The sequence below is a fragment of the Streptococcus suis genome, from assembly GCF_002960625.1.
GTDB classification, from domain to species: Bacteria; Bacillota; Bacilli; order Lactobacillales; family Streptococcaceae; genus Streptococcus; species Streptococcus suis_T.
Genome location: NZ_POJH01000055.1, coordinates 1 through 57,312, shown reverse-complemented (window position 1 = coordinate 57,312; position 57,312 = coordinate 1). Strand labels below are relative to the sequence as shown.

At 41.7% G+C, this 57,312-nt stretch carries 65 protein-coding genes and 2 pseudogenes (1 of these 67 only partly in view); 57 read left to right on the top strand and 10 right to left on the bottom strand.

Annotated elements, in window-relative coordinates; genetic code table 11:
• The 55 genes from C1G49_RS10760 to C1G49_RS10490 form a co-directional block, all read left to right on the top strand.
• A protein-coding gene (locus C1G49_RS10760) for a phage scaffolding protein (RefSeq protein WP_105125637.1) crosses the window boundary here: on the top strand, positions 1-207 show its end. The gene continues 399 nt to the left of window position 1, outside the view; only the last 207 of its 606 coding nucleotides appear in the window; the start codon falls outside the window, past its left edge; it ends in the stop codon at positions 205-207.
• Positions 207-1,082, top strand: coding sequence for a P22 phage major capsid protein family protein (locus C1G49_RS10755; RefSeq protein ID WP_099809886.1), 876 nt, complete (start codon positions 207-209; stop codon positions 1,080-1,082). Before C1G49_RS10760 ends, C1G49_RS10755 begins: the two co-directional genes overlap by 1 nt.
• Before the next feature lie 13 nt (positions 1,083-1,095).
• Positions 1,096-1,437, top strand: coding sequence for a hypothetical protein (locus tag C1G49_RS10750; RefSeq protein ID WP_105125636.1), 342 nt, complete (start codon positions 1,096-1,098; stop codon positions 1,435-1,437).
• A gap of 32 nt (positions 1,438-1,469) precedes the next feature.
• Entirely contained in the window at positions 1,470-2,000 is a 531-nt protein-coding gene (locus C1G49_RS10745) for a hypothetical protein (protein ID WP_105125635.1), read from the top strand.
• Positions 1,997-2,305: a phage head-tail adapter protein gene (locus C1G49_RS10740; RefSeq protein ID WP_105125634.1), complete on the top strand. Its 309-nt coding sequence runs from the start codon at positions 1,997-1,999 to the stop codon at positions 2,303-2,305. Before C1G49_RS10745 ends, C1G49_RS10740 begins: the two co-directional genes overlap by 4 nt.
• Positions 2,305-2,709 (top strand): HK97-gp10 family putative phage morphogenesis protein, encoded by a 405-nt coding sequence (locus C1G49_RS10735; protein ID WP_105125633.1) that lies wholly within the window; start codon positions 2,305-2,307, stop codon positions 2,707-2,709. Before C1G49_RS10740 ends, C1G49_RS10735 begins: the two co-directional genes overlap by 1 nt.
• A complete protein-coding gene (locus C1G49_RS10730; RefSeq protein WP_105125632.1) occupies positions 2,710-3,078 on the top strand; it encodes a hypothetical protein in 369 nt (122 codons plus the stop codon). It begins immediately after the preceding gene.
• Complete coding sequence (locus tag C1G49_RS10725; protein WP_105125631.1) at positions 3,079-3,696, top strand: hypothetical protein; 618 nt, start codon at positions 3,079-3,081, stop codon at positions 3,694-3,696. It abuts the gene before it with no gap.
• A gap of 12 nt (positions 3,697-3,708) precedes the next feature.
• Entirely contained in the window at positions 3,709-4,137 is a 429-nt protein-coding gene (locus C1G49_RS10720; protein WP_105125630.1) for a hypothetical protein, read from the top strand.
• Between the two features lie 95 nt (positions 4,138-4,232).
• Positions 4,233-4,442: a hypothetical protein gene (locus tag C1G49_RS10715; protein WP_044752318.1), complete on the top strand. Its 210-nt coding sequence runs from the start codon at positions 4,233-4,235 to the stop codon at positions 4,440-4,442.
• A 3-nt stretch (positions 4,443-4,445) separates the two neighbouring features.
• Entirely contained in the window at positions 4,446-6,977 is a 2,532-nt protein-coding gene (locus C1G49_RS11350; RefSeq protein WP_238595882.1) for a hypothetical protein, read from the top strand.
• Positions 6,978-7,033: 56 nt separating this feature from the next.
• A complete protein-coding gene (locus tag C1G49_RS10700) occupies positions 7,034-7,687 on the top strand; it encodes a phage tail protein (RefSeq protein WP_238595881.1) in 654 nt (217 codons plus the stop codon).
• Positions 7,688-9,037 (top strand): phage tail spike protein, encoded by a 1,350-nt coding sequence (locus C1G49_RS10695; RefSeq protein ID WP_105125629.1) that lies wholly within the window; start codon positions 7,688-7,690, stop codon positions 9,035-9,037.
• 3 nt (positions 9,038-9,040) lie between these two features.
• The gene (locus C1G49_RS10690; RefSeq protein WP_105125628.1) at positions 9,041-11,239 is read left to right on the top strand and encodes a metallophosphoesterase family protein; all 2,199 of its coding nucleotides are present in this window, start codon (positions 9,041-9,043) and stop codon (positions 11,237-11,239) included.
• Positions 11,240-11,277: 38 nt separating this feature from the next.
• Complete coding sequence (locus C1G49_RS10685) at positions 11,278-11,700, top strand: phage holin family protein (RefSeq protein ID WP_238595880.1); 423 nt, start codon at positions 11,278-11,280, stop codon at positions 11,698-11,700.
• A gap of 96 nt (positions 11,701-11,796) precedes the next feature.
• Positions 11,797-12,534 carry a PlySs2 family phage lysin gene (locus C1G49_RS10680; RefSeq protein ID WP_105125627.1) on the top strand — a complete coding sequence of 246 codons (738 nt, stop codon included), beginning with the start codon at positions 11,797-11,799 and terminating at the stop codon, positions 12,532-12,534.
• Positions 12,535-12,859: 325 nt separating this feature from the next.
• Positions 12,860-13,363 (top strand): PBECR4 domain-containing protein, encoded by a 504-nt coding sequence (locus C1G49_RS10675; RefSeq protein WP_074392616.1) that lies wholly within the window; start codon positions 12,860-12,862, stop codon positions 13,361-13,363.
• A gap of 383 nt (positions 13,364-13,746) precedes the next feature.
• Positions 13,747-14,652, top strand: a complete 906-nt coding sequence (locus C1G49_RS10670; protein ID WP_105117828.1) for a LysR family transcriptional regulator — start codon at positions 13,747-13,749, stop codon at positions 14,650-14,652.
• Position 14,653: 1 nt separating this feature from the next.
• Positions 14,654-15,118, top strand: coding sequence for a signal peptidase II (gene lspA / locus C1G49_RS10665; protein WP_105117829.1), 465 nt, complete (start codon positions 14,654-14,656; stop codon positions 15,116-15,118).
• Complete coding sequence (locus tag C1G49_RS10660; protein ID WP_105117830.1) at positions 15,102-15,998, top strand: RluA family pseudouridine synthase; 897 nt, start codon at positions 15,102-15,104, stop codon at positions 15,996-15,998. The genes lspA and C1G49_RS10660 overlap by 17 nt, the downstream gene beginning before the upstream one ends.
• Positions 15,999-16,078: 80 nt before the next feature.
• Positions 16,079-16,417 carry a zinc ribbon domain-containing protein YjdM gene (locus tag C1G49_RS10655; protein WP_105117831.1) on the top strand — a complete coding sequence of 113 codons (339 nt, stop codon included), beginning with the start codon at positions 16,079-16,081 and terminating at the stop codon, positions 16,415-16,417.
• Positions 16,418-16,465: 48 nt separating this feature from the next.
• Positions 16,466-17,101, top strand: coding sequence for a Pr6Pr family membrane protein (locus C1G49_RS10650; protein ID WP_105117832.1), 636 nt, complete (start codon positions 16,466-16,468; stop codon positions 17,099-17,101).
• Positions 17,102-17,317: 216 nt separating this feature from the next.
• Positions 17,318-17,839, top strand: a complete 522-nt coding sequence (gene pyrR / locus C1G49_RS10645; protein WP_105117833.1) for a bifunctional pyr operon transcriptional regulator/uracil phosphoribosyltransferase PyrR — start codon at positions 17,318-17,320, stop codon at positions 17,837-17,839.
• Between the two features lie 55 nt (positions 17,840-17,894).
• Positions 17,895-18,818 carry an aspartate carbamoyltransferase catalytic subunit gene (locus tag C1G49_RS10640; RefSeq protein WP_105117834.1) on the top strand — a complete coding sequence of 308 codons (924 nt, stop codon included), beginning with the start codon at positions 17,895-17,897 and terminating at the stop codon, positions 18,816-18,818.
• A 489-nt stretch (positions 18,819-19,307) separates the two neighbouring features.
• Complete coding sequence (locus C1G49_RS10635) at positions 19,308-20,384, top strand: carbamoyl phosphate synthase small subunit (protein ID WP_105117835.1); 1,077 nt, start codon at positions 19,308-19,310, stop codon at positions 20,382-20,384.
• Positions 20,385-20,912: 528 nt separating this feature from the next.
• Positions 20,913-24,092 (top strand): carbamoyl-phosphate synthase large subunit, encoded by a 3,180-nt coding sequence (carB, locus tag C1G49_RS10630; RefSeq protein ID WP_105125662.1) that lies wholly within the window; start codon positions 20,913-20,915, stop codon positions 24,090-24,092.
• A gap of 109 nt (positions 24,093-24,201) precedes the next feature.
• Complete coding sequence (locus tag C1G49_RS10625) at positions 24,202-24,651, top strand: hypothetical protein (RefSeq protein ID WP_105117836.1); 450 nt, start codon at positions 24,202-24,204, stop codon at positions 24,649-24,651.
• Complete coding sequence (locus C1G49_RS10620) at positions 24,648-24,911, top strand: hypothetical protein (protein WP_105117837.1); 264 nt, start codon at positions 24,648-24,650, stop codon at positions 24,909-24,911. The genes C1G49_RS10625 and C1G49_RS10620 overlap by 4 nt, the downstream gene beginning before the upstream one ends.
• Before the next feature lie 125 nt (positions 24,912-25,036).
• Entirely contained in the window at positions 25,037-25,723 is a 687-nt protein-coding gene (locus C1G49_RS10615; protein ID WP_105117838.1) for a hypothetical protein, read from the top strand.
• Positions 25,724-25,920: 197 nt separating this feature from the next.
• Entirely contained in the window at positions 25,921-26,781 is an 861-nt protein-coding gene (locus C1G49_RS10610; protein ID WP_202971644.1) for a DUF6572 domain-containing protein, read from the top strand.
• A 356-nt stretch (positions 26,782-27,137) separates the two neighbouring features.
• The gene (locus C1G49_RS10605; protein ID WP_105117840.1) at positions 27,138-27,812 is read left to right on the top strand and encodes a hypothetical protein; all 675 of its coding nucleotides are present in this window, start codon (positions 27,138-27,140) and stop codon (positions 27,810-27,812) included.
• A 24-nt stretch (positions 27,813-27,836) separates the two neighbouring features.
• Positions 27,837-28,313, top strand: a complete 477-nt coding sequence (locus C1G49_RS11345; protein ID WP_238139104.1) for a DUF4176 domain-containing protein — start codon at positions 27,837-27,839, stop codon at positions 28,311-28,313.
• Between the two features lie 6 nt (positions 28,314-28,319).
• The gene (locus tag C1G49_RS10595; RefSeq protein ID WP_105117841.1) at positions 28,320-29,192 is read left to right on the top strand and encodes a hypothetical protein; all 873 of its coding nucleotides are present in this window, start codon (positions 28,320-28,322) and stop codon (positions 29,190-29,192) included.
• Between the two features lie 96 nt (positions 29,193-29,288).
• Positions 29,289-29,963 (top strand): hypothetical protein, encoded by a 675-nt coding sequence (locus C1G49_RS10590; protein ID WP_105117842.1) that lies wholly within the window; start codon positions 29,289-29,291, stop codon positions 29,961-29,963.
• Between the two features lie 135 nt (positions 29,964-30,098).
• Complete coding sequence (locus C1G49_RS10585; RefSeq protein ID WP_105117843.1) at positions 30,099-30,887, top strand: class I SAM-dependent methyltransferase; 789 nt, start codon at positions 30,099-30,101, stop codon at positions 30,885-30,887.
• Positions 30,862-31,509, top strand: coding sequence for a pyroglutamyl-peptidase I (pcp, locus tag C1G49_RS10580; protein ID WP_105117844.1), 648 nt, complete (start codon positions 30,862-30,864; stop codon positions 31,507-31,509). The genes C1G49_RS10585 and pcp overlap by 26 nt, the downstream gene beginning before the upstream one ends.
• Entirely contained in the window at positions 31,509-31,817 is a 309-nt protein-coding gene (locus C1G49_RS10575) for a DUF4298 domain-containing protein (RefSeq protein ID WP_105117845.1), read from the top strand. The genes pcp and C1G49_RS10575 overlap by 1 nt, the downstream gene beginning before the upstream one ends.
• Positions 31,818-32,027: 210 nt before the next feature.
• Positions 32,028-33,362, top strand: coding sequence for a methylenetetrahydrofolate--tRNA-(uracil(54)-C(5))-methyltransferase (FADH(2)-oxidizing) TrmFO (gene trmFO, locus C1G49_RS10570; RefSeq protein ID WP_105125625.1), 1,335 nt, complete (start codon positions 32,028-32,030; stop codon positions 33,360-33,362).
• 118 nt (positions 33,363-33,480) lie between these two features.
• Positions 33,481-33,714, top strand: a complete 234-nt coding sequence (gene relB, locus C1G49_RS10565) for a type II toxin-antitoxin system RelB family antitoxin (RefSeq protein ID WP_105125624.1) — start codon at positions 33,481-33,483, stop codon at positions 33,712-33,714.
• A complete protein-coding gene (locus C1G49_RS10560) occupies positions 33,707-33,985 on the top strand; it encodes a type II toxin-antitoxin system RelE family toxin (protein WP_105114720.1) in 279 nt (92 codons plus the stop codon). Before relB (C1G49_RS10565) ends, C1G49_RS10560 begins: the two co-directional genes overlap by 8 nt.
• A 72-nt stretch (positions 33,986-34,057) precedes the next feature.
• Positions 34,058-35,095, top strand: coding sequence for a DNA glycosylase AlkZ-like family protein (locus C1G49_RS10555; protein WP_105125623.1), 1,038 nt, complete (start codon positions 34,058-34,060; stop codon positions 35,093-35,095).
• Between the two features lie 82 nt (positions 35,096-35,177).
• A complete protein-coding gene (locus C1G49_RS10550; protein WP_105125622.1) occupies positions 35,178-36,002 on the top strand; it encodes an alpha/beta hydrolase in 825 nt (274 codons plus the stop codon).
• 27 nt (positions 36,003-36,029) lie between these two features.
• Complete coding sequence (locus tag C1G49_RS10545) at positions 36,030-36,776, top strand: esterase family protein (protein WP_105114723.1); 747 nt, start codon at positions 36,030-36,032, stop codon at positions 36,774-36,776.
• A gap of 17 nt (positions 36,777-36,793) precedes the next feature.
• Positions 36,794-37,960 carry an ATP-grasp domain-containing protein gene (locus C1G49_RS10540; protein ID WP_105114724.1) on the top strand — a complete coding sequence of 389 codons (1,167 nt, stop codon included), beginning with the start codon at positions 36,794-36,796 and terminating at the stop codon, positions 37,958-37,960.
• A 140-nt stretch (positions 37,961-38,100) separates the two neighbouring features.
• The gene (locus C1G49_RS11215; protein ID WP_169050761.1) at positions 38,101-38,238 is read left to right on the top strand and encodes a hypothetical protein; all 138 of its coding nucleotides are present in this window, start codon (positions 38,101-38,103) and stop codon (positions 38,236-38,238) included.
• A 12-nt stretch (positions 38,239-38,250) separates the two neighbouring features.
• On the top strand, positions 38,251-38,985 hold the full coding sequence (locus tag C1G49_RS10535) for a TraX family protein (RefSeq protein ID WP_105114725.1): 735 nt from the start codon (positions 38,251-38,253) through the stop codon (positions 38,983-38,985).
• Positions 38,986-39,083: 98 nt separating this feature from the next.
• Positions 39,084-39,224, top strand: a complete 141-nt coding sequence (locus C1G49_RS11210; protein ID WP_105114726.1) for a hypothetical protein — start codon at positions 39,084-39,086, stop codon at positions 39,222-39,224.
• Between the two features lie 12 nt (positions 39,225-39,236).
• Positions 39,237-39,626 (top strand): NisI/SpaI family lantibiotic immunity lipoprotein, encoded by a 390-nt coding sequence (locus tag C1G49_RS10525; RefSeq protein WP_105114727.1) that lies wholly within the window; start codon positions 39,237-39,239, stop codon positions 39,624-39,626.
• An 8-nt stretch (positions 39,627-39,634) separates the two neighbouring features.
• Entirely contained in the window at positions 39,635-40,387 is a 753-nt protein-coding gene (locus C1G49_RS10520) for an ABC transporter ATP-binding protein (RefSeq protein ID WP_024407069.1), read from the top strand.
• The gene (locus tag C1G49_RS10515; RefSeq protein ID WP_105125621.1) at positions 40,388-42,358 is read left to right on the top strand and encodes an ABC transporter permease; all 1,971 of its coding nucleotides are present in this window, start codon (positions 40,388-40,390) and stop codon (positions 42,356-42,358) included.
• Positions 42,359-42,450: 92 nt separating this feature from the next.
• Complete coding sequence (gene relB / locus C1G49_RS10510) at positions 42,451-42,690, top strand: type II toxin-antitoxin system RelB family antitoxin (protein ID WP_015646833.1); 240 nt, start codon at positions 42,451-42,453, stop codon at positions 42,688-42,690.
• On the top strand, positions 42,680-42,946 hold the full coding sequence (locus C1G49_RS10505; RefSeq protein ID WP_105125620.1) for a type II toxin-antitoxin system RelE family toxin: 267 nt from the start codon (positions 42,680-42,682) through the stop codon (positions 42,944-42,946). Before relB (C1G49_RS10510) ends, C1G49_RS10505 begins: the two co-directional genes overlap by 11 nt.
• A 38-nt stretch (positions 42,947-42,984) precedes the next feature.
• Positions 42,985-43,653 carry a DNA-binding response regulator gene (locus tag C1G49_RS10500; RefSeq protein ID WP_161942120.1) on the top strand — a complete coding sequence of 223 codons (669 nt, stop codon included), beginning with the start codon at positions 42,985-42,987 and terminating at the stop codon, positions 43,651-43,653.
• Positions 43,650-44,591 carry a sensor histidine kinase gene (locus C1G49_RS10495; RefSeq protein ID WP_105125618.1) on the top strand — a complete coding sequence of 314 codons (942 nt, stop codon included), beginning with the start codon at positions 43,650-43,652 and terminating at the stop codon, positions 44,589-44,591. The genes C1G49_RS10500 and C1G49_RS10495 overlap by 4 nt, the downstream gene beginning before the upstream one ends.
• A 75-nt stretch (positions 44,592-44,666) precedes the next feature.
• Complete coding sequence (locus C1G49_RS10490) at positions 44,667-46,175, top strand: phosphomannomutase/phosphoglucomutase (protein ID WP_105125617.1); 1,509 nt, start codon at positions 44,667-44,669, stop codon at positions 46,173-46,175.
• A 62-nt stretch (positions 46,176-46,237) separates the two neighbouring features.
• Here C1G49_RS10490 and xerS read toward each other — a convergent pair whose 3' ends face one another.
• The 3 genes from xerS to C1G49_RS10475 all read right to left on the bottom strand — a co-directional run bounded on the left by xerS (position 46,238) and on the right by C1G49_RS10475 (position 49,204).
• Positions 46,238-47,308, bottom strand: a complete 1,071-nt coding sequence (gene xerS / locus C1G49_RS10485; protein WP_105125616.1) for a tyrosine recombinase XerS — start codon at positions 47,306-47,308, stop codon at positions 46,238-46,240.
• Positions 47,309-47,789: 481 nt separating this feature from the next.
• Positions 47,790-48,125 carry a hypothetical protein gene (locus C1G49_RS10480; protein ID WP_105125615.1) on the bottom strand — a complete coding sequence of 112 codons (336 nt, stop codon included), beginning with the start codon at positions 48,123-48,125 and terminating at the stop codon, positions 47,790-47,792.
• Positions 48,122-49,204 (bottom strand): hypothetical protein, encoded by a 1,083-nt coding sequence (locus C1G49_RS10475; protein ID WP_105125614.1) that lies wholly within the window; start codon positions 49,202-49,204, stop codon positions 48,122-48,124. The genes C1G49_RS10480 and C1G49_RS10475 overlap by 4 nt, the downstream gene beginning before the upstream one ends.
• Positions 49,205-49,802: 598 nt before the next feature.
• Here C1G49_RS10475 and C1G49_RS10470 point away from each other — a divergent pair.
• Positions 49,803-50,237: a GNAT family N-acetyltransferase gene (locus C1G49_RS10470; protein WP_105125613.1), complete on the top strand. Its 435-nt coding sequence runs from the start codon at positions 49,803-49,805 to the stop codon at positions 50,235-50,237.
• Between the two features lie 35 nt (positions 50,238-50,272).
• Here the strand turns inward: C1G49_RS10470 and C1G49_RS10465 are convergent, their stop codons facing one another.
• From C1G49_RS10465 to C1G49_RS10450, 4 genes are all read right to left on the bottom strand, one after another.
• Positions 50,273-50,938, bottom strand: a complete 666-nt coding sequence (locus C1G49_RS10465) for a SatD family protein (protein WP_105125612.1) — start codon at positions 50,936-50,938, stop codon at positions 50,273-50,275.
• A gap of 195 nt (positions 50,939-51,133) precedes the next feature.
• Positions 51,134-52,708 (bottom strand): signal recognition particle protein, encoded by a 1,575-nt coding sequence (ffh, locus tag C1G49_RS10460; protein ID WP_105125611.1) that lies wholly within the window; start codon positions 52,706-52,708, stop codon positions 51,134-51,136.
• A 12-nt stretch (positions 52,709-52,720) separates the two neighbouring features.
• On the bottom strand, positions 52,721-53,053 hold the full coding sequence (locus C1G49_RS10455; RefSeq protein WP_024378637.1) for a putative DNA-binding protein: 333 nt from the start codon (positions 53,051-53,053) through the stop codon (positions 52,721-52,723).
• 117 nt (positions 53,054-53,170) lie between these two features.
• A complete protein-coding gene (locus C1G49_RS10450) occupies positions 53,171-53,869 on the bottom strand; it encodes a GntR family transcriptional regulator (protein WP_105114737.1) in 699 nt (232 codons plus the stop codon).
• Positions 53,870-54,142: 273 nt separating this feature from the next.
• Between C1G49_RS10450 and guaA the strand changes: the two genes are divergently transcribed.
• On the top strand, positions 54,143-55,693 hold the full coding sequence (gene guaA / locus C1G49_RS10445) for a glutamine-hydrolyzing GMP synthase (protein WP_105125610.1): 1,551 nt from the start codon (positions 54,143-54,145) through the stop codon (positions 55,691-55,693).
• 621 nt (positions 55,694-56,314) lie between these two features.
• On the opposite strand, the gene C1G49_RS10440 is transcribed toward guaA, so the two are convergent.
• The 3 genes and pseudogenes from C1G49_RS10440 to C1G49_RS10425 all read right to left on the bottom strand — a co-directional run.
• Entirely contained in the window at positions 56,315-56,614 is a 300-nt protein-coding gene (locus C1G49_RS10440; RefSeq protein WP_044765915.1) for a helix-turn-helix transcriptional regulator, read from the bottom strand.
• 172 nt (positions 56,615-56,786) lie between these two features.
• Positions 56,787-57,047, bottom strand: a pseudogene (locus tag C1G49_RS10435) (topoisomerase DNA-binding C4 zinc finger domain-containing protein); the annotation flags it as partial.
• A 169-nt stretch (positions 57,048-57,216) separates the two neighbouring features.
• A pseudogene (locus C1G49_RS10425) lies at positions 57,217-57,312 on the bottom strand (23S rRNA (adenine(2058)-N(6))-methyltransferase Erm(B)); the annotation flags it as partial.

Genomic DNA, 57,312 nt, shown 5'->3' with positions numbered 1-57,312 from the left:
TTGCAGACCAACCACCCAACATTCTTCCAGTCTCCAGATCCAGAACAAGCCAATCACGGCTTTAAGTTTTTAGGTGGGGCGAATTTGCCGGAAGGTAAACGTAGCACAATCTATACACAAGAAGATATTGCGAAAATGACCCCGGAACAAATCAACTCGAACTGGGACGCAATTAAATCATCGTTAGAAAACGGAGGAACTAACTAATGGCAATTGGAACAGACACATTCAAACACTTTATCCCTACTCTTTGGAGTGCTCGATTGTTGGCATCTCTGGACAAAAATCTTGTCTTTAAGCAAATGGCAACAACTGAGTATGAAGGGGAAATCAAATCTTTTGGCGATACTGTCAAAATCAACTCAATTGGGGAAATCACTGTCAAGGATTATGACGGCTCAGACATTGACAGCCCAGAAGAGCTTGGAAGTGCTCAAGTTACACTCAATATTGACCAGGCTAAGTATTTCAACTTCCAGGTAAAAGACGTAGCAAAAGCCCAAGCTAACATCAATTTGCTTGATAAGTCAATGGAACGTGCTGGCTATGCTCTTGCAGACCATGTAGATACTAAAATTGCATCGTTGGCAACAAGTGAAAAAATCAAAAACAAAAAAGGTGAGCAGTCTAAAGCTGGTTCAATCGCTATCACTGTCAAGAATGCTTACGATATCTTGGTTGACCTTGATACTGCCATGACAGAAGCAAACCTTCCTCGTGTTGGTCGTAAAGTCGTGCTTCCTGCTTGGTATATCGGTATGCTTCGTAAGGATGTCCGTTTCGTGGATAACTTTAACGTACTTCAAAATGGTATCGTTGAAGGTGGAACCGTAGCTAACTTGCAACTTTTGGTGTCTAACAACGTGGTAACCAAAAAAGATACAGATGCGACTGTATTTACAACGATTGCGGGTACAGAGGGTGGCATTGCATTTGCTCAACAAATCATTGAAACAGAAGCGTACCGTCCAGAGAAGAACTTCTCTGACGCTGTCAAAGGCTTGCTTGTTTATGGTTTGGAAATCATTGACCCTCGTCAGTTGATTTCATTCAGTTTCCGCCAAGGATCAGAGGTAGTCTAAGGAAGGGGAGCGTATGGCTAAATATATTGTGATTGAGCAATTCATTGACGGGGACGATGACCGCGTTACATATCCAGTAAATGCGGTATATCCTCGCGATGGATACGTGCCAACTCGAGAACGTATCGCTACGCTTGCAAGTTCGAACAATGCCAAAGGTGTACCACTTATTCGCGAATTGGTAGAACTTCCAGCAAAAGAAGTACAACAGAACCCTAATCAAGAGCAATTCCCGCTAGAGTTGTCTCGTGACGATATCAAAGCCCAGTTGGATGCAGCTGGCATTGGGTATGCCAAGAATGCAAAAACTGAAACTTTAATCGAAATTTTAGAAGCGTCAAAACTAGGGGAGTAGTCAGCTACTCTCCTTTTTAATTGGAGGTATGTATGATTATTGATCTAGATGATGCGCTAGAATTAGACTCTAGCATTACACAAGAAACCTGCGACGGTTTGGAAACTATGGTCCGAAACCTGACTAATAACAACTTCCAGTTGATAAAATTCCGTATTCGTGGTTTGCGATTGTCTGGGAGCACAATCAAGGCCAGTAGCGGTCGTGTGGATATCTTTCGACCTGGTGACACAATTGAAATCAACGGCACGGACTACAACGATGGTCTATATGTCGTTGAGAGCGTTTCTGAGGGCGTGATTACAATCCGTGGGGATTTTATCACAGAAACCCATTCAGGAGCTATAGCAACGAAAGTTAGTTATCCTGCCGATGTTTTGACGGGCGTGAAGAAGCTGATTGCTTACGACTCCAAAATGCGTGATAAAGCTGGTATCAAGTCCGAAACAGTGGCCCGCTGGTCTGTGACCTACTACGATGTGACGGCTGCCGAAAGTTCGGAGGGGTATCCAGTCAGCCTGCTTGGTTTTTTGGACAAGTATAGGAAGTTGAGGTGGTCATGATGCTAGCATTTTATCTATTTAAGCGTAATTTGGTTGGCGAAAATGAATTGGGCCAAGAAATCTTTGAGCATAAACGCGTAGCTGTATTTGCAGGCTATATGGATATGCTGGATGGCGGTGAATCAACAGACAAACTAGCCTACCTTGCAGATAGTACCCATGTCATATTGACTAAGGACATGACAGTCAATGCTGAAATTGACGACAAAATCGAAGTAAACGGAAAGACCTATGAGGTGACCTACGCTGATGATCCAGTGAACATTGGGCATCATCTGGAAATCTATGTCAAAGGAGTCCATTGATGAAATTTGTAGATAATTCAGCAGCCGTCAAGAGAGAGATTGAACGAGCGATGATTAGAGGACTCATAAAGGCTGCTATGTTGGTCGAAGGTCAAGCTGTTTTGCTGGTCCCTACGAAAACAGGAGCGTTGAAAAAATCAATTGGGTACAAGGTCAATGAGAGCGAGCTGGTTGCCTATGTCGGTACCAATTGCGAGTATGCAATCTATGTTGAATTTGGTACTGGTGAATTTGCTGAAAACGGAAACGGTCGTCAAGGAGGTTGGGTATACCGAACTCCTGACGGGGAAGTGCATTTTACTTATGGCATGGAACCACAACCTTACTTAAGACCTGCTTTTAGACAAAACAAGAAAGTCGTTAGAGAGATATTGGCAGACTGCTTAAGAGATTTAGGAGGGTAGATGAAAGAAGTTATCAAAACAATCCTAAAAGAGCTGAAAAGCATCCACAACGAGAGCTACTACATCAAAAACTCTGCCAAGACTGTCAAATATCCCTATGTGGTCTTTTCGACTAGCTTGACCAATATTGACCGTCACGCAGATGGTTGTTACTTAGATGTGGATGTTTTTTGTAACAAGGAACTGGATCAGGTCGAAATAGAAACATTATCCGAAAGCATCAAGATGCACTTTAGACATTTTGACAAGATGCTCGAGGATTGCTACATGCGAACGCAATTTCAATCGATGCAGACTATTCCGACAAACTTGGATGATTTACAACGACGGAATTTGCGTTTTTACATTAAACTAGATTGGAGAAAATAAATGGCAAAAACTGCTGTAAAACGAACTGGCTATACTGCCAGCACGCCTAAACATTACCTTATCAATGCTGGTGCCATCTACAAGAATCTGACCTGGAACAAATCAGGTGGAGATGGTGGAACAGGCCAATGGGAAGGAGAATTGTTGGGGGCAACCTCTGGTGGTAATAAAGTCACGATTGAACAGAACTATCGTGTGGTAGAGGTCGATGGTGTATTTACTCCCGCTGTCGGTCAAAAGGTGCTAGAAAGCCAAACTGCTAAGCTTGAAACAAATGTGAAGGAAATTACAGCTGAAAACATCCGCTTGGCTATCAATGGGGAAATCAAAGAAGCTGATGGAACGACTGCGCCTACCGGATACAAGGTAATCTCTGGTAAGTCTAAACTTGAGAATACCGACTACATCGAAAACCTTGGCATTGTTGGGACAATGTCTGGTACGAATGACCCAATTATTGTCGTCATTGACAACGCCCTCTGTACATCTGGCCTTGATTTTGAGACCAAGGACAACGAAGAAGCGGTAATTTCAATGACTTTTGAAGCTCATGCTGACGAAGAACAGATTGATGATCTGAGCCTGCCATGTCGTATCTATTTCCCAAATATCGCTTAATAGGAGGCCCATATGTCTGAAAAACTAGAAATGCGTGAGCTGAATGGTGGCGACATCTTTACGATGTTGTCCATCATTGGCAAACTCGACATCAAAGAAGAAGTTGTCGCTTTGATTGAACGACAATATGGCACTGGGAAAGATGTCATTGCGTTAGCTGATCACAAAAAGAAAAAGCCGACCAAGAAGGAACAAGAGGTTGCGAGCACCGAGTATCAAAAACGTGGCATGGTGTTGGTAACTGACATCGGCTTTGCTATCTTGCGTCACGTTAACGATGCAAAAGCAGATATCAACAAATTCTTGGCCGACTTGACTGGTACGAGCCAGAAGGAAATTGAATCATTGAGTATGCTTGATTACTCAAAATTATTGTTTGATTTTGGTAAAAAGGCGGAACTCAAAGATTTTTTCCAATCTATTGCTTCGCTGTTGGGCTAGATGTCCATAAGTTGAGAGATATACTTTTTAAACGGTACGGAAATCCAAAGACTTTGCTAGAGACTCAAACTCTCAGCGAGGCTTTGGATTTTTTTATGTACCTGTTAGATGAGCAAGATAAAGAGGAATTGACAGACATCTGGAAATCAAAAGATGTAGATATGTCATTATCTGACTTTATCAAGAAATACTCGAAAAAAAGTTATCTTGAAAAGCAAAGCAAAAAGCAACAATCGAAAGAAAAAGACCTAGAAGCTATAGCTTTGGCTGAATCTATCTTGAAATTACCAAAGAAAGGAGAGTAAAGCATGAACATTTTTGAACTGTTTGGCAAAATTGGGATTGATAACAAGTCTGCTAATAAGGCCATTGATGAAACAACAGGCAAAGCCGAAGGAGCACATGGAAAACTCTCTGCGGTATTTGGTAAGATAGGGCAATTAGCAACCAAAGCAGGCAAAGTCATGGCGACAGGTCTTGCCATTGGTATTACTGCATTAGCTGGGCTTACAGGCGCAGCAACCAAACATTACGCAGAGTACGAGCAATTAGTTGGAGGTGTCGAGACTCTTTTTGGGGCAGGTGGAAAGTCGCTAGAAGAGTATGCACAATCTGTTGGCAAGAGTGTAGATGAGGCATCTGCTGAGTATAACAAGCTCATGAATGCTCAAGAGGATTTGTTAAGCAAGTCCAAAATTGCATACAGGACCGCTGGTCTGTCTGCCAATCAGTACATGGAGACCGCAACATCATTCTCTGCCTCGCTGATTCAATCTGTTGGCGGAGATACTGAGAAAGCCGCCAAACTTGCTGACCAGACAATCATCGATATGTCGGACAATGCGAACAAGATGGGTACATCGATGGAATCCATCCAGAACGCTTACCAGGGATTTGCCAAGCAGAACTACACGATGCTGGATAACCTTAAGCTTGGTTATGGCGGAACGAAAGAGGAAATGCAACGCTTGCTTGATGACGCCGAGAAAATTAGCGGAATCAAGTATGATATTTCGTCTTTTGCTGATGTAACTGAAGCTATCCATGTCATGCAGGAGAAAATGGGAATAGCTGGCACGACTTCGAAAGAGGCAGCATCTACCATTTCTGGCTCCGTGGGCATGGTAAAGGCTGCCTGGGAGAACTTCCTAACTGGTATGGCAGACCCAGACCAAGATTTTGGCGAGTTGGTAGGAGGGCTAACCGAGGCTATCGGTATCGCTCTCGAAAATATCGTTCCACGGCTAGTCCAAGCTCTGCCACGATTGATCCAAGGCTTATCTCAAGTGATTCAGATTTTAGCTGTATACTTGCCACAAATCTTATCAGCACTGCTACCTGGTTTGATTACAGGTGCGACAGAATTGCTGGGCGCACTTGGTTCAACATTACCAAGTCTATTTATGATTTTGTTTGACCAAGTCTTACCTCAAGTATCTCAGGCATTTGTCACGTTTTTGGAAAAAGTCTTCTCAGTTCCTGAAGGAAGTTTCCAAGGATTGACCGAGGGACTGAATTTAGCTTTCGCTACTATCAGCTCGATATTCGATGTTCTTTTTGGCTCTATGAGTGAGAAGGATAATATCGATTTACTAACCAAATTAGGGATGGATTCCGGCACTGCTGAGACCATCATAACAACAACGACTCAAATTGGCGATACAATCAAATCTTCGTTTGAAACTGCTGTCGATATCGTTACGGAAGGTGCAGGCAAGGTTTCTGATTTTATCTCATGGTTTGAAAAAGGCGGACCGACAGTTGATGCGTTTAAAGCTGCTATTGTAGGTATTACAACTGCCTGGGCAGGATATAAGTTGGTAACAGGAACTATTCAAGCAATTGAAACAGTCCGTAATACCTTACTTGCTGTCGGAAACGGGTTGATGTTGGCCCGATTTGTCCAATCCGGGGCTTTAACAGCAGCAGAAGCAACCCAAGCGGCTGCTACAATGGGCGCAAGTGGTGCTTTTGGAATATTCAACGCTGTCCTATCCGCTAATCCAATAATGATTGTCATTATGGCAATTACTGCACTTGTTGCAGCGTTGGTATGGTTCTTTACACAAACCGAAACAGGCAGACAGATGTGGTCATCATTTATGTCCTTTTTGACAGGTATTTGGAACAGTATCGTCTCAAATGGACAGGCTATTTGGACCTCACTATCAACGTTCTTCACCTTCATTCTCAATGCTATTTTTAACACCTTTTCATCCATTTGGAGTAATATCACATCGTTTATCAGTAATACTGTGAGTGGTATTTACAACACGGTGTCATCTGCTTTTCAAAATGTGTGGACAACGGTCACGAACATTTGGAACGGGATTAAAGATACTATTTCAAACGCCATCAATGGTGCAAAAGATATTGTTTCTAATGCTATAGCGACTATCAAGGGGTTGTTTAATTTTGAATGGTCACTACCTCGTCCTAAAATACCAGGTTTCAGTGTTAGTGGAGGAGAGGCTCCTTGGGGATTCATGGGGAAAGGTTCACTTCCATCAATTGGAATTGAATGGTATGCAAAAGGCGGTATCATGAATGGACCGACCATTTTCGGCATGAATGGAAATAACCTTATGGTCGGCGGAGAAGCTGGTCCAGAGGCTGTATTGCCATTGAACAAGCCGACAATGAGTATGTTGGCAAATCTCATCATGGATCAAATTTCGGACAAAATTGTAGTTGAAGTACCAAAACAGGAGTCTCAACCACAACCAGTATATTTACAGGTTGATGGAAAGACTTTCGCTAAGTTGCTGATTGGATATATCAGTGAAGAACAAGCTCAGAGAATGATAATTGTTGATCAGGGAGGTACAGTTGGTTGGTAAGAGGATATGCAATAAATTTTAACAGTAGAAACTCATTTGACGATATGGGATTGAAGTTGACGTCTATCGATATCGGTATTCCGGATAAGAAGAAGGTGTTAGTTTCCATCCCATTTTCAAACGAGAATTATGATTTTTCTTCCGTGTACGGCGGGCAATTGTATGAGCAGAGAACCATTACATGTAAATTCGAGCTAGAGAGTGCAACAGCTAACCCTAGATTGTCGTTGATGACACTGCGAACGCAGGTTGTTAATTGGTTGTTCGGCACTATTGGTTTGACCCGTTTTGAATATGAGGGATTACCAGGTTATTACTTCCTAGCCGAAGTACAACAAAATGCTTCGTTTGAGACAATCTGGAAAAATGGTGCGTTAGAAGTTCCGTTTAAAGCTTATCCCTTCATGATTTCCGAAAGGGCTGAAGGTAGCGATATCTGGGATGATTTCAATTTTGAGCTTGACGCATTCCAAGATATTGCTTTTGAGGTCAAAGGCTCACTTGATATCCTATTGGTTAACACGGGCATCAGTTTAGCAAGGCCAGAGATTATATCAACGAGCAACATGACATTGACTATGCGAAACCAACAGTTCAGCATCGTTCCAGGAAGTCGTGTATATGACTTTTTCACACTTGAAAAAGAAAATGAAATTCGCATTGAAGGAAACGGCAGAATTTCTTTCAAATGGTTTAAGGAGCTGATCTAAATGTATGCAGTTAGTTTGATTAACGGTGCCAACGTGACACCGATACACGATTCAATGGCCGGCGGGAATAAGCTCTTGTCGGCCATTGTTAAATTTGAAATCAATAAGATTGCCCAGTTTGATTTCCAGTTTTTGCCAAATAACGCTGGCTATAAGGCTCTAATCAAGCCCTTACAGACCATGGTTCAAGTTGTCAATATGCAGACTGGTAGAGAGGTATTCTATGGCCGTATCGCACCGATTACAAACGATATGGCAGAAAGTGGAGTGTTTACCTTCGCATACAATGCCAAATCGGAGCTTGACTTTTTGAACGACAGCAAGCAACGGCAACAAATCTACCGTGGGAAGAAATCTGAATTTGTAAAGCAGGTCCTGCAATTTCACAACGACAATCTGGAATCTTACAAGGAATTTTTGCCAGGGGATTTGTCAGACTTGATTGCAACAGGCGACCACATGGAAGCTGATGTAGACCCTGCTAAGTCGACTTTTGCCACCTTGACGGACCTTATCCTAAACGAGTATGGACTGGAGGTACAGATTCGCAAAGAAAACGGCAAGAGGTACCTTGACTTTAAGAGACAGATTGGTGTCGACAGCGACACGGAAATCAAGCTCTCTGTCAACTTGTTGTCTCTCAAGCAACATATCAACCCAGAGGGCATCGTATCTCGCTTACTGGTTTATGGCAAGCAAAATAGTGAGACAAATCAGCGTGTAAATATTGCATCTGTCAATAATGGCAAGGACTACATTGATAGACCGGACTTGATTGCCGAGTACGGCATCAAAATGGAGACTGCCACGTTTGATGACATAGAGGACCCTGCTGCTCTAAAACAAGCAGGAGAGAGCCAACTGGCTACACAAAAAGCTGTAGCCTATCAATACTCTGTCTCGGCAGTCAATCTATCACACATCAACCCAAATTTTGATGAGTTTGAGGAAGGTAACTCATATAGGGTTATCAATCCCGTTATGTTTATTGACGAGCGATTGCGGGTAGTTGCCCGACAGATTGACCTGGTAAGCGTTGAGCGGTCGAATTTAACGATTGGTGACAAGTTTAAGTCTGCCGAAGAGTGGCAATTGGACAATGTCCGTAAAAGGACTAAGCAATTAGTCACGGCTAGGCAACTCAAGGAACAGCAGAGTCAGTTGGAAGAGGTACGAGTCATTGCCAGCTCGACTGCAGAAGCTGTTGAGACTGTCAACACAACAGTCTCAGAGCAATCAAGCCAGCTATTGTCAGCTCAAGATAAGCAGAAGTTGGATTATTTACTCGTAACCAAAGAAATCAATCTGGATGAATTGATAACAAGAGTAGAAGCATTAGAAAGGAAATAATAAATGGGAATTGATAACCACTTAAAAGTAATCAAGGAAGGTGTCTTCGGTCGAGATGTCCGACAAGCCATCCATGACGGCATCCAACAAGCGTATGATGATGCAACAGCCAATGGCAATGCCAACATGGAAGTTGCTAAGGCGAGGGGGACATCTGACACTTTAGCGACACGACTTACAGGAATGGACAGTACAGCTAGAGAAATCCGTAGATTGATGGAGAATGGCGATGCTGAAACTTTGAAAAGAATTGATAACGTAAGTAGTCAAATCGCAAACATTATCGCTACAGCAGGGAATGGTACAATTCCATCAGAATTGACAGATATTCGATTGGGCAGCGATGGCAAGGTCTATCCATCAGCCGGAGAAGCAGTGAGACAAGGTTTGAGCAAGATTGCGAAACATATTCTTGAATTCAATCCTACCAGCGTGACTGCTAATTGGTGGTATCACAAAGTACCTAACATTTACATCTCACCGACTGATGAGAATAAATTGGTTGTGGAATTTCCAGAGGGGAATAATGGATTTACTGTTATCTCTAAATACGGGAACAAATATATCTATTTATCTAATCTTTTTCCGATTTTAGCAGGCGATGTCCCCAACATTAAGTCAGCATTTAACGAATCCACAAGGACCTTGGAACTGACAGACGGTAAATTAGTCGCTAATCTTAAAACAGGTGCGGTTGAATTTAGACCGATAGCTGTTGCAACGACAAGCGAAGAGATAACTCTTATTGCAAACAACTATCGTAATGGTAGCTTTGGTGCTTTGATTGACGATGCTTTCACTCAATTGAAAATCACTGACACAGTTGATAAAACCGTTAGCGATCTGGCCGCCACATGGTGGTATCACAAAGTACCTAACATTTACATCTCACCGACTGATGAGAATAAATTGGTTGTGGAATTTCCAGAAGCAAGCAATGGTTTCACTACCTATTCTGAACACGGAAGAAAGCACATTTACTTGTCAAGTGTCTTTCCTGCTTTAGCAAATCCAGCTAGCGGGATTAAAGCAGCATTTAATGAGACCACACGAGTGTTAGAACTTACAGACGGAAAATTAGTTGCTAACCTTAAAACAGGAAATGTGGAACTTCGTCCGTATAGTTCGCTATCCAATAACGAAGAGATAACTCTTATTGCAAACAACTATCGTAATGGTAGCTTTGGTGCTTTGATTGACGATGCTATGTTGCAACAAAAAATCGTCAAAAAAACATCAGATTCCGATTATATTCCCGAATATTGGAAAAATCACGTTTCTGAAAAAATTAAAGAAATCCGATTGGCTCAAACCAAATCTTCATTGAATTCCTTAGTATTTTTGTGGGCGACCGATACCCATTGGGAACGAAATGTACGAAATTCACCGGCCCTTATCAAATACATTATGAAACAGACTAACATCCCCTATATGGTCCACGGTGGAGATATTATCGCTGGCGGAGAACTCGATGCAACAGCTGACCTCTTAATATCGAGTTTGAGTGCTCTCAGACCCGATGGGCAATTGATGCCCGTCGTTTTAGGCAACCACGATACCAACGTCTATGGCAATCAACAGTTTACAGTAGACCAGCTTGTCGCTATGATGGCAACCGCTCAGCCATCAAAAGAAAAACTTAAATTTGTTGATTATCCGAATTCTTATGCATGGTCAACTGACTATACGAGAGCAGATGGAATCGGACGAAATATCTATGGTTTTGCTTTTGACACTGGTGCCAATGGCGGGGTATCTAAGAGTCAAATTCAGGCATTTGTCGACCTCTGCAAGCAAGATAGTAATGTCGTTGTATTCATGCACTGGGCGCTTGACAATAAGCGATGGAGCGGCACTAGCCAAGCAATCGGCAATCTCGTAGATGCCATCAACCAGAAATCTGCACAAGCCACAGTTGGTCAATATGGCACGTTTGATTTGACAGGGGTTAAGGCACATGTTGCTTGTCTATTTTCAGGACATGAGCACCAGGACAATGTCCGTATGACGACCGGGGGGACACCGCATATCGTCACGACATGCGATGCAGGTTCCTTAAAAGCGGACAATGATCCGTTTGAATATCAGTCTGGCACGACGACAGAACAAGCCTTTGATGTGTTTGTGATTGATTTTGACCGAAAAACAATCAAAGATATTCGAATCGGTCGCGGAGAGAATAGGGAATTCACGTTTTCCTAATAAAAGCAATGTAAATTAAAATAATAAAGGAGTGTCAAATGTATTTTCTAACAATCCAACCACATCCACATGGGATGTTTGATTTCTTACGCGAGCTAATCGCAACAGAGGACGGTCTGGTCCTATTCCTATTAGGACTAATCGTCGTTATGGAAATTGTTGATTTTTTATCCGGCACGTTCGCCGCTATGATTAACCCAGACATCGAATACAAGTCTAAAATCGGTATTAACGGCCTGATTCGCAAGATGATGGGAATTATTTTGCTTACCGTGTTGATTCCAATGTCGGTCTTGTTGCCTGAACAGACGGGTGTGGCATTTCTCTACACAATCTACGTTGGCTATCTCATCTTGACCTTTAAGAGCTTGATCGAGAACTACGGCAAAGCCAAGGGCGACACCTCAATATTTGAAAACGTGACAGCAGCTTTTGAAAAGTTGATTGGTAAAGGCAAATGAAACCAATCAAAGCAATCTTGATTATTATTGTTTTGGGAGCTATGACGCCTATTTTGTGGGTGCTAGCTCCTTTCCATTTTGAAAAGGAAGATAAATATGACAACAGTAAATGAAGCCTTAAATAACGTCCGTGCTCAAGTTGGGTCCGGCATATCCGTCGGTAACGGCGAATGCTACGCTCTGGCCAGTTGGTACGAGCGCATGATTAGCCCAGATGCGACGGTTGGGCTGGGTGCTGGTGTGGGCTGGGTCAGCGGTGCTATCGGGGATACAATCTCAGCTAAAAACATCGGCTCTGCATATAATTGGCAAGCGAATGGTTGGACGGTATCCACATCTGGTCCATTTAAAGCAGGTCAGATTGTGACCTTGGGTGCGACACCGGGCAACCCGTATGGGCATGTGGTAATCGTTGAGGCAGTGGATGGAGATAGGTTGACCATCTTAGAGCAAAACTATGGTGGTAAACGCTATCCGATCCGAAACTTTTACAGTGCTGCTAGCTATCGTCAACAAGTCGTGCATTATATCACACCGCCAGGAACGGTTGCACAGTCAGCACCCAACCTTGCAGGCTCTCGTTCCTATCGTGAGACGGGCACCATGACTGTCACGGTAGATGCAATTAACGTACGTCGTGCACCTAGCACATCTGGTGAGATTGTAGCAGTATACAAGCGTGGCGAATCATTTGACTACGACACAGTCATAATTGACGCTAACGGCCATGTCTGGGTGTCGTACATCGGACGGTCAGGCCTACGCAATTATGTGGGCACTGGACCAACCAAAGACGGCAAACGCTATGGTGATGCGTGGGGTACATTTAAATAGAATTTTCAGCCCAGCGGTCTGCTGGTTTTTTTATTTGCGAAGATTTTTCTTGACAAGTTATGATAAGTTGTGAAATAATGTACGTGGTTAAGAAAATAGATGAAATTCCGTTCATCACCTCCTTTCTAACCATCTCGGCTTTATCTGTGGTGACACAGACATATAGTGAAGCGCTCTATATGGCTTGGCAGAGCTTTAAAACTGTTCCCTGGTGATAAGCCTAAGAAGCACTAAGGGGAGTTAGTGACTTGCCACCACTAATCGTTAACCTGAGCAAGGGTTGAAACTTGCTCAGCGCTTTTTTATTTTTATAATGGAGTCTTGTGTGGAATTAAGAGAACTTGTTAAAGATTATCGGAAAAATTTTGTCGGAAAATCATGCCAAGTATCCACTAATTATAGTGACTTAACAAACCTCATTGTACATTTTCAAGCGACGGATTTGCACCATCTTTTCGGTTTGCACAAAATAACAAGTGACTATGCTAGTCGGACGTTGTCGCAGATTGAAAGCGGAAAATTTAATTTGTCCGATTTTAAGAGTTTGCCAAGTTATAGAGAAGTAACTCGTAGAGTTGCCTTATACCCATTTATCGCCGAAATTTTTATGAAGCAGGCGACGGAATATTGCGTCATTAGAAAAGATTTGTCAAAGAATAGCATGAATCTTGACTTGGTTTTCTTTGAGGGAGATAATCGTAATGTAAAGGTTTTAGGCTTAAGAAGAGATAAGAGCGGATTTTATAGATTAGTTACACTCCATGAATCTTCGGCTAGAAAATATACTAGAGTTAGAAAAACAAAAATAACAGATATAGTTTGGTTGTAGCCCCTCAGCGATTGCCGGGGGCTTTTTTTTGATACCCAAAATGATACCCATAATTATTGAATATGGTCTTTTGGGAGGATGTTTTAGAAGTTAAAATGTTGATTTATTAAGGATTTTAAGGGTATTGAAGAATACGTTTTGATTATTATATTCAACAAGTATCTGTTTACCCAATCGCAAAATAAGTCTGAAAATGGCTTAACAATAGGCTTTCCGAGATTTCGGAAGGCCTGTTTTTTTTGTTTTGATACCCAAGAACATTATAGTAGACGTATTGACCAGTAAATTGACATTAGGAACGGTGAGACTAATGGAATTTACTCATCGTGTTGCATCGAATCTGTGTTATAATAGAAAAATAAGAATTGAGAAAGGGCAAGATAATGAATATTCAACAATTACGGTATGTTGTTGCCATTGCAAACAGTGGTACATTTCGAGAGGCGGCAGAGAAAATGTATGTGTCCCAGCCTAGTCTGTCCATTTCCATTCGTGACTTGGAAAAAGAGATTGGTTTTCAGATTTTTAATCGGACCAGTTCGGGAACCTTTCTAACCAAAGAAGGCATGGATTTTTATGAAAAAGCTCAAGCCTTGGTTAAGGGCTTTGACCAGTTTGAAAATCGCTATTTACAAGCTGAAGAAGGTGAGAAAATCTTTTCTATTTCCAGCCAGCATTATGATTTCTTGCCACCTTTAATTACAACATTCTCTAAGGAGCATCCTCAGTATAAAAACCTTCGAATTTTTGAATCAACAACAGTTCAAATTTTAGATGAAGTGGCCCAAGGATATAGCGAACTAGGGATTATTTATCTGAATGGTCGCAATACAAAAGGCATTATGCAGAAATTGGAAAAGCTCAAGTTAGAAGTGGAGGACCTGATAGCCTTTCAGACCCATATCTATGTCCGTAAAGACCATCCTTTGACAAGCAAGTCTGAGGTTGAGTTGAATGATTTAGTTGGTCTTCCGACGGTTCGATTTACTCAGGAAAAAGAAGCTTATCTTTACTACTCTGAAAATTTGATTGATACGTCAGACTCGTCTGTTACTTTTGATGTAACTGACCGAGCAACTTTGAATGGCATTTTGGAGCGGACCGATGCCTATGCGACAGGCTCTGGCTTCCTAGATAGTGAAAGTGTGAACGGGATTACGGTCATTCCAATTAAAGATCAAATTGATAATCGCATGGTCTATGTCAAACGAGCTGATGGAGAATTAAGCCAATGTGCTTTAGATTTTATTGAAATGATGCATCAATATTTTGATGCGAAGAAAGGTTAGTATGAGAAAGTTTGGATTTCCAATTCTGGCAGTTATTTTGATAGCTGTTGACCAGCTTGTTAAGGCTTGGACAGTTGCCAATATTGAATTAGATACGGTTGAGCCATTTCTTCCAGGATTTATGAGTTTGGCCTATTTACGCAATTATGGAGCGGCTTGGTCCATCTTACAAAATCAGCAGTGGTTTTTCACGATTGTAACAATTGTAGCTGTGACCGGTTTGATTTGGTATTATGTGAAGCAAATCAAGGGTAACCTATGGACCTTGTTTAGCCTGGCTTTGATGATTGCTGGAGCTCTGGGGAATTTTATTGATCGAATTCGTCTTGGTTATGTAGTGGATATGTTCCACTTGGATTTTATCAGTTTCCCAGTATTTAATGTGGCGGATATGTGTTTGTCTGTCGGTGTTGGTATTTTGTTTATTTGTATCATGAAAGAAGAGAGTAATGGAAGTAAGAGTTGAGATTGGTGGCATTCGTTTGGACAAGGCCTTGGCGGATTTGACAGATTTGTCCCGTTCAGTTGCCAATGAACAGATTAAAAATGGTCAGGTTTTGGTTAATGGACAACCCAAAAAAGCCAAATATAGTGTGCAGGCTGGTGACATCCTAACCTATCAGGTGCCAGAAGTAGAAGAAATTGACTATGTAGCGGAAGACATTCCCTTAGAAATTGTCTATCAGGATGCGGATGTGGCTGTGGTCAATAAACCTCAAGGGATGGTTGTTCACCCATCTGCGGGCCACACATCTGGTACACTGGTCAATGCTCTTTTGCATCATGTCAAGGATTTATCAGGCATCAATGGTGTTCTTCGACCTGGAATTGTCCATCGGATTGACAAGGATACATCTGGCTTGCTCATGATTGCTAAAAACGATGATGCTCATACCAAGCTGGCTGCTGAATTAAAAGACAAAAAGTCGCTTCGTAAATATTGGGCAATTGTTCATGGAAACCTGCCAAATGACCGTGGAATGATTGAGGCACCGATTGGGCGTTCTGAGAAAGACCGCAAGAAACAGGCTGTTACAGCCAAAGGGAAAGAAGCTGTGACACGTTTTCAAGTTTTGGAGCGTTTTGGGGATTATACCTTGTTAGAATTGACCTTGGAAACCGGTCGGACACATCAAATACGTGTTCACATGGCTTATATCGGTCATCCAGTAGCAGGGGATGAGGCCTACGGTCCTAGAAAGACCCTAAAGGGACATGGTCAGTTTCTTCATGCCAGAACGCTTGGATTTACCCATCCGAGAACTGGGGAAGTAGTGGAGTTTACGGCAGAAGCGCCAGCTATTTTCCAAGAAACGCTTGAAAAACTGCGTCAGTCAAATGGCTGATGAAAACCTGTTCATCTTGCCCATTTTCCCAACAAATGCTATACTAGTAGACGATAAAAATGTAAGGAGTATGAAAAAATATGGAAACTTTACCAAATTGTCCAAAATGTCATTCTGAGTATGTCTATGAAGACGGCGCCCTTTTGGTCTGCCCTGAGTGTGCTTATGAGTGGAACCCAGCGGATCTAGCTGAGGAAGAAAGTGGACCTGTTGCAATTGATGCGAACGGTAATCGTTTGGCGGATGGCGACACGGTAACTCTGATTAAGGACTTGAAAGTCAAGGGTGCGCCTAAAGACTTGAAACAAGGTACACGCGTGAAAGGTATCCGTATCGTTGAGGGTGACCACAATATTGACTGTAAAATCGATGGTTTTGGTGCCATGAAGTTAAAATCAGAATTTGTGAAAAAAATCTAAGAGAAAGGACTGGTCAATCCAGTCTTTTGTCGTCTTTGAAAGGATAATATGAAGAGTCAAACTATTTTATTCTATAGTCGGTGCTTGTTGGCAGTTTTGGCTATTACAGGAACGGTCTTGGAGATTGTAAAGTACGGTATCGGTATGCTTATGTACTATACGGTGCTTTCAAACCTCTTGGTATCTGTCTTTGCGGTTTATATGGTGCTTGCCATGAAGAAGGGTGAGGATTTACAGGCTCCTCGTTTTCTTCGTATAAAGGCTGCGGTAACCATGTCTATTATGATTACCTGTGTGGTCTATCACTTGATGTTGGCACCTCTTGCAGATGATTTTTGGCGAGTGGAAAACATGCTATGCCACTATATTGTTCCGATTTATTTCTTGTTAGATACCCTACTTGTCGACCGTCAGCAACAGTACAAGTGGTTTGACCCGATTTGGTGGACACTTTTGCCAGTTCTCTACATGATTTTTGGGCTTGTTAATGGTCTTTTTATCAAAATTCCTATCCCTGATGCTAAGGACAGTCCCTTTGCCTATTTCTTCCTCAATGTTCCCAAATATGGATGGCCTTATGTACTGACCTATGCAGGCACGATTTTCGTAGCCTATCTGGTTTTTGGATTTGTTTTGACTGGTGTAAAATCCGTTACTGTCCGTCGTGGTCTGCTAAACAAGTAACATTCTCAGCAAAATCCGAAGATTGTCAATTTTTTTACTGTAAGAATTTGTCTAGGTAGAAAAATTGTGCTATACTTTGCTTAATCAATCCTTTAAATCCTGTCCAGAGAGGCAGACAAGGAGCAACGTGTTAAGCAGGTTAGTCTATATACTAGCCTATATTTTCATAGTCTCCTTGAAAAAGGGGACTTTTTTCTATATTTTTTGGAGGTCTTTATGAAGACAAAAGAAATCGTTGACGATATGACCATGAAACGGGCCATCACCCGTATCACCTATGAAATTATCGAGCGGAACAAAAATTTGGATAATATTGTTCTGGCAGGTATAAAAACCCGTGGGGTATTTATTGCCAAGCGTATTCAGGAAAGGCTGAAACAGTTAGAGGGGATTGATGTTCCACTGGGTGAACTGGATACCAAGCCTTTCCGTGATGATGTAAAAGTCGAAGAAGATACGACAAACATGACTGCTGATGTGAATGACCGTGATGTTATTTTGGTAGATGATGTGCTTTATACTGGGCGAACCATTCGTGCGGCTATTGACAACGTAGTTTCCTTGGGGCGACCAGCTCGCGTTAGTCTGGCTGTGCTAGTTGACCGTGGGCACAGGGAGTTACCTATTCGAGCGGACTATGTTGGGAAGAACATTCCGACTAGCCGTTCGGAAGAAATCATCGTTCACATGGCTGAAATCGATGGTCAGGATTCTGTCCTCCTAGTCGAGGGAGCTTAGTCGTTTATTTTTCAACTCAATATTCTACATCTATATCATAAAGGCAGGTATCGTCATGACAATTACAAATGGTAAAGTTTCACTCAAACACTTGGTTACTATGGAAACTCTTTCAAATGAGGAAGTGCTCGGGCTTATTCAGAGAGGAATTGCTTTCAAAAATGGGGAGCGGGTAGAGTTGGATAGGAAGTATTATGCTTCCAACCTATTCTTTGAGGATTCGACTAGGACCCACAAGTCTTTTGAAATGGCAGAGCTTCGTTTGGATATGGGTATGATTGACTTTGATGCGCGTACCAGTTCGGTCAATAAGGGTGAAACCTTGTATGATACAATTTTGACCATGTCAGCCTTGGGGGTCGACATCTGTGTCATTCGTCACTCTGAAGTAGATTACTACAAGCAGTTGATTGATAGCCCTACCATTCAGACTTCTATTGTCAATGGTGGTGACGGTTCTGGGCAACACCCAAGCCAATCCTTGCTTGACTTGATGACTATATATGAAGAATTTGGAACCTTTGAGGGCTTGAAGATTGCCATTGCTGGTGATATTACACACTCACGGGTTGCCAAGTCCAATATGCAAATTTTGAAGCGTTTGGGCGCTGAAATTTACTTTGCTGGACCAGAAGAGTGGTATGCAGAGGAATTTGATGTTTATGGTCAACATTTGAATATTGATGATATTGTTGAGAAAGTAGATGTCTTGATGTTGCTTCGTGTGCAACACGAGCGCCATGATGGTGATGGTGGTTTTTCGAAAGAAACCTACAATCGCCTTCATGGTTTGACAGAGGAACGTTACAAACGTTTGAAAGATAGGGCTATTGTCATGCACCCAGCCCCTGTCAATCGTGATGTAGAAATTGATGACCATTTAGTAGAGGCACCAAAATCACGCATCGTCCGACAAATGCAGAATGGTGTATTTGTCCGGATGGCGATTTTGGAAGCCATTGTTAATGGTAAGGCTTAAGAATTTATTAGACTTATCTTACTTAATGTCGCCAATAGAGGCGACGAATAGAAAGGCAAGGGACTGGTCAATGGTTGCAAGCAACTCATTTCCCTACGCCTGCCTCTATGGAGGTCAGGCTATTCCTTGCACTAGCTCGAAAATGGATTATTATCGAATCCATTTTCTCACGTCGGTCAGAGCAAGTCGGACTACATGCAAGGCATGTGTCCTTCTACGCAAAGTCCTATGGGACCTTTGCTACCTCTGACACTAGCCGTAAGGTTTACCTAATATCGAGCTAAACCTTACGGCGTCGGACTTATCTTATTTAATGTCGCTCAGAGAGGCGACGAATAGAAAGGAGAAGGGGTGTTCTGTTGCTCGGATTTGTAACTGAATTCGGGCTACGGACTGGGTCAAAAAGATAGTTTTTCCTCGAACGCAAACGTTCTTGGTCAAACTCCTATTTTGACTGTGTCCGTTTAACGCCCTTAATATCTTATTATTATGTCAAAAAGACGTTTAATTTTGGAAGATGGTACTATTTTTGAAGGTGAGGCCTTTGGTGCTGATATTGATGTGACTGGTGAGTTGGTTTTCTCGACTGGAATGACTGGTTATCAGGAATCAATCACAGACCAGTCCTATAATGGTCAGATTTTAACCTTTACCTATCCTTTAGTTGGAAATTACGGGATCAATCGAGATGATTATGAATCCATTAATCCGACCTGTAAGGGGGTTGTGGTTAGTGAATGGGCTCGTAGGGCAAGTAACTGGCGTAACCAGATGACTTTGGATGAATTTTTAAAGGCTAAGAAAATTCCAGCTATTTCTGGAATTGATACACGCGCCTTGACTAAAATTATTCGCAAACACGGTACCATGAAGGCCACCTTAGCAAATGTTGGTGATTCCGTTGAGCATTTGACGGATCAGCTGAGGGCGACCGTTTTGCCAACCAACAACATCCAGCAAGTATCTACCAAAACAGCCTATCCTGCGCCTGGAATTGGCCGTAGTGTTGTGCTGGTTGATTTTGGCTTGAAACATTCGATTCTTCGTGAATTAGCAAAACGCGATTGCAATGTGACGGTTGTTCCTTACGATACGACAGCAGAAGAAATATTGGCTCTTAATCCAGACGGTGTCATGCTGTCAAACGGTCCTGGTAACCCAGATGATGTTCCAGAAGCTTTGGACATGATTCGGGGCATTCTTGGAAAAATTCCAATTTTTGGTATCTGTATGGGGCACCAACTCTTCGCCAAGGCCAATGGTGCTACAACTTACAAGATGAAGTTCGGGCATCGAGGATTTAACCATGCGGTTCGTGAAATTGCGACTGGTCGAGTAGATTTTACCAGTCAGAACCACGGTTATGCTGTTGCTCGTGAAGATTTGCCAGAGTGTTTGATGATTACACATGAGGAAATCAATGACAAATCAGTTGAAGGGGTACGTCACAAGTACCACCCAGGTTTCTCTGTTCAATTCCATCCGGATGCAGCACCTGGTCCACATGATGCTAGCTATCTCTTTGATGAATTTATGGATTTGATGGATGGCTTCCAGGCAAGATAATAAATCTATTGTTTACAATTTAGAAAACACTTTATTGCCGAATGTCAGTTATTTAATGTCAACCTGTGAGTTGACGAATAGAAAGGCAAGGGACAGGTCAATGGTTGCAAGCAACTCATTTCCCTACGCCTGCCTCTATGGAGGTCAGGCTATCCCTTGCACTAGCTAGAAAATGGATTAATGTCGAATCCATTTTCTCACGTCGGTCAGAGCAAGTCGGACTTCATGCTAACGCATGTGTCCTTCTACGCAAAGTCCTATGGGACCTTTGCTAACTCTGACACTAGCCGTAAGGTTTACCTAATATCGAGCTAAACCTTACTGCGTCGGACTTATCTTATTTAATGTCGCTCAGAGAGGCGACGAATAGAAAGGAGAAGATACAGGTTCGAATAAGATTTGATTTTCCTATTCGAACACGCCCTAAGGACTGTGCGAAAAAGATAAACGTCGTCTTGATGCTTGAAGCATCAGCGTCGCGTTTCCTATTTTAGCTTTGTCCTCTTAACGGGCTTTGTATCATACATTATGCCAAAACGTACAGATATTAAGAAAATTATGGTGATTGGGTCTGGTCCGATTATTATCGGTCAGGCTGCGGAGTTTGATTATGCTGGGACTCAGGCTTGTTTGGCTTTGAAGGAAGAAGGTTATAGTGTTGTCTTGGTCAATTCAAACCCTGCGACCATTATGACAGACAAGGAAATAGCAGACAAGGTTTATATTGAGCCGATTACGCTTGAATTTGTCACACGGATTTTACGGAAAGAGCGTCCAGATGCTCTCTTGCCAACTCTTGGTGGTCAGACTGGTCTCAATATGGCCATGGAATTGTCTAAGGCTGGTATTTTAGATGAGCTTGGAGTTGAGTTGTTGGGAACTAAACTGTCTGCAATTGATCAGGCAGAGGACCGCGACCTCTTCAAACAACTCATGGAAGACCTCGAGCAACCCATTCCTGAATCAACCATTGTGACGACAGTTGACGAGGCTTTGGCATTTGCTAAGGAGATTGGTTATCCTGTCATTGTTCGTCCAGCCTTCACGCTGGGTGGTACTGGCGGTGGTATGTGTGCCAATGAAGAAGAACTGCGTGAAATTGCGGAAAATGGTCTGAAATTGTCGCCAGTAACCCAGTGTTTGATTGAGCGTTCCATTGCAGGTTTCAAGGAAATCGAATACGAAGTCATGCGTGATGCAGCTGACAATGCCTTGGTCGTATGTAACATGGAAAACTTTGATCCTGTAGGAATTCATACAGGGGATTCTATCGTATTTGCCCCAACACAAACACTTTCGGATATTGAAAACCAGATGCTGCGTGATGCCAGCCTCAGCATTATTCGTGCCCTCAAAATCGAAGGTGGCTGTAATGTGCAGTTGGCGCTGGATCCACATAGTTTCAAATACTATGTCATCGAAGTAAACCCACGGGTTTCTCGTTCATCTGCCTTGGCATCGAAAGCGACAGGTTATCCTATTGCCAAATTGGCAGCAAAAATTGCGGTTGGCTTGACCTTGGATGAAATGGTGAACCCTGTTACTGGAACAACCTATGCCATGTTTGAACCTGCTCTTGACTACGTTGTGGCAAAAATTCCACGTTTCCCATTTGATAAGTTTGAAAAAGGGGAGCGCCGCCTTGGAACGCAGATGAAGGCAACTGGCGAGGTCATGGCCATCGGTCGTAACATTGAAGAAAGCCTACTCAAGGCCTGCCGTTCCTTGGAAATCGGTGTCTATCACAATGAAATGCCTGAACTCAGTCAAGTGACAGATGATGAATTGGTTGAAAAGATTGTCAAGGCTCAAGATGACCGACTCTTCTATCTCTCTGAAGCCCTTCGCCGTGGCTATACAGTAGAAGAATTGGCTCAGTTGACCAAAATTGATGTCTTCTTCCTCGACAAGCTATTACACATCTTGGAAATCGAACAGGAATTGGCAATCAATCACGATAATATCAACTTATTGAAAAAAGCCAAGAAATACGGATTTGCAGACCGCAAGATTGCAGAACTCTGGGGCAGAACTGAATCCTACATCCGTCAACTGAGAACAGACCACAAGATTGTACCCGTTTACAAGATGGTGGACACTTGTGCGGCTGAGTTCGAAAGTTCAACACCTTATTTCTATTCAACTTATGAGTGGGAAAATGAGTCAATCCGTTCGGAAAAAGAATCTGTTTTGGTGCTTGGTTCTGGACCAATTCGTATCGGTCAGGGTGTGGAGTTTGACTATGCGACGGTGCATTCTGTAAAAGCTATTCAGGCCGCTGGCTACGAAGCCATCATTATGAACTCAAACCCTGAAACGGTGTCAACAGACTTCTCGGTTTCGGACAAGCTTTACTTCGAGCCCTTAACCTTGGAAGATGTTTTGAATGTGATTGACCTTGAGAAACCAAAAGGGGTTATCGTTCAGTTCGGTGGCCAGACGGCCATCAATTTGGCAGAGCCATTGGCCAAAGCAGGCATTCCAATCTTGGGGACACAAGTGGAAGACTTGGACCGAGCAGAAGACAGGGATTTGTTTGAAAAATCCCTGAAAGACCTAGGTATTCCACAGCCACCAGGCCAAACCGCAACCAATGAAGAGGAAGCTCTAGAAGCGGCCCGCAAAATTGGGTTCCCGGTGCTTGTTCGTCCCTCTTATGTCTTGGGCGGTCGTGCAATGGAGATTGTCGAAAATGAAGCAGACTTACGTTCCTATATGAGAACGGCGGTCAAGGCTTCGCCAGAACATCCTGTTTTGGTGGATTCTTATATCGTCGGTCGTGAGTGTGAGGTTGATGCTATTTCAGATGGTAAGGATGTCTTGATTCCAGGGATTATGGAGCATATCGAGCGCGCAGGGGTTCACTCAGGTGACTCTATGGCAGTTTATCCCCCACAAACCTTGTCTAAAGAGGTACAGGCGACTATTGCAGACTGCACTAAACGATTGGCAATCGGTCTTAACTGCATCGGTATGATGAATATCCAGTTTGTCATCAAGGATGAAACGGTCTATGTCATTGAGGTTAATCCTCGTGCCAGTCGTACGGTGCCATTCTTGTCCAAAGTCACAGACATTCCAATGGCTCAGGTTGCAACCAAATTGATTTTGGGACAAAGCCTTGCGGAACTTGGTTACCAAGACGGTCTTTATCCTGAGAGCAAGCAAGTGCACGTTAAGGCACCAGTATTCTCATTTACAAAATTGGCTAAAGTTGACAGTTTGTTAGGACCAGAGATGAAGTCAACCGGTGAGATTATGGGGTCAGACTTGACGTTGGAAAAAGCACTGTATAAGGCTTTTGAAGCAAGCTATCAACACCTGTCTGAGTTTGGTAATGTAGTCTTTACCATTGCGGATGAAGACAAGGAAGAAGCTCTTGGACTTGCCCAACGCTTCCATGAACTAGGCTATGGTCTGCTGGCTACGGCAGGTACAGCTACCTATCTGGCTGATAAGGGACTATCCGTGACAACTGTTGGCAAATTGGGCGATGCTGCTTATCAAGATATTCCAAGTCTTGTTCGAGCAGGTAAGGTTCAGGCGATTATCAATACGGTTGGTAAAAAACGGGTGGCGGATGGTGACGGTCAAGTCATTCGAAGCTCTGCTATTGAAGGAGGAATCCCACTCTTTACAGCCCTTGATACAGCAGAAGCTATGATTAAGGTGTTAGAAAGCCGTAGCTTTATGACACAGGCAATATAAAAGTATAAGCAAATTAGCAAGATTGACGACTTCGCAAGAGGCCGTCTTTTTGATATAATAGAGTTGTAATTATAACTAGTAGGATCGGCAAGGTAAATAAGGGAATAAAATGAAAATAGAAAAAATGACAGTAGAAGAGTTTTTACAACTGAAGAAGGATGCTCAGGTATCCTTGCTTCTATTTATTGTTTTTGGAGTTTTCTTGTTTTCAAGTATGTTTTATATTACAGCGATTGGGGCGAGAACACAAATGTACAATTCACTTGTGACGATGGTGTTTCTATCTGTGTTGATGAGTGCAGTCAGACCCTATGTTTTTTCCAAAAATATCTTAGAGAAAAAACAACCTGAGCTGAAACAGTATTCGACAAAGGGCTACTCAGTTTCTAGTGCCTTTCTAAAAAGGGTTTTTCTAGTTTATTCGGTTGCGATTATTGTGGTTGTATTCGGTTTTGCTTCTGCCTACGTAACTCGGGTTGAGACCATCCTTCCCGATGATACTTTACCAAGTCTGGAACAGAAGTCTATTATTGAATTAGAGCTTGAGGAAAATAAATGACAAAGCAAGAATTACTGAATTTTGTGGAAGCTCATCAATCTGAAATAGGGGCATTTACTATTATGCCAGGAAGAAAATTTGGTGGGCAATTTACTCTGGGCTACTATTTTGATGAGGAATCACAAAAATATAAAGTATATGAGGTGAGTGAGCGTCAAGAATTCTGGGTATGGGATGAATTTGATATGGAATCTGAGGCAATAGATAGACTATATCGAAAAATAGTTTTTAGTTTTAATTTAAATGAAAAGCATATTTAGATTTATCCATCGACTCTCTTGGAATTGTAGAGGGCTCTGTTAAGGGACTCCAAAGCCAACTTTCTCACATTGAAGTCTCAAGCCCAAGCCAAAATCAGCTCAACGCTCGTCAGGGTCAGGACTTTGTGGACTTACAAACGGTTGAGTTTGGTAAAATCGCCAGCAAGGTCGAGAATAACATCACGATCAAGATGACGGTTGATGGCGTTGAGCAGAAGATACGAGTTGATGCGATTGGCTTTGATGAGGCAGGCAACATCCGCATTCAGGAATACACAACTGCCCAGAATGGTTTGAAAATCAGTCGTCAGAACCTCTTGGAAGACCTGTCCAAGTACGGCGGCACCATTGTCGGCGCAGGCAAGGGCGACTTTGTCGGAGGTGTTGAGATACCTAAGGGCACACGGATTGATGTCGTGTCGCAGAAGACGGGGAATGTGACGATAGGCTCATCGAATACCGTCTATTCTATACATGACTTTAAAGCTGAGATGGAGCAATTGCCTCATATCAATCTTTCAAAACAGGTTGAAGATGGCTTGGTTAGTACGAAGAACGGGAGCCGTCCGTCACCTCACCATGTTTATTCAGTAGAAGAAATTGCAACTCATCTTGCTATGTTCGATGATGGAGCGGTGAAAGTTATGAGCTTTGAATCATATGATTATGGGGTGCAAAATTATGGTGCGACGATAGGCCATCCTGACGGTCATTATGTAATGCCTAAATTTGTTTATGAAAAAGCTGTAAGGGCATCTAATGGTAATCCAAGAGTTCTAGAGGAACTATTGGGATTAGAACAGGGGTACTAGGAGATAATCCAGTTGTTATTGATATTCAGCGCTAAAAAAACCTCCGGATGCCTTCTGGTAACGAGCCTGGAGCTTGGCAAGGTTTGTGGGAACCTGGAGGCTACACACAGGGAGGGATTCCTGAGGCAGTGATTGATCAACTTAGTGAGTCGGATTATACAATAGACGAAGTATTCAAATAGAAAGGTCAGATATATATGAAAGTGTTACGAGGGACTGACTTTATAATATATGAATTAAATGGGCAATATAGCATTAATTGGTATCGTGGGCGAGAACGATTCTCTTATCCAATAGATGAAGATTTAGTAAAAAAAGCTCTGTTAACATCTAAAGACGGGAAAGAGGTCATGTTTTATGTAGAGCATGGGCGCTGGCCAGAAGAGGATGAGTTAGAGCATTATAATGAATCTAACGTAATTACACATAGAGGGAATAATTTTATTGTCTATGAAGAAAATGGCAAATATGAGATGCACTTTATGACTGGCGGATTTCAAGACCGAGAGATCATCTATCCTATTTCTAAAGAACTTATGGAAAGAGCTTTTGAGTCGCCTCAAGATGCCTATGAAGTAAAAATTTACTTAATGACAGGCCATTGGCCAGATAAGAGTCAAGAAGAATTGGATAGAAATTTCTTAAGACAGTTTCCAGAGCAAATTCTTAAGACCCCGACTATTTCAAAGACTCTCTTTTCAGAGTATGAGTTTACGAAATTATTGAAACAAGCAATTGAAACAGTATTACAGACTAGTAAAATTGACAGCTTAGGAATAGTTGAAGAACATTTGGAACTCTTGCTTCTAGACCCAATCAAGTGGCAGGAAGAAACAGAAATTATTCATTTACAGTTATTGCAAGAAAAGCTGAACAACTACATCCACTTTATCGAAAGTAAGCAGTATGTGGACAGCTACGGGGATGACTTTACAGAAAAAGTTATCAATCTTACTTTCCAGTATGCTCCGTCGGATAACGGTCTTGCTTTCCTTGTGCAAGTTCAAAAAGTTCTACAGCCGACAGATATTCGTTTGAAGGTTGTTGTGCCAGAGTAGAGTTTTAAGTCCAGACAGGGTTACCTTGTCTGGATTTTTTGGTATAATGGGAAGGTAGATTTTTCCTTGATACATAAGAAGCTAAGCTATACTAGGTCTAAAGCGGAGCTGGAGGATGAGATGGAACTAGAAATGCTTTACTTTATTTCTGTTTCGAAACGATGTGAGCAGCTATGCTATTTTTCAAAAACCTCAAGAAAGGTATAAAGCCATCTGGTGTGGTGGATGACCAGATCTGGTCCAACTCCCGCTTCAAGCTGCCGCAGGTTATGTGTTTGGAGGTATAGTGAATACACTATACGATGGTTTAGTACGTAATGATTTGGAAGGGGATAACTGGGCTTTATGGTGAGTATATGTTTTTAAGAAAAATTATTTATATTGGTGAGTCTGAAAATGGTGCAGTTTATTTTGATACGGAGAGGAAATTAGCTCTGTCAGCTCCCAAAAGTCAACTGCTCAATACAGAAGGAGCGGGTAAGGTTAACCGCTTTATCCCTCTATTGGTGGGTTTTCTTATCGTAGGCGGTGGGACTAGTTTTTTTACGGTTGCCAACCCATTTGGAGGTCGTTATAGCTATGGAACTTTGATTTTTTTAGGGTTTGCTTGGCTCTTTGAATTTATTGGTATGGTATGGCTTTTAGAGAGAGCACTTTATAAAAATGTTCAACAAGCACAACCTACCAACCGACAGAACTTTAGGGTGGCAGTTTATAATAATCTAATCTGGCGTAATTTTAGTGATAAAAAGGTGACAACTGGTAAAATAGTAGTTTGTTGGCTTTTTGTATCGATGATATTTTTAGTAAATATTGCTTGTTTCCCTATATTTCAAAATACGATTTTGCCGTTAATTTTGAATAGTTCGAGTATTGGTAGTGAAATAATAATGCTATCATTATTGGGGATTATGCCTTTCAGTTTGGTACTTCTAATCTGGCAAAATAATCCAATACGTTTCATGAATCTTGTAGGTAAATACCAAAAGCGAGAGATTAAATGGGGTAAGGAATCCATGGCTAAAGATTAATTTGTAAGTGAAAAGGAATAGAATATGGCTGAAGAAATTTTGCCGTTAGGCAGTGTCGTTACATTAAGAAATGGAGATGGCACAGAGTTGGTAATTATTGCAAGAGCAAGTATAGTCGTTGAAAATGATGAAGAAATCTATTATGACTATGGTGCGGTTTTGATTCCTCAAGGAATGATGACTCCTGACAATGTTTTCTTTTTTAATAGAGAAAATGTTCAAGAGATTAAATTTAGAGGTTATGAAAATAACGATGAAAAACTATTTTCTAAACAATATAATCAAATGATTGAACATTCTCATACCCCAAAGGAACTGTTTAGTTTACAAGTTGTTAGCCATAAGATCGGAAATGCTAAGTTTTTAGGTAAGGCTGTCAAAGTACTTGATAAGGTCGGAACAGTAATGACTTTTGCCCAAGTCGGATTTGAAGGTATTTCAGGAGGTATCGAAGAATACACTGAATCAAAAGATGTTGGCAAGGCGCTAGGTTTTGGGTGATAGTTTATGAAGAAAAAATCTATTTTTAAAGCCAGTTTTGAAGAGAGTCTCAATCTTGAGGATGATGGATTTTTAAAATTGCAGCAGGATCAACATGATAAAACTGCTAAATATTTTAAAGGTGGAAGGACATCGATGTGGTTTATCATCCGAAGCTTAATTGTAACGCTAATTTGTCCTATTGGATTTAATTTTTCCATGCTAGTTGTTTCCATGATATTTCATGATAGCCAAACTTTAACTATACCAATCGCAGAATCTCCCTCGTTGACGGTGAGTATTTATCTAATCCTTCTCCTAATTTGGCTCTTATTAGTGGTGATCGGAAAGTTTGTTAAACGAATGTACCTTTTTCCTTATCGATATCAATTTCATGCTTTCACATTTATGAATTGGTTTGCATTAGAATTCAATTTAGTATTTAATGACTTCTTGTTACCTGCATTATCATTTTTTGGGGTTATTGCTGTCTATACTTTCATTGGATTTTTGGGCTATTTCATGATTACGATAGAGCTTGGAAACCTTAGAAAACTAATGTACAGAACGGTTAGTGCTCCCAGTTTGATCGATAAAATCGCCAATAAAATTGCTATTTATGGGATGGGAGTCTTAAGTTTGGGCGTCATTGTTAACTTTATTCTGAAAGGAGTGGGAATGAAGTTCGCGACATCAATGACGGCATTGGGTTTTCTGCTTACATGGTTTGTGGGGAATATTGTGATAATGGCAATTACGATTTTCATTGGATTCCCCTACTTCCTTCAGGCTTACTACAAATGGAAATATCCAGAAGAATATCGAGAATGGGAAGGGAAATCCCGTGAAGACTGGTACGGTAAAAGGTATTTGAAAAAACACAAGGAGATATTAGAATAGGATGGTAGAAAAGTGGCAAGAGAATAACAATAAAATTGAAATATTGTATGAACAGTCTAGAAATGCGTCGCCTAAAAAAAGAGGATGGAGCTGGCCATGGTAATGATTTTAAGAACTTTGTTATTCCCTGTTGATAATGGTATGGGAACTGGATTGAGTGGAGATGGATACTCCGCTGAATATGATTTGTGGACTGGTAAAGTTAGATGGCGGAAAGCTGCTGAAGGCTCAATTAGTAAACAACAAGAGCTGACATTCAGACTATTGGTACTATCTTCTATACTTTCTCCAATACTGGTGGCAGGTTTGCTATTATTTAGCAGAAATCTATTTCAGGGGACAAAAATTTTATACATAGATGTAGATAAGTACGCACCAATAATTTTAGGTATTGTTTTATTTTTAGCATTTGAAACTTTGATGCTTGCTATAAGAAGACGCGATCCTATTGTTCAAGTAGAACCAAGTTTAAGAAATCAACATGAGTACTTTGAAAAAATGTTTGACTTTTCAATAAAGAAAAATATTTCAGGAAGAAAAATCCCTCCCTATGTAAGCACATATTTAGCTTCTTTTAGTGCCTTACTATGTATCCCTCTATCTTACTATGTTTACCTAAATCCTGAGAATTTTTCAGACACAAATTATGGTTCCATTGTGACACTTTTAGTGACGAGTGTTTTTGTTTCGTTGCTGCCTAACGTTCTATGGAATCTTATTATTAAGCATATTATTTATTTAAAACTTATTCGTAAAACAAACGGAAAATAACTGGCCTTGCTTTCTTAGTGCAAGTTCAAAAAGCATTACAGTCGACAGATATTCGCTTGAAGGTTGTTGTGCCAGAGTAGAGTTATTTCTACAAAATGAAGACTACATTTTCAGTATTTCTGGTACAATAGACTTATGAAAATAATCGTCACAACCAGTCTTCGAATGAACCATGACCTGATCTTACAGGCTAGGGAAATAGCAGCGCAGCTCAATCTAGACTATCAAGACCGTCGTAAGAGGTCTGTCCGGTCTATTCTAGCAGAAACAGAAGCTGACGCAGTGCTTGTGGTCTATCAGGACCAGCTAGTTTTGGAAGAAAAAAATGGACAACGCTTCTTTTTCCACCCTGACACAGCTATCTTGCGTATCAAGTCTGGAAGGGATCCGCTTTTGGAATTGCTAGGACCTGATAAACATACCGTCCTGGACTGTACCATGGGGCTGGCTTCTGATAGTATTGTCCTAGCTAGTGCGGGTCATCAGGTGACAGCCTTGGAAAGTTCACAGCTTATTCACTTTATGGTGAGCCGAGGTCTGAAAGAGTTTGATAGTGGCAATGACGCGGTTAATCAAGCCATGCGGTCTATTCAGACAATTTGGACAGATAGTTTGACATATTTGAAAGAGCAGGTCGATCTATCAGTTGATATCATTTACCTGGACCCCATGTTTTCGCAAGAGATTACGGAATCGGATAATCTCGACGGACTAAAACCCTTTGCCAATTATTCGGCCCTGTCTGAAGATTTTTTGAAAGAATGCAGGCGTGTGGCCAGAAGAAAAATCATTATCAAGGCTCATTTTAGAGATGAAGTTTTTGAAAAATTCGGCTTTGTACATCATGTCAGACCCAATCAAAAATTTCATTATGGAGAAATCATTTTGGAGGAAAATGATGAAAATTTTAGTAACAGGTTTTGATCCTTTTGGTGGTGAGGCTATCAATCCAGCTTTAGAAACCATCAAGTCCTTACCCCCTACCATAGCAGGCGCAGAGATTATGATTGTCGAAGTTCCGACTGTTTTTGATAAGGCTGCTCGTGTTTTGGAAGAAAAAATGGTAGAATATCAACCTGATGTAGTGCTTTGCATTGGTCAAGCAGGGGGGCGTGTAGATTTGACACCTGAGCGCGTGGCCATTAACCAGGATGACGCTCGCATACCTGACAATGAAGGACAGCAGCCAATTGACAGAACCATCCGTCCAGATGGCCCAGCAGCATATTTTTCAACCCTGCCTATCAAGGCCATGGTCGAAGCCATTCGTTCTGCGGGCATTCCAGCTTCTGTTTCCAATACCGCCGGCACCTTTGTCTGCAACCATCTCATGTATCAAGCCCTATATCTGGCTGAAAAATCCTTTCCTAATACTAAGGCAGGCTTCCTCCATATTCCCTATCTTCCTGAGCAGGTCTTGGACAAGCCAGGTGTTCCGTCCATGTCCCTTGAGGTGATAGTCAAAGGGATAGAAGCGGCCATTTCAGCCATTGTAGCCTATGCGGACAAGGAAGATATCAAAACTGTTGGAGGGGCGACGCATTGATGGATGGAAAATGGCAGAGCAGGCAGCGTGTTGAACAGATGGAAAGTATATTTAATTCCCAAATTCAGCTCGTTTCAGCATTACGAACAATTCTAGAACAGGTTGAAACAAGCCAGCCAGCTTATCTGGAATTACTGGACTATTACCAAAGTTCGACTTTCCTAGAAGATATGGACTTGGCTGATAGAGGGGAATTTAAAAATCTTCCCTGCGGTGTCTTGAGTGAAGATGGTGTCTATAATCTGCTTGTAGATAAAAAAGAATTAGCAGCCAAGCTAAGAGAATGTGCGGCTTTATTGGACGTTTAATGCAATAATGAAAGTCTATGCTAGTTATAGACACAGTTATTTACATAACTTTTATTACGTAAACAAAAACTACCTTCATCTCCATGAGAGTAGTTTTTGTCTTTTCCAGCCATTTTTTGATATACTAGATAGGTTAAAAAATTTAGAAAGGTTCTGTTTTGGGTCATTCCCAAACAGTAGTCAGGTATTCTGGCTAGAGGTATTAGTTTCATGTCTCAAACCCACATTAACGTTATCGGAGCTGGCTTGGCTGGCTCAGAAGCGGCTTATCAGATTGCCAAGCGTGGCATTCCTGTCAAACTCTACGAGATGCGTGGTGTCAAGCCGACGCCCCAGCACAAGACGGACAATTTTGCGGAGTTGGTTTGTTCTAACTCTTTCCGTGGTGATAGTTTGACCAACGCTGTCGGTCTGCTCAAGGAAGAAATGCGTCGCTTGGATTCCATCATCATGCGGGCTGGTGAAGCTCACCGTGTGCCTGCTGGCGGGGCCATGGCCATGGACCGTGAGAATTTCTCCCAAGCGGTTACAGATGAGATTCACAATCACCCACTGATTGAGGTCATTCGTGGCGAGATTACGGACATTCCAGAAGATGCCATCACAGTTATCGCGACGGGGCCTTTGACATCAGACGCCTTGGCAGAGAAGATTCACGCACTGAATGGTGGCGACGGTTTTTACTTCTACGATGCGGCAGCACCGATTGTGGACAGCTCGACCATTAACATGGATTTGGTCTATCTCAAGTCCCGGTATGACAAGGGAGAGGCTGCCTATCTCAATGCTCCGATGAACAAGGAGCAGTTCACCGCTTTCTATGAGGCTTTGATTTCAGCTGAGGAAGCTCCGCTCAATTCCTTTGAAAAAGAAAAATACTTTGAAGGCTGTATGCCCATTGAGGTCATGGCCAAACGTGGCATCAAAACAATGTTATATGGCCCAATGAAACCAGTTGGTCTGGAATACCCAGAAGACTACAAGGGACCTCGTGACGGCGAATACAAGACTCCGTACGCAGTTGTGCAACTCCGTCAGGATAACGCAGCAGGTAGCCTTTATAACATTGTCGGCTTCCAAACTCATCTCAAGTGGGGTGAGCAGAAGCGGGTCTTCCAGATGATTCCAGGGCTTGAAAATGCTGAGTTTGTCCGCTACGGTGTTATGCACCGCAATTCCTATATGGATTCGCCAAACTTATTGGAACAGACCTTTGCGACCAAGAAAAATCCAAATCTATTCTTTGCAGGTCAAATGACAGGAGTTGAAGGCTATGTCGAGTCTGCCGCCTCTGGCTTAGTGGCTGGTATCAACGCTGTTCGCCGTTTCCGTGGCGAAGAGCCAGTCATCTTCCCGCAGACCACAGCCATCGGTGCTCTGCCATTCTACATCACCCACACCGAAAGCAAGCACTTCCAGCCTATGAATGTCAACTTTGGTATCATCAAGGAGCTAGACGGTCCGCGTATCCGCGATAAAAAGGAGCGTTATGAGGCAATAGCAGAGCGTTCCCTCAAGGACTTGGAAGAGTTTTTGGCTTACTAAAATAATCAGTTAACTCCAGACACCTTCGGGTGTCTTTTGTGTTGTCTGGAAAGTTGATTGACATTTTTCCTATTTCAGACTATAATGTTTACATAGTAAACATGGAGAGGTGATAGAAATGCCAACCTTATCAAAACCGATTGCGGTGCGCTTTGACGAAGATTTGGTCCAGTTAATCGAGGAAGTATCTGCTGGTCAGCACATGACCAAGACGGACTTCATTCGGGAAGCAGTTTTAGAAAAATTAGAAGATATGTACGATCTGGTAAAGGCAGAAAAAACCTACCAAGAGTGGTCTGACAAGGGTAAGAAAACCTATAGCCATGAAGAAATGATGAGACGCTATGGCTAAGTATCGTGTGGACTATGCCCCGAGTTTCTTTGAGGATATGGACAAGCTCGATAAGGGAACCAGTCGTCAGATTGCTAGGTGGATTGATAAGCATCTGGTAGATGTGGATTTTCCTCGTTCTCCAGGAAAATACCTGACGGGCAATCTAGCTGGCTATGTCCGCTTCCGTGTTGGAAACTATCGCATTATTGCTGTGGTTGATGATGGAGAACTGGTACTCCTCAATCTTCATGTAGGACATCGCTCGGAAATTTATAAGAAGTTGAAATGATAGAATTTCATACCAGACACCTTCGGGTGTCTTTTGTGTTATACTGGGGTTAGAAAAGCGAAGGAGAAACGAATGAATCACGATACTTGGAAGGGGATTATCCTGAAGAAACAGGGCTTATTGACACCCCAGTCTGTTCAGCAAATCTGCCGAAATCTTAACGGCTTACAGGCTCAGTTTCAGCCCTATGTTCATGTCGGATTTCGCAACCGTATGACAGCGGAGGATTTCCATGAGGGGAGCTGGCAGGAGGAGTTGACACGCCAGTGGTCCATTCGGCGAACGGTCCATGCCTATCTCAAGTCGGAAATTCCCCTCTATATCCATGAGGGGCGGCTGGCCAGCACCGACTACCTCAAGACAGAAGGACAGGACGGGTTTAGCCCCCAGACCAAGCAGAAATATCACCAGCTGATTTTAGAAGCCCTTGGACAAAGTTCTATGACCCGTGAGGATCTCAAGGTCCTTTGCCGTGGGGAAAAGATGACGCAGGAAGAGGAGAAGCTGGTCTTTAATGCTTGGGGCGGTCTTTTTCGCTACATGGTCGAGCGTGGGGAAGTCTACCAAGAGTACGGTGCCAAGCGTTTTCATCGTCTGACAGACTTTCAGCCACTTTCGCGGGAAAAAGCAGAGCTGGAAATCGCTCGACGGTATTTTGCAGGTTTTGGGCCTGTCAGCCTTGCGGATGCCCGTTACTATTTCAAGGAAAATAAATCGACGGTCCTAAAATGGATGAAGCAATTAGACCTGAAAACTCTTGAAGTAGCAGGAGAAGAACGTTTTTATCTAGGAGAATTAGAAGAAGCTGAATTACCTGAATGCCTCTTCATTGCAGGTTTTGACCAACTCTTACTAGGCTATGAAAAGAAAGCCAATCCCTTCTTTGACCCCAGACATATCCGCCAGATGTATACGCTGACAGGCATTGTCAAACCCGTTGTTTTCTACAAGGGACGACTGGTTGCGACCTGGCGACGTGATAAGGACAGGATTGAATTGGCTATATTTGAAAATCTGACCAGTCGTGAACTGAAAGAACTGGAACGTTACCGTCGAGTCTACGAGGAACGCTTAAAAACTGAGCAAAAATTGTTCGGAAAATCAGAATAATGAAATAAAAAAACTAAATTTTCTGAATATTTCAGAAAATCTGTGGTATAATACTAAAAACACTGTTTAGAAAGAGATATCTATGAATAAATCCTACTTTTATTTGGATATGAAAACTCATGAATTAGAAGTTCCCTTTACAGGTAGAAATCGACGAATTCGAGTCCTGTTACCGAAAGGATATGAGGAAGACTTAGAAACTTCTTATCCTGTTGTCTATTTCCATGATGGTCAAAATGTATTGTATAGTAAAGAAGCATTTTCAGGTCATTCTTGGAAAGTCATTCCGACAATCAAGCGAAATCCCGATATTGCAAAGATGATTATTGTAGCCATTGACAATGATGGTGCTGAGCGTATGCATGAGTACGCTGCCTGGAAGTTTAGCGAAATGGGTATCCCTGGAATTCAGTTTGGTGGCAAGGGTACTTTATATGCTGAATTTGTAATGGATGTGGTCAAACCTTTTATCGACCAAACCTATCGCACTAAGTCCGATAAACTCCATACTGCGATGATTGGCTCGTCACTTGGTGGCAACATCACTCAATTTATGGGACTGTCCTATCAGGACCAAATCGGTTGTCTGGGAGTATTTTCATCTGCCAACTGGCTCCATCAAGAAGCCTTTGACCGCTACATTGAGCGTCAGGACTTGGATAAGGATCAACGAGTTTATATCTACGTTGGGACAGAAGAAGCAGATGATACCGACAAGACCCTCATGGCAGGTAATATCAAACAGGCCTATATCAATTCCTCGCTGACCTACTATCGTCAATTGATAGCGGGAGGCGTTGATTTGGACAATATCGCCTTGGAAGTTGTTTCTGGTGCCGTCCATAATGAGGAAGCCTGGGCAGCTTATTTGCCAGATTGCTTGCGCTTTTTAAGCGAAAAGTGGTAATGTAAAGAATTAGTTAGGAGAATGAATATGCATGTAGAATTTTTAAGTCACTGGTCTGGCCATCTTGGTCGAGAAATGAATGTGAACAGATATGGTCACGCGGGTATTCCAGTAGTTGTTTTTGCCTCATCAGGCGGTTCGTACAATGAATACGCAGATTTTGGGATGATTGAAGCCTGCCGTGGTTCGATTGAGGCTGGCAATGTCCAATTTTTCACTCTAACCAGTCATGATAAAGAAAGCTGGTTGGCGGATTGGAAATCCATCCATGACAAGGCAGAAGCTCACCGTGCTTATGAGCGCTATGTGATTGAAGAAGCTATTCCATTTATCAAACATAAAACTGGTTGGTTTGACGGTATGATGACGACTGGTTGCTCTATGGGGGCCTACCACGCGCTGAATTTCTTCCTCCAGCATCCAGATGTTTTCACAAAAGTTATCGCCCTTTCAGGTGTCTATGATGCTCGTTTTTTCAACAATAATCAAGACTATGGCCATGACGATGCTGTTTATCAAAACTCACCATCTGACTATATCTGGAACCAAAACGACGGCTGGTTTATCGATAAATACCGTCAGGCTGATATTATCGTCTGCACAGGTTTGGGCGATTGGGAACAGGATGGATTGGATTCATTCTATAATCTCAAGCGCGCCTTTGAAGAGAAGAATATCCCAGCTTGGTTCGATACCTGGGGCACGGATGTGGCGCACGACTGGGTTTGGTGGAGAAAACAAATGCCATTCTTCCTCCACTCAATCGGACTATAAACTAGAAAGGACTGCCTATGAATTATCTCGTTATTTCCCCTTTTTATCCAGAAAATTTTCAACCTTTTACCATTGAATTGGCTAAAAAAGAAGGCGTTACGGTTCTAGGTATCGGGCAAGAACCCTACGACCAACTGCCTGAGGAGCTCCGCCATGCCCTTACAGAATACTTCCGTGTGGAAGATTTGGAAAATATTGATGAAGTCAAGCGTGCAGCTGCCTTCTTGATATACAAGCATGGTCCGATTGACCGTGTGGAATCCCACAATGAGCATTGGTTGGAAAACGATGCGGCTCTCCGCGAACAATTCAATATCTTTGGAGCTAAGCCAAAACACCTGAAAAAGACTAAATTTAAGTCTGAGATGAAAAAATATTTCAAAAAAGCAGGAGTTCCAGTCGTTCCTGGTGTTGTTGTCAAAACAGAACGTGATTTTGGTAGAGCCTTGAAGAATGTTGGTTTTCCCATGATTGCTAAGCCAGATAACGGTGTTGGTGCATCTGGTACCTTCAAAATCGAAAATAAAGAAGATTTTGAGCGATTTATCGAAAACTGGGATAGAACCACTGTCTATTTCTTTGAAAAATTCGTCAATTCAAGTATTATCACTACTTATGATGGTTTGTTAGACCATGACGGCAATGTTGTCTTTGAAACAGGCTTGACTTATGTTCATACTCCATTTGAATTGATGCAAACCAAGAAGGACAATGCCTACTTTATCGAGAAAGAACTAGATCCAAAGTTGGTGGAATATGGCAGAGCTATTATCAAGGCTTTTGGTATGAGAGAGCGTTTTTTCCATATTGAATTTTTCAAGGATGGGGACGACTACATTGCCATTGAATACAATAACCGTATGGCAGGTGGTTTCACAGTTGAAGCCTACAACTATGCCCATTCCATTGATCTCTTCCGTGACTATGCTAATATCGCAACAGGTGGTACAGTTGAGGAACGTAGATTTGAACCACAATACTGCTTGGTCGCAACTCGCCGAGATACAACTGACTATGTTCACTCTGCAGATGACATTCATCAGAAATTTGCTGGTAAGATTAAAACCGTCAAACGCATGCCCGATGCCTTTGCAGAATTGCAAGGAAATGATGCCTACCTCCTTGTGACAGAGAGCAAGGAAGAGTTGGATGAAATGATTGCCTACATTGGTTTAACTAAATAGAATGAATTGAAAGATGCCTAAAATGGTGTCTTTTTTTCTTTCCTTACAATCTTGTAAGGTTTTAAGTCAGAATTGTAAGAGAGTACAGGCGCACTATTTTCTATAATAGACTCATAAGAAATAGAAAGAAGGAAATCAATATGTCATTCAAATTTTTACAAGTCAAGCAAGTGTTTGATAAATCACAAGCAAGCAAACAGCCAGAAGAGCAAGAAAAAGAAGCCCAATTTTTATTTGAGCTCGAACATGAATTGTTGCACCGCAACTGGATGTACTAGAAGGAGGTTATCTTGAAATCTTACAATGCTTATCAACTGAAACTCGCTATGGCTGGCTTGATGGTGCTGGATCATCTGGATATCGTCCCTGGATTTATCCCAGACCAACTTAGCCTAGTTTTTCACATGGTTACTCGCTGTGTCGCAGTTTTCTTTGCCTACATGTTGGTTGAAGGCTATCTTCATACGAGTAATGTCAAAGCCTATTTGTTACGACTGTATGGGGCGGCAGGGATCATGGCTCTTGGCAATACTCTGCTAAACAGCCTTTACCAGTCAAAAGAGATTTACATGAGCAATAATATTTTTATGACCCTAGCAGTTGGTCTAACCATGTTGGTTTGTCTTAGAAATTTTGCTGAACACACTAGAAAGCAACAAATCCTTCAAGTCCTATCGGTTGGACTGCTGACTATCTTAGGTGCCTTTTTAACAGAAGGCGGCACTGTGGTCTTGCCCTTCATCCTCATTACATATATGGGACGCAAATCATTAGTTAAACGCAACATCGCTTATGGAATATTGGCCCTATTGTTACTATTTTTGTCCTATCAGCCTTATGAAAGTATTGAAATGACTGTCCAGATGATGCTCTACAATGCTGACTGGTTATTTATCTTGGTCTTGCCAATTCTAAGTCATTATAATGGACAAGCAGGGCCCCGGACAGCATTTTCACGCTATTTCTTTTACATTTTCTATCCGCTACACTTGTGGCTACTGGCAACCATTGCCTATTTTATCTAACCTTACAAAGCTGTAAGTTTTTAAATCAAAACTGTAAGTGGGTACAAGCGGAATATTTTCTATAATAGATTCATAAGAAAGAGAAAGAAGGAAATTATATGTCATTCAAATTTTTACAAGCAAAGAGAATTAAAGAAAAGGTATTCTCAGAAAAAGAAAAGGCTGAACTCTTGGAACAGGCAGAATTTTTAGAAGAACTCGCCCATGATTTGCAAACGATGCGATTTATGGCATACTAGAGGGAGGAAACTATGAAAAAGAATGTATTTGGCTTGCTGGCTTTGGGCAGTATAATGCTAACTGCTTGTTCTTCCTCTTCAGCAAGCCTTAGCTTTGATGAGGGCTATCAAACCTTTCATTACAAGGGAAAAGACTATGCCGTTAGCAAAGTAGCAGTTGCCGAGGATAATATTCAAGAAGTAGAAGTCAAGTTTCTGGAGTGGCCCGTTGTCAAAGAAGAAGGGGCAGTGAAAAAGACAGTATCTCTGAATAATCTCTATGTAACCACTAGCAATGACTGGGCCATCGGTGTCCAGGATGGTTATTATAAGGTAGATTTAGAAGATAATATTGCTGAATCAGACCGAATCAACTATCAAGCATTACTTGATACAGTTGATTTATCCAAAGAAAACAATTAGGAGTTTATATGTTATTAGAAATCAATCATTTAGAAAAAGTTTACCGCACGCGCTTTTCAAAAGAGGAAACTCGTGCCTTGCAAGATGTGGATTTTAAGGTAGAAGAGGGCGAGTTTATCGCTATCATGGGGGAAAGTGGTTCTGGTAAGACGACTTTGCTCAACATTCTAGCAACCCTGGACAAGCCGACGAGGGGCTCTGTTATCTTAAACAATCAGGATATTACGAAAATCAAGGAAAGCAAGCTGGCAGATTTCCGTTTGCGCAACCTAGGCTTTGTCTTCCAAGATTTTAATCTCTTGGATACCCTGTCCATCCAAGACAATATCTTTTTACCTCTGGTATTGGCCCGTACCAGCCATGAGGAAATGGAAAAACGGTTGAAAGTTTTGGCGCCAAAACTGCGGATTCAGGACTTGCTGAAAAAACGTCCCTTTGAACTATCTGGTGGACAAAAGCAGCGCGTGGCCATTGCCCGTAGCTTGATTACCCAGCCACAGATTGTTCTAGCGGACGAACCGACGGCTGCCCTAGATTACCGCAATTCGGAAGACTTGCTGAATTTGTTTGAAGACATCAACTTAGACGGGCAAACCATTCTCATGGTGACTCACTCAGCCAACGCAGCTAGTCATGCTAAGCGAGTACTCTTTATCAAGGACGGGCGGATTTTCCATCAACTATACAAGGCAGGCAAGAGCAATCAAGACTTTGCCAAGGAAATTTCGCTCAATATGTCTGCACTTTTAGGGGGTGAGTAGATGTTTTACCTCAAACTTGCTGGGCAAAATATCCGAAAATCCATGGGTGTTTTTGCTCCCTTTGTTTTAGCTAGTCTTGTGCTATTTACTCTGATTTGTTCCATGTTCTTACTCATGCTCAGTCCAGTTATGGAGACCATGGGCTCTGGTGCCGTTTCTATCGGTCTTGGTGTTGTTGTTCTGACCATTTTCTCGGTCATTATGGAGATTTATAGTTTTAATTTCCTGATGAAACAACGGGCGAGGGAATTTGGTCTCTATAACATGCTGGGGATGAACAAGAAAAAAGTAGCCTTGATAGCCAGCCTAGAATTGATGATGATATTCTTACTGGTTGTGGTTCTTGGTTCTGTCTTAGCTGGTGTGTTCGCAAATGTTCTCTACTTGATTTTTGTCAATCTAACAAATTATAGTGATTTGCATTTTGGAATAGCCCCTTTGGCCTTTGTCATGACCGCCTTTCTCTTTGCTGGTATCTTCTTTCTCTTGGAATTGCTAGCCATTCGGACCATTGGTAAGACCAGTCCGCTGATTTTGTTCCGAGCTAGTGAGAAAGGGGAGAAGGAGCCAAAAGGCAATGTTCTTCTAGCTGCTCTTGGTGTAGTGGGACTGGGTATTGGATACTACCTATCACTTTCATCTAAAGCAGAAGGTGTAGCTCTTATCTTTCGGTTCTTTATCGCTGTGCTCTTTGTTATTGCGGGGACCTATCTGTTCTACATCAGCTTTATGACTTGGTATTTGAAGGCTCGTCGAAAAAACAAGCGGTATTTCTATACGCCAGAGCATTTCATTACGACTTCGCAGATGATTTTTCGGATGAAGCAGCACGCAACGGGTTTGGCCAATATTACGTTACTTGTAGTCATGGCCTTTGTGACCATTGCAACAACGACTTCACTTTATACTGGCATGTCAAGCATGACAAGTGGTCTTTATCCAAAGGAAACATCTATTACCTACAAAGTTGCGGATAGAAGTCAGGGTGAAAGTGCCTATCAGCAATCGGTGCTCAGCCATTTTCCAGAAAAAGCGGAAGATAGTCTGTCCTACCTGACCTACCAAGCTGGTCTGGTCTATGACGGTGGGAAGGAGATTGTCATTAGTCCAGAAACCATTGCCAATCCAGACTTTAGCAAAATAGCCTTTACCTACTTCGTCACCCAAGATGATTTCCGGAAGTTGGGCAATGACCTGCCAGAGCTGGCTGCCAATCAAGTTGCCTTTATCCGTCCAAGTGAAATGCCGTTGCTAGAGAAAGTCACTTTGGGAGATAGTACTTTCGAGAATGTAGTAAATCTTGATACAGCTATTTTCCCTGATATTACTAATACGCTCAATGCTGCCGTCATGGTGGTCAGTGATGATAGTGTCTTGGAAACCATTCGCAGTTACTATGAGTCAAATAATCCGCAAGGCTATCAGGTTAGTCTGGACTACCGTGTCTTTACTGATATGACCAATGAGGAAGTGGCCACTCTTGGTGAGCAGGCAGGCGATGCCTATAATATCAGTGATGCTAATGGAGAATCTTTAGGATACGTCATGCAGAAAACAGACTTTACCAATATGATCATGGGCTTCAGAGGTGGATTTCTCTTCACAGGCTTCTTGTTGGGTATTAGTTTCTTGCTAGGTGCTGCCTTGATTATTTACTACAAGCAGTACTCGGAAGGGCATGAAGACAAGAAATCCTACAAGATTCTACAAGAAGTGGGGATGAGCCAGCAGGCTGTCAAGAAAACCATTAACTCGCAAACACTTACGGTCTTCTTTATGCCACTAGCTATGGCGACCTTGCATTTCGTGATTTCTCTTGTTATGCTTAAGCAAATGCTATTGACCCTTGGTGTCACCTCTTCGCTTATGATTTATACCGTCAGCGGAATTACCCTACTGGCAGTCGCTCCGATTTACTTTGTCATTTACAAGTGGACCAGTCGCACCTATTACCGCATTATTGAACGGTAGAAGAAGTCTCGCCTTGTGCGAGATTTCTTGCATTTTCAGGGAAATGGTGTTACAATGGTAATACCAAAGGAATACTATAAGAGGTAAGAAAAATGGCAGCTATCACATTGAAAGTTTCTGAGCAGGACAAGCTCTTTATGCAGGCTATGGCAAAATTTGAAGGTGTGAGTTTGTCAGAACTCATTCGGACTAAAACCCTTGAAGCCCTTGAAGATGAGTACGACGCCCGTGTGGCAGATATTGCTTGGGCAGAATACCAAGAAGACTTGGCGAATGGAATTGAGCCGATAACACTAGAACAAATGGCTGAGGAGTTGGGCATTGAGTTATAAGGTTATTTTGTCCGCTAAGGCTCAAAAGCAAATTCGAAAGATGGATAAAACTGCTGCAAGTTTGATTTTGCGGTATCTTTACAAGCATATTGACGGTTGCGACAATCCCAGACAATACGGAAAAGCCTTGACTGCTAATCGTTCTGGCCAATGGCGGTACCGTATCGGTAATTACAGGGTCATCGTCAGCATTGAGGATGAAAAATTGATTGTAACGGCCCTTGAAGTCGGGCATCGGAAAGAAATATATAAATAGAAAGCCAAGACTTGTGTCCTGGCTTTTGCAGAATGAAGATGATGAAAAAAGAGAAGATTTATATTGTTGAAGATGATGAGATGATTGTACAGCTCTTGAAGCAGCATCTGGGAAAATCATATCAGGTAGAAAGTGTGCAGAATTTCCGAGCAGTTAGTCAGGAAGTTGCGGAACTCAAGCCAGACTTGGTGCTGATGGACATTAGCCTGCCTTATTACAACGGCTTTTACTGGACGACAGAAATCCGTAAAACCATGACCATGCCCATTATCTTTATCTCCTCTAGCGATGATGAGATGAATGCAGTTATGGCTATGAACATGGGTGGTGATGATTTTGTGTCTAAGCCGTTTTCTCTGGGGATTTTGGATGCCAAAATCGGTGCCTTTCTGCGTCGGGTCAATCAATTCAGCAAATCAACCGATTTGTCTATCGACCAATTCCAGCTTAGTTTAGACGGGCGATTTTCAAACGAATCGGAACAGGTTCAATTGTCTCCTACGGAAACCAAGATTTTGTCCGCCTTACTAGAACGACAAGGGCAGATTGTTAGCAAGGATGAACTCTTGGAAAAACTCTGGGAAAATGAAGAATTTATTGACCAGAATACACTCAATGTCAACATGACCAGATTACGTAAGAAGGTGAGCGAAGTGGGATTTGACCGTATCCATACGGTTCGTGGCGTGGGGTACTTGGTCAAATGATAGCAAAATTTATCCGTGAATACCGGAGTTTTTATTTCGCCTATCTGGTCTTGGCTGGTAGTTTTATCTTGCTCTTTTTACTTTACAAACTGCCCACCGAATTCCTGCAAAACGCTCTGCTATTGTCCCTAACCCTCTTAATCCTTCTGACTGCAGGGCTTTTCTGGAAGTTTCGCAACCGCATGAGAGCCTTGGAAGACTATGTCCATGAAGAAGCTTTGCCCCTGCTGAATAAGCCTGTGGACCTTGCCTATCTCAACTTGATTGAGGCGGAGAAGGAGGCGACGCGGGAGCAGCTCTTGGATTATAAGTCACGGGAAGAGGACCTGCAAGCCATGGTCAAAATGTGGTCCCACCAGATGAAAGTGCCTCTGGCTGCCCTGTCTTTAATGAGCCAGACTGACAATCTCAATCAGAAAGATGTCGACCACCAGCTCTTACGCTTGGACAATTATATGGCAAATCTCCTCAATTACCTCAAACTGACCAACCATGCCAGCGATTTTCGCTTTGAGCAGGTGGAAGCGAGAGAAGTAGTGATCGATTTGGTCAAAAAATACCGCAATCAGTTCTTGCAAAAAGACATTTCGGTGACCATTGATGGAAATTGGCTACTGAAAACCGACAGAAAATGGCTTAGTTTTGCCCTATCACAGATTATCGACAACGCCCTCAAGTACAATAAGACTGGTGGTAAGGTAGCCATTGAATTGAATGAGGGAATTTCCGTTACTGATACGGGAATTGGCATTTTGGCAGAAGATATTCCACGTCTGTTTGATGAGGGATTTACAGGTTTTAATGGCCGTGAACATCAAAAAGCGACAGGTTTTGGGCTTTATTTGACAAAGCGTGTTTTAAGTCAATTAGATTTAGGCATTAAAGTGGAAAGCCGAGTAGACGTCGGCACCACCGTAACCATCACCAAAGTACAGTAGAAGCTGTACTTTTTCCTTTTGAAAGCGTTTTGATTTTGTGATATACTGAAACTACTAGAAAATTAGGAGGTTACTATGTCACACCATCATGTTTTGCAAAACGGTTCAGATATCCGTGGTATTGCCATTGCTACTGACGAATATGCTGTCAATCTCACTCCACAAGCCACCAAGGAAGTGGTTCGCGGACTTATTCATTGGCTAACTCAGAAGCCAGAACTGGCGCAGGCCTATCAAAAAGGGCAATTGACCATCGGTATCGGTCGAGACAGCCGCCTCAGCGGTCCAGATTTGGTCACAGCCTTTACAGAAGAAGCCGTTCGTCTGGGCGTTCAGCTGATTGACTTCGGCATGGCCACCACGCCAGCCCTTTTCATGAGCACCCAGTATCCTCAGTTCAAGTGCCACGCTGGTGTCATGATCACTGCCAGCCACCTGCCTTATTACTTCAACGGTATTAAGATTTTTTCGGAAAATGGCGGAGCAGAGCACGAAGATATTGACTTCATCCTCTCGCATAGTGAAGATTTGCCAGCTTCTTCCCTTGGAAGTGTCGCCAGTGCAGACCTGATGACGCCTTACTCCCAAGACCTCGTAGGCAAAATTCGCTCAGCCTGTGACGGACAAGAAAAACCACTTGCCAATCTCAACATCATCGTCGATGCTGGAAACGGCGCGGGTGGATTCTTTGCTGAGAAAGTGTTGGCAGAATTGGGAGCAGATACCACAGGTTCACAATTCCTAGACCCAGACGGAACCTTCCCAAACCATGTTCCAAACCCAGATAACAAGGAAGCCATGGAAAGCATTCGTCAGGCTGTCTTGAAGCAAGGTGCAGACCTAGGCATTATCTTTGATACCGACGTTGACCGTGCCGCCCTAGTCACCAAGTCAGGTCAAATCCTCAATCGTAACAACCTGATTGCCGTTCTTAGCCAGATTGTCCTAGCTGAACATCCAGGAACCAGCATTGTGACCAATTCTCCAACAACTGAACACCTGAAAGTCTTTATAGAAAGCCTGGGCGGCAAACAAATTCGCTATATTTCAGGCTATCGCAACGTGATTAACCGTGCTATTTTAGCAAACCAAGAGGGAATTGATTGCCAGTTGGCTATCGAAACCTCTGGACACGCTGCCTTTAAGGAAAATTACTTCCTTGATGACGGAACCTATGTGGCTGCTAAGATTCTCATGCTCTTACCAAAATTGCAAGCGGAAGGTAAGTCCTTGGACGACTTGATTGCCCAGCTTAAACAACCGCTGGAAACCCAAGAAGTGCGGTTCAAGCTGGAAGCTACAGACTATCGATCACTTGGTGAACAGGTCATTGCTGAACTCAGAAACACCAACCTCGAAGGCTTTGCTTTTAACCCAGAAAACGAAGAAGGAGTGCGGTTTGACCTGACTGAGCCTTATGGTGACGGCTGGTTCTTGCTCCGTATGAGCCTCCACGAGCCACTCTTGGTCTTGCAGGTGGAAAATGACCAAACTGGCTATATTCCTGCCGTTTTACGAACACTCTCAGCCTTTTTGGACCAGTACCCAGCTGTCAATCAGGAAAAATTGAAAGAATTTCTATAATTGAAAACACGAGTAAGTTTGAGCTTACTCGTGTTATTTTACATAATTTATATTACGTAAAATTATAATTTATCCAGAGCATTTTTCTGCTCATCGTTAACAATATGGGTGTAGAGGTCGGTGACCTGGGTATTGGCATGCCCAAGCTGATGACTGACTAGAACTTGCGACTTGGTGGCGTCGTAGAGGCGAGTTGCCAAGGTATGACGGAGTTTGTGGGGGGTTACGCGTATCTTGAAGTCCGCAGAATACTTAGCCACCATTTTCTCAATGGAAGAATCGTCGATGCGGTTAGGCAGACCACGGTACTCAGACAGGAAGAAGGCTGTATCCGATTTTTCAGCCTTGTAGCGTTGCTGACGGATGCTCATATAGGCTTCCAGATAGGGCTTAGCAAACCCAGCTACATTGACCGAGTCACGCTTGCCACCTTTACGCGTCACCTCAATCATCATCAGCTTGAGGTTGACATCACGGAGGTCCAGATTGACCGCCTCAGACAGACGAACGCCAGATGCCAAGAGAAGTGCCAAAATCGCCAAATCCCGCTCCTTATTTTTCTGGAAGGATGATAGGGCACGTTTGGAGAGATTGACCTGGTATTCCTTGTCCACATAGTCCAAAAACTCCATGGTTTCATCGCCCAAAAAGAGCTTCTGCTTGATATTCTCCGCCCGAGCCGCCAAGGTTTCCTTCTTCTTCTTGGTGGACACCTTCTTCATGACATTGCGGTAGAAGTAGGGCTCGCCCTGCTCATTTTCCACTTCCTCGGTTAAATACTTGAAGAGACTAGAAAGTGCCGACAGGGTACGGTTAATGGTGGTCTGCGACACACCATTCTGCGTGGTATTGGCGTTCAGCAAGGGACGCTCCCGCAGATAAAGAATAAAGGCTTCCATATCTTTTTTTGTCAAATGTTCCAGAACATCCAGAGAAATGTCAGCAATCCGTTCCACAGTGACCAAATCTGAATCCTGCAACCACTCAAAAAAACGACGGTATTCTTTCAAGTATTCATACAAGGTTGTAAAACTGTAAGGCACAGACAATTTTGACTGATAATATTCCAAAACATACCAAGGCATGATTTCTTTTAGCTGTTCAATTTTTTCCAGTAATAACTCACGACGCATGTATTTCTCCTGATTTTAGTTATATGAGTAGTATAGCATAAACTCAGATAAGTTTCAAGAAAATTATAGTTTTCCGGAAAGATGTATGTGAGTATAGTCATATAGATAACCAAAAAAATTTTTTATGAAAAATCAGCTAAAAATGTACTTAATTCAAGGCTAAACTGGAATTTCTAGATACCCTCATTTTTCCATAAAAATGTACTTTATTAACGACAAAACTGGAATTTTTTTCAAAAGTACATTTTTCTAGTTAATTTGATACCTAAAACTATGTTTTCGGACATTGAGATACCTCCATTTTTTATATAAATTTAAAACAAATCTATACTTTAGACCTGTTTTATTATTTTTTAAATTGAACAAAATGAGCTCGTTTTCCCCAAATTTCAAGTTGAAATTAGCCACCCATAGGAAATTCACTCGATACCCTCCCATTATACCAAAAAAATCCAGGCAAGGTAATCTTGTCTGGATTGGTTTATGGCAACATCTGATAGGATGAGCTCTTAGTTATATCTCTTTTTCTTAATTCCTTTCCGTTCACCAGACTTTCCTCGATGGAATTGGCAATCGACTGGTCTGCTTGACGAAAGGCTTCTGCCACCGTGTTCAAGTAGTTATCCAGCTGCTCAACTGTCGAAACAATCTCTTGACTCACTGACTTAAGCTGACTAGTAGTGGAAGCTACCTTTTCTTTCGAAGCATCATCAGAGTCGAAAAAGTCTGCGCTATCTGCGATCATCCCAGACATATCCACATAGCTGGCTTCGATGCTTGTAAGCTGTTCGGGGTTAATTCTATTTTGACTACTCATTCTGAAACCTCCTCAGTTTGTTTGAAATAGCGAAGAAAGTCTTCACGACTATTGACTTCATGTGCTTGACCGTCAATGGAGTACTCTACAGGAATAGTCACCCCTTGATAAAGATCTTCTGGCTGGGGATAAAAGAGTTCCAAATTATCCAAAATGGTCGCAATAGACTCGGAATCCTCCAATAGATAGATAGACTCTTTCTCGAGCAGGGCTTGATAGATTTCTGACTCCGTCTGTGCCAAGACCGACCGATCTATGGTACTTGTCTCCGGAATCACAATCTCACCCTCTTCATTGGTAGTCAAGCTAATAGTATTGTCCAGACCGTAAATTGCAATACCTTGGGAATTCAAATTGGTTTCTAGAACAGTGCTTAAGCCCCAGATATCAACAGGAAATTCTGTTGGTTCTTCCACATTCTCAAAAACCTCCCCTGTTTTAATATCTAAATAAACTGATCGTTTGGATTCACGGCCTTCCCCCACCTTACGGATAACTAGTCGGAGAACTATCTGATTGCCTAGCTGAGATATTTTTCGCCCTCTACTATCATAAATATAGTCTTTATCAAAGTTCTGGATCGCTTGATGGATATCAATCTCTTTTTGACGAATATCAATCTCTTTTTGACGAATATCAATCTCTTTTTGACGAATATCACCCTCTTCAGAAGTGTATACGATAAGTTTAAGATACTCTCCATCCTCCAGTTGATGCCTATCAAACGCTACTTCTCCCAAAAATCCTTGTTTCACAGAGCTCGATTCAGGAATCTCTTTCAAGTGAAAAGAAAGATAGGTGATATAGCCATTCAATGATTCAGGCCATTCTTCTTGATTGACATAGGGAGAGTATGCCAGACGTTTGTCAACTTCTTCCTTGGGAGTAGCTTCCCAGGTGATGAGGGCTGATGAACGCCCTTTCAAAAACTGGTAATCCTCTATGTAACTATCCCAGCTGGTATAGTCATAGTCCTTATTTATCTTACTGTCCTTGTAGAAATAGTAGCCCAGTCCAGAGACTAGGATAAAAACAGCACCCATGACGAGTAGAATAAGTTGTCGCTTACTAATTCTCATCCTACTGACCTCCTTCCTCCTCAAGAATATCGTACTTATTCTCAAGATAGTCCAATATTTGTTATCCTTATTTCTATAAAATTATACCATTTGTTAATAACAAAATACAATATATGATAAAAATTTGTGTAGAGAATTTACCAATTAGAGGAAACATCAAAATATATTGGAGATTTTAATAAATAATAACTGAGGGTGGATGAAATACCACTTATTTCACGCTATGTTGGTATGTCTTCAAATACCTACTATCTCATAGAAAAAAATAGCATTACCCCAAAAAAATCCTTTATAATAATATAATGCGACCGAAAAAAATGTACTTTTGAAAGTGCAGAACTTTATCAAATTGTGGATGATAAATGTACTTTTCAAAAGAGATATCAAGAATAAGATAAACTAATCATTATGTACAATAAATAACCCTATTCAAAAGTACAAAATAAAAATAAAGTACATTTTTCAATCTATGTACTTTATGCTTCTATCCCAGTATTATCAAGGGTTTAGACCATGTACGGTCAATTGTTCATAAATTTTTAGTTTTTCATCTAAACCCACATATGCTATAATACAAACAAATACGAAAGGATGTTTTATGCTAGATTTTGTTCCTGTCAGTCCTGATAATTGGCGAGTTCCGTTATCTGTTTCTCCTGACCAAGCTGAGTTTGTCGCCGATAAGGTAACAACCTTGGCACGTGCCTTTGCTTATAGAATGTTTGATAGCCAGGCTTATTTGATTTACCAGCAAGATTGTCCTGTTGGTCTAGTTTTATACCATGATTTCCCTGAACGACAAGCCTATCTCATCTCTGAATTCTTCATTGATGCCGACTTCCAGCAACAAGGTTTGGGTCGTCAGGCTATGACACAGTTGCTGGAAAAATTCTGCTCAGAAAGAAAATTTTCAGCTGTTCAGCTCTGCATTTTATCCCAAAACAGCCCAGCCAGAACCTTGTATCAATCACTTGGCTTTGTTGAAACGGGCGAATATGATGAAGATGAAATTGTATTGCGATTAGAATTCTAAAAAAAGTTTACACAATATAAATTATGTAAATATAATTAGCTTCTTTGACTGAGCTGCAGGATTAAATCCATAGCTGTTTTTCGATTTCGGAAATAAAGTTTTATTCCACTGGACTTCAAGCGTTTGGTAAAGGCACTTTGACTAAGCTTCATCTTCTCGGCAATTGGCTTTTGCTTAAATTCTTCCTGATAGATTTTATTGCTGATTAAGAATTCAAACAAGTCTGTTTGTGAACTATTCCAAGTAGCTTTGATAAAATCACTTGAAGTAAGTAAAGGATTGATAACACGGTCGATTTGCTTGTATTCAGAAGAAAAAGCAACTAGGCTACTACCATAATCATCCTTATCTTGAATGACCTTTATCGCTTTTTGCGCTTCCCAATAAGCAGGTCCATCCACTCCAATGCTTTGTTTGGGGTCGATGGCTGTCAAAATTTCCCCCAGACCAATTCCAAATTTAATTTCTAGCTGATCACGAAAGGCCAGTTGAATTTGGTCAATCATCAAAAAAATATACGGGTTTGGCTTGCATAGAGCTTGAAACTCATCTCCCTTTGTAAGGGTAAATGGCGATGCTAAGTTCTGGGAAAAAGAATAATTGATACTATTCAGCTGCTGTTTTAGACCTTCTATAGTATTTGAACGCTGAGAAACCTGTTTTGAATGGATAATATTTCCTATTATTGCGATATAATTCATGACTTGTCCTTTGTTTATCGTTATTTTTTCTATTGTAACGGACATCACGGAAAATGTCCAGTATAAGGGATTTCTTTAAAACTTTCCTTTATAACGGAAATTTAAAATGCAAAATAGCGCTCTTTTCTACCATCCTACTCCTATTTTCTATTGCTACAACTTAACCACTTCGAACAAAAAAGTAAAAAGAAGAGATTATTTTCTCTTCTTTTTGGCTTTCTTGATTTTATTGGCTTGGCGTTTCATGGCTTGTTTCATAGCAAACTCACCAATTTTACCTTTCAAACCGCCTCCAAACATTTGGGACATATCTGGCATACCAGCTCCTCCCATCAGTTGGCTCATATCTGGCATTCCTGCACCGCCCATCATGTCTTCAAGAGCAGACATATCCATACCATTCATATTTGGCATATTTTTAGGAAGATTATTTGGGTTAATACCCATTTGCTTCATCATCTTGCTCATATCACCAGACATGACACCTTGCATCATTGTTTTGGCTTGGTTGAAATCTTTGATAAATTTATTAACTTCTACAAAGCTATTTCCTGAACCGTTAGCAATACGACGGCGACGGCTCGGTGTCAACAAATCAGGATTTTCACGTTCAGTTGGTGTCATAGATGATACAATTGCACGTTTTCGTGCAATTTCACGCTCGTCAACTTTTAAGTTGGCAAGGGCTGGGTTACCAGCCATACCTGGAATCATCTTCAGCAGGTCTTCCATAGGTCCCATATTCTGAACTTGGTCCAGCTGATTAATGAAATCGTTGAAATCAAAGGTATTTTCACGCATTTTTTCAGCGAGTTCCAATGATTTCTTCTCGTCGTATTCTTTGCTGGCTTTTTCAATCAAGGTCAGCATGTCACCCATACCTAAGATACGAGAAGACATACGGTCTGGATGGAAGGTTTCAATATCTGTGATTTTTTCACCAGTACCGGTGAATTTGATTGGCTGACCAGTAATGTGACGGACAGACAAGGCTGCACCACCACGTGTATCGCCGTCAATCTTAGTCAAAATCACACCAGTAATAGCCAGTTGATCATTGAATTCACGCGCAACGTTGGCAGCTTCCTGACCAATCATGGCATCGACAACCAAGAGAATTTCATTTGGTTGGGCAAAGTCTTTGATTTCTCTCAATTCGGCCATGAGAGCTTGGTCAATCTGCAAACGACCGGCCGTATCAATCAAGACATAGTCATTATGATTGGCTTTGGCTTGTTCTAAACCTTGGCGTACAATCTCCAGGGCAGGTACTTGATTGCCCAACTCGAATACAGGTACATCAATTTGTTGACCAAGGGTCTTCAACTGGTCAATGGCAGCTGGACGATAAATATCCGCCGCAATCAAGAGAGGACGAGCATTCTCTTCCTGCTTGAGTTTGTTGGCCAGTTTACCTGTGAAGGTTGTTTTACCAGCCCCCTGCAAACCAGCCATCATGATGATGGTTGGAATTTTTGGTGACTTGATAATGTCAGACGTTTCAGACCCCAATACAGCCGTCAATTCTTCATCAACGATTTTGATAATTTGTTGAGCGGGGTTCAGGGTTTCAATAACTTCGTGACCAATGGCACGTTCACGTACTTTTTTGATGAAATCTTTTACAACTGGAAGAGCAACGTCGGCTTCTAGTAAGGCCAGACGGATTTCCTTGGTTGCCTCCTGGATGTCACTCTCAGAAATTTTCCCCTTACGACGTAGGTTTTTAAAAACACTCTGCAAACGTTCTGTTAAGCTTTCAAAAGCCATATACTTCTCCTCTTACTCTCTATTATCAATGCTGGTTAAAATGGCGATTTTTTCCTTCAAATAAGCATCTTCTGGATACTTAGTGAGTATTTCGTCGAAAATCTGACTACGCACCACATAGTCAGAATACATATGCAGCTTCATCTCATAATCTTCCAGCAATTTTTCTGTTCGTTTAATATTGTCATATACCGCTTGACGGCTAACTTGAAATTCCTCAGCAATTTCAGCCAAGCTATAATCATCTGCATAATATAGCTCAATGTAGTTCATTTGCTTATCTGTCAGCAAGGCTGCATAGAATTCAAACAAGGCGTTCATTCGGTTGGTTTTTTCAATTTCCATAAGGTTTATTATATCAAAAATTCCGTCTTAAATAAATAGAAACATCTGCTTCCGTACCTAGAAAACAGATGTAGATTACATAATTTATATTACGTCATACAATCGAGCGTAGAGCTACTAATTATTCTCCAGATAAAACTCGAACCGTTCACCAACATACTGGCTATTGACATACTCAAAGGCTTGACCGTCTTCCAGATAAGAAACCTGCCTTAAAGCTAGAATAGCTTGATTTTTTGAAATTTCTAAATATTTGGCAACCTTCTCATTAGCCAGTCTGGCAAAAATGGTTTGTTTACTTGTTCCGATCCGATAGCCATTATCAATAAGGGTTTTGAAGAAATGGTTAGTCACATCTTCCTTGGGAACGTTCTTAATCAAGCGTTCGGGAATGCTGGCTACCTCATATACCACAGGTACATTATCAGCATAGCGAACCCGCTCCATCCGAATAACGTATTCCCCCTTGCCTAAAGCAAGTTGCTCAACTTCTTTCTCATTTGGTTTGGTACGAGTATAAGACAACAACTGACTGCTCGGCATTTTCCCTTGGAGTTGTACCAATTCAGTAAAAGAGGTTGTTCCACGCATCTTTTCTTGGACCCGTGTGCTGGCTACATAGGTTCCAGACCCCACCTTACGTTGAAGAACTCCTTCTTCGACCAGCAGGGTAATGCCCTGGCGCAAGGTCATCCGTGAAACGCCAAACTCGTCAGCCAAATCGCGCTCACTGGGTAAGCGTTGTCCAACTGCCCAAACTCCCTTGTCAATCTGTTCTTTTAATTTATCATGAATGGTAATATATGCTGCTTTCATCTGATTAGCCTTTCTTACTCCTAGTTTATCAAAATATCCGAAATTTGACCAATCTAGACCGATTTTTATCTGCAAAAACTTTCTAGACAAACAATCATCTGAATTTCCCTATAACAAAATCAGTAAAAACCAGAAAAAAACGAACGCTGTTTTTTCAAAAATCCACCATAGTTTGCAAAACAGATATTTAACAATTATAGTTTGGAAAATGTTCGTTTTTATGATAAAATAAGTAACAGTATTTGAATTATTTTCAAAACGAAAGGGAAAAACATGACAAAACAAGATGTCCAAAAAATTATTGTATTGGATTATGGTAGCCAGTACAATCAGCTCATCTCACGCCGTATTCGTGAGTTTGGTGTCTTTTCTGAATTGAAAAATCACAAGGTTACTGCTGAGGAAGTCCGTGCCATCAATCCGATTGGTATCGTTCTCTCTGGTGGTCCAAACTCTGTTTACGCTGAAAATGCCTTTGATATTGACCCAGAAATCTTTGAATTAGGAATTCCTGTCTTGGGAATTTGCTACGGTATGCAGTTGATTACGCATAAATTGGGTGGTAAGGTACTACCTGCAGGCGAGGCTGGAAACCGTGAATATGGTCAATCAAATCTCCAATTGAAAGCTGAATCAGCCTTATTTGCAAACACACCTGAAGAGCAATTGGTTCTGATGAGCCATGGTGATGCCGTAACTGAAATTCCTGAAGGTTTCCACTTGGTTGGTCTATCCGCTGACTGTCCTTTTGCTGCTATTGAAAACACTGAACGCCGTATCTACGGTATCCAGTTCCACCCAGAAGTTCGTCATTCGGTATATGGCAATGACATTTTGAAAAACTTTGCTTTTGGTATCTGTGGAGCCAAGGGCGACTGGACCATGGAAAACTTCATTGAAACTGAGATCGAAAAAATCCGCCAAACAGTTGGCGACAAGAAAGTTCTACTTGGTCTTTCAGGCGGTGTTGACTCATCTGTTGTCGGTGTCCTTCTTCAACGCGCTATCGGTGACCAATTGACCTGTATTTTCGTTGACCACGGTCTTCTACGTAAGAATGAAGGCGATCAAGTTATGGAGATGTTGGGTGGCAAGTTTGGCCTCAATATTATTCGCGTTGATGCTGCTAAGCGTTTCTTAGACCTACTTGCTGGCGTATCTGACCCTGAAAAGAAACGTAAAATCATCGGTAATGAATTTGTTTACGTCTTTGACGACGAAGCGAGCAAGTTGACGGATGTTGAATTCCTAGCTCAAGGAACGCTTTATACTGATATCATCGAGTCTGGTACCGACACGGCTGAGACCATCAAATCTCACCACAACGTTGGCGGTCTTCCTGAAGATATGCAGTTTAAGTTGATTGAACCGCTCAACACTCTCTTCAAAGATGAGGTACGCGCTTTGGGTACTGCTCTTGGGATGCCTGAGGAAGTTGTATGGCGTCAGCCATTCCCAGGACCAGGTCTTGCTATTCGTGTCATGGGTGAAATCACAGAAGAAAAACTCCAAACTGTTCGTGAATCTGACGCTATCTTGCGTGAGGAAATTGCCAAAGCGGGTCTTGACCGCGATGTATGGCAATATTTCACTGTCAATACTGGCGTTCGCTCCGTAGGTGTCATGGGTGATGGTCGGACATACGACTACACTATCGCTATCCGTGCTATCACTTCTGTCGATGGAATGACTGCTGATTTCGCAAAACTCCCATGGGAAGTCCTTCAGAAAATCTCAGTCCGCATCGTAAACGAAGTTGACCACGTCAACCGCATCGTCTACGATATCACAAGCAAACCACCAGCTACGGTTGAGTGGGAATAATGGAGAGGCTTGATTTACCTTCAAAATAGCGATTCTACAGCAGTTTAGCAGGAACAAACTAGTCTAAAAAGGGTGAATCTTCGTTTGATTCCCCCCTAAATCCCCCCGAAAAAAGAATTAGCTAGAAATTTTTTCTGGCTAATTCTTTTTATATACTATTGATTTGTTTCAAATCCGTCATCAAATTCTTCACTGTGATAAGAACGTTCGTCTCCATCGTTTTCAAATGTTTTTGAAAATAATTCATCAGTATTTGCTGAAGTAAATAGATTGTTAAAATTCGTATACCTATTTGATTGCAAGGCATTCCAGTCATCCCCTAGAGGTATTTTTTTAGGTAACTCTTTCGCCTCCCCTTTAAATACTATTGAATCACAACAAAAAAGGCAATCAACTAAGTTTTTCTTAATTGATTGCCTGGTATCTTCTTAAAGACTTGAAATCCCCTCAAAAACCCGATATAATGGGTTTACAGATATTTAAGTATCTGATTAATAAAGTAATTAAATACTTTACCAAATTTTGGGTCTCGACTTCTTTAATTGATTGGTGGTAATCAATTAAGGCTCGCAGTTAAAGTTTCTCAGGCTTTAACTGGTCGTGGCTCTTTTTTTGTATTCTTTATTCAGTTCGTTGTTTCGTTATATCTAGTATATCGCTTTTTTCTTCTTCCATTTCTAACTCCAATGTTACTTGTTCTGTTTCTGGTTCTGGTTCTGTTGGCTCATTTGGGATTAAATCCACTACTAGCGTTGAGTTAGTTAACTTTGCAATTTGTTCTAGTGTTTTTATGGTTGGATCTGATTTTCCTGATTCTATTCGTGAATAATTTGATCTACTCATTTCTAATTCTTGGGAGAATTTTTCTTTTGATTTGGTACCTCTCATCTTTTTTAAGCTTTCTCTAAATGCTAGTTCCAAGTTTCTCCCCCCTCTTTTTGTGTCATAAAATTCACGCTTTATTTAAATTATAGCTTTTAATATCTTAATAAACAAGTGATTAATCACTTGTGATTTGTGATTAATCACTTGTGATTTGTGATAAGTGATTTGTGATTAATATATAAAAGCCCTCTTTAAAGGGCTTTTATGTTTATTTTGAGAAAGATATAAAATCAATATATCCCTTTTCTCCGATTTTTACAACGGCATTGTAGGACTTTCTATCTTTCGTTTTGATTCCTTTTACCAGGGTTTCTTTTCCCTCTAGTAATTCTTTTACATTTGTTTTGGTGAGTTTTTTCTTTCTAAAATGTTCAGCTAAAGTGAAGGTACATTCAGGATAATTTGAACAACCATAAAACGATTTTTTTAATACAATATTGTTGCCACACTTAGGACATTTTCCTACAAGGGGTCCCGAGCGCTTAGTGGGAATTTGTACCCCTTATCGATACAAATTCCCCGTAGGCGCTAGGGACCTCTTTAGCTCCTTGGAAGCTGTCAGTAGTATACCTAATAATTTATCTACATTCCCTTTAGTAACGTGTAACTTTCCAAATTTACAAAAGCGACTCATAGAATTATTTCCTCCCGTTAAATAATAGATAACTATTAAAAATAGACAATACTTGCTCATAAGTAACGGTACTTAAATTGTTTACTTTGGCGTGTTTCAT

Excerpts from the sequence above, each read along its gene's own strand:
- C1G49_RS10755 (WP_099809886.1), top strand. The coding sequence starts at position 207 with ATGGCAATTGGAACAGACACATTCAAACACTTTATCCCTACTCTTTGG.
- C1G49_RS10750 (WP_105125636.1), top strand. The coding sequence starts at position 1,096 with ATGGCTAAATATATTGTGATTGAGCAATTCATTGACGGGGACGATGAC.
- C1G49_RS10745 (WP_105125635.1), top strand. The coding sequence starts at position 1,470 with ATGATTATTGATCTAGATGATGCGCTAGAATTAGACTCTAGCATTACA.
- C1G49_RS10740 (WP_105125634.1), top strand. The coding sequence starts at position 1,997 with ATGATGCTAGCATTTTATCTATTTAAGCGTAATTTGGTTGGCGAAAAT.
- C1G49_RS10735 (WP_105125633.1), top strand. The coding sequence starts at position 2,305 with ATGAAATTTGTAGATAATTCAGCAGCCGTCAAGAGAGAGATTGAACGA.
- C1G49_RS10730 (WP_105125632.1), top strand. The coding sequence starts at position 2,710 with ATGAAAGAAGTTATCAAAACAATCCTAAAAGAGCTGAAAAGCATCCAC.
- C1G49_RS10725 (WP_105125631.1), top strand. The coding sequence starts at position 3,079 with ATGGCAAAAACTGCTGTAAAACGAACTGGCTATACTGCCAGCACGCCT.
- C1G49_RS10720 (WP_105125630.1), top strand. The coding sequence starts at position 3,709 with ATGTCTGAAAAACTAGAAATGCGTGAGCTGAATGGTGGCGACATCTTT.
- C1G49_RS10715 (WP_044752318.1), top strand. The coding sequence starts at position 4,233 with ATGTACCTGTTAGATGAGCAAGATAAAGAGGAATTGACAGACATCTGG.
- C1G49_RS11350 (WP_238595882.1), top strand. The coding sequence starts at position 4,446 with ATGAACATTTTTGAACTGTTTGGCAAAATTGGGATTGATAACAAGTCT.
- C1G49_RS10695 (WP_105125629.1), top strand. The coding sequence starts at position 7,688 with ATGTATGCAGTTAGTTTGATTAACGGTGCCAACGTGACACCGATACAC.
- C1G49_RS10690 (WP_105125628.1), top strand. The coding sequence starts at position 9,041 with ATGGGAATTGATAACCACTTAAAAGTAATCAAGGAAGGTGTCTTCGGT.
- C1G49_RS10685 (WP_238595880.1), top strand. The coding sequence starts at position 11,278 with ATGTATTTTCTAACAATCCAACCACATCCACATGGGATGTTTGATTTC.
- C1G49_RS10680 (WP_105125627.1), top strand. The coding sequence starts at position 11,797 with ATGACAACAGTAAATGAAGCCTTAAATAACGTCCGTGCTCAAGTTGGG.
- C1G49_RS10670 (WP_105117828.1), top strand. The coding sequence starts at position 13,747 with ATGAATATTCAACAATTACGGTATGTTGTTGCCATTGCAAACAGTGGT.
- lspA (WP_105117829.1), top strand. The coding sequence starts at position 14,654 with ATGAGAAAGTTTGGATTTCCAATTCTGGCAGTTATTTTGATAGCTGTT.
- C1G49_RS10660 (WP_105117830.1), top strand. The coding sequence starts at position 15,102 with ATGGAAGTAAGAGTTGAGATTGGTGGCATTCGTTTGGACAAGGCCTTG.
- C1G49_RS10655 (WP_105117831.1), top strand. The coding sequence starts at position 16,079 with ATGGAAACTTTACCAAATTGTCCAAAATGTCATTCTGAGTATGTCTAT.
- C1G49_RS10650 (WP_105117832.1), top strand. The coding sequence starts at position 16,466 with ATGAAGAGTCAAACTATTTTATTCTATAGTCGGTGCTTGTTGGCAGTT.
- pyrR (WP_105117833.1), top strand. The coding sequence starts at position 17,318 with ATGAAGACAAAAGAAATCGTTGACGATATGACCATGAAACGGGCCATC.
- C1G49_RS10640 (WP_105117834.1), top strand. The coding sequence starts at position 17,895 with ATGACAATTACAAATGGTAAAGTTTCACTCAAACACTTGGTTACTATG.
- C1G49_RS10635 (WP_105117835.1), top strand. The coding sequence starts at position 19,308 with ATGTCAAAAAGACGTTTAATTTTGGAAGATGGTACTATTTTTGAAGGT.
- carB (WP_105125662.1), top strand. The coding sequence starts at position 20,913 with ATGCCAAAACGTACAGATATTAAGAAAATTATGGTGATTGGGTCTGGT.
- C1G49_RS10625 (WP_105117836.1), top strand. The coding sequence starts at position 24,202 with ATGAAAATAGAAAAAATGACAGTAGAAGAGTTTTTACAACTGAAGAAG.
- C1G49_RS10620 (WP_105117837.1), top strand. The coding sequence starts at position 24,648 with ATGACAAAGCAAGAATTACTGAATTTTGTGGAAGCTCATCAATCTGAA.
- C1G49_RS10610 (WP_202971644.1), top strand. The coding sequence starts at position 25,921 with ATGAAAGTGTTACGAGGGACTGACTTTATAATATATGAATTAAATGGG.
- C1G49_RS10605 (WP_105117840.1), top strand. The coding sequence starts at position 27,138 with ATGTTTTTAAGAAAAATTATTTATATTGGTGAGTCTGAAAATGGTGCA.
- C1G49_RS11345 (WP_238139104.1), top strand. The coding sequence starts at position 27,837 with ATGGCTGAAGAAATTTTGCCGTTAGGCAGTGTCGTTACATTAAGAAAT.
- C1G49_RS10595 (WP_105117841.1), top strand. The coding sequence starts at position 28,320 with ATGAAGAAAAAATCTATTTTTAAAGCCAGTTTTGAAGAGAGTCTCAAT.
- C1G49_RS10590 (WP_105117842.1), top strand. The coding sequence starts at position 29,289 with ATGGTAATGATTTTAAGAACTTTGTTATTCCCTGTTGATAATGGTATG.
- C1G49_RS10585 (WP_105117843.1), top strand. The coding sequence starts at position 30,099 with ATGAAAATAATCGTCACAACCAGTCTTCGAATGAACCATGACCTGATC.
- pcp (WP_105117844.1), top strand. The coding sequence starts at position 30,862 with ATGAAAATTTTAGTAACAGGTTTTGATCCTTTTGGTGGTGAGGCTATC.
- C1G49_RS10575 (WP_105117845.1), top strand. The coding sequence starts at position 31,509 with ATGGATGGAAAATGGCAGAGCAGGCAGCGTGTTGAACAGATGGAAAGT.
- trmFO (WP_105125625.1), top strand. The coding sequence starts at position 32,028 with ATGTCTCAAACCCACATTAACGTTATCGGAGCTGGCTTGGCTGGCTCA.
- relB (WP_105125624.1), top strand. The coding sequence starts at position 33,481 with ATGCCAACCTTATCAAAACCGATTGCGGTGCGCTTTGACGAAGATTTG.
- C1G49_RS10560 (WP_105114720.1), top strand. The coding sequence starts at position 33,707 with ATGGCTAAGTATCGTGTGGACTATGCCCCGAGTTTCTTTGAGGATATG.
- C1G49_RS10555 (WP_105125623.1), top strand. The coding sequence starts at position 34,058 with ATGAATCACGATACTTGGAAGGGGATTATCCTGAAGAAACAGGGCTTA.
- C1G49_RS10550 (WP_105125622.1), top strand. The coding sequence starts at position 35,178 with ATGAATAAATCCTACTTTTATTTGGATATGAAAACTCATGAATTAGAA.
- C1G49_RS10545 (WP_105114723.1), top strand. The coding sequence starts at position 36,030 with ATGCATGTAGAATTTTTAAGTCACTGGTCTGGCCATCTTGGTCGAGAA.
- C1G49_RS10540 (WP_105114724.1), top strand. The coding sequence starts at position 36,794 with ATGAATTATCTCGTTATTTCCCCTTTTTATCCAGAAAATTTTCAACCT.
- C1G49_RS11215 (WP_169050761.1), top strand. The coding sequence starts at position 38,101 with ATGTCATTCAAATTTTTACAAGTCAAGCAAGTGTTTGATAAATCACAA.
- C1G49_RS11210 (WP_105114726.1), top strand. The coding sequence starts at position 39,084 with ATGTCATTCAAATTTTTACAAGCAAAGAGAATTAAAGAAAAGGTATTC.
- C1G49_RS10525 (WP_105114727.1), top strand. The coding sequence starts at position 39,237 with ATGAAAAAGAATGTATTTGGCTTGCTGGCTTTGGGCAGTATAATGCTA.
- C1G49_RS10520 (WP_024407069.1), top strand. The coding sequence starts at position 39,635 with ATGTTATTAGAAATCAATCATTTAGAAAAAGTTTACCGCACGCGCTTT.
- C1G49_RS10515 (WP_105125621.1), top strand. The coding sequence starts at position 40,388 with ATGTTTTACCTCAAACTTGCTGGGCAAAATATCCGAAAATCCATGGGT.
- relB (WP_015646833.1), top strand. The coding sequence starts at position 42,451 with ATGGCAGCTATCACATTGAAAGTTTCTGAGCAGGACAAGCTCTTTATG.
- C1G49_RS10500 (WP_161942120.1), top strand. The coding sequence starts at position 42,985 with ATGATGAAAAAAGAGAAGATTTATATTGTTGAAGATGATGAGATGATT.
- C1G49_RS10495 (WP_105125618.1), top strand. The coding sequence starts at position 43,650 with ATGATAGCAAAATTTATCCGTGAATACCGGAGTTTTTATTTCGCCTAT.
- C1G49_RS10490 (WP_105125617.1), top strand. The coding sequence starts at position 44,667 with ATGTCACACCATCATGTTTTGCAAAACGGTTCAGATATCCGTGGTATT.
- xerS (WP_105125616.1), bottom strand. The coding sequence starts at position 47,308 with ATGCGTCGTGAGTTATTACTGGAAAAAATTGAACAGCTAAAAGAAATC.
- C1G49_RS10480 (WP_105125615.1), bottom strand. The coding sequence starts at position 48,125 with ATGAGTAGTCAAAATAGAATTAACCCCGAACAGCTTACAAGCATCGAA.
- C1G49_RS10475 (WP_105125614.1), bottom strand. The coding sequence starts at position 49,204 with ATGAGAATTAGTAAGCGACAACTTATTCTACTCGTCATGGGTGCTGTT.
- C1G49_RS10470 (WP_105125613.1), top strand. The coding sequence starts at position 49,803 with ATGCTAGATTTTGTTCCTGTCAGTCCTGATAATTGGCGAGTTCCGTTA.
- C1G49_RS10465 (WP_105125612.1), bottom strand. The coding sequence starts at position 50,938 with ATGAATTATATCGCAATAATAGGAAATATTATCCATTCAAAACAGGTT.
- ffh (WP_105125611.1), bottom strand. The coding sequence starts at position 52,708 with ATGGCTTTTGAAAGCTTAACAGAACGTTTGCAGAGTGTTTTTAAAAAC.
- C1G49_RS10455 (WP_024378637.1), bottom strand. The coding sequence starts at position 53,053 with ATGGAAATTGAAAAAACCAACCGAATGAACGCCTTGTTTGAATTCTAT.
- C1G49_RS10450 (WP_105114737.1), bottom strand. The coding sequence starts at position 53,869 with ATGAAAGCAGCATATATTACCATTCATGATAAATTAAAAGAACAGATT.
- guaA (WP_105125610.1), top strand. The coding sequence starts at position 54,143 with ATGACAAAACAAGATGTCCAAAAAATTATTGTATTGGATTATGGTAGC.